We start from the raw sequence: 55,819 nt of genomic DNA, 5'->3' as shown, positions 1-55,819 counted from the left end.
TGGCGGTGTTGACCCTGCTGCTGGAGATGACGCGGCTGGCGCTGGCGCTGTCCGCGATGCAGCCCGACATCGAAGTCGCCGGCCAGCCTCAGAACCTGTTGCTGCTGATGACGCAGTGGTCCGGCTACGGCGTGGTGGTGTGCCAGCTCTATCTGGTCTACGAACGGGCGATGGATCAGCTGTTGCAGCAATCGCGCAGCGACAGCCTGACCCGCTTGCTGAACCGGCGCAGCTTCGACGAGGAAGCGGTGACGGCGTTCCGCCTGGCCCAGCGCGAACGGCGAGCCTTGTCGCTGATCGTGCTGGACCTCGACCATTTCAAAAGCATCAACGATCGCCACGGCCACCTGGCCGGCGACCAGGCGCTGACCGCGCTGGCCGACTGCCTGCGACGCCAGGCGCGCCAGACGGATCTGATCGGCCGCCACGGCGGCGAGGAGTTCTGCATCCTGCTGCCGGACACCGGCCGCGAGCAGGCGGCGCAGGTGGCGGAGCGGCTGCGCGCCGCCATCGCCCGCATCGAGCTGCCGCTGCCGGAGGCCGGCGCGCGGCTGCGCTTCACCGCCAGCCTGGGCGTGGCCTGTCTGAACAGCAGCCACGCCTCGCTGGAAAGCCTGTTCTGCGAGGCCGACGCCATGCTCTACCAGGCCAAGCACCATGGCCGCGACAAAGTGATGCTGTCGGCTCTGCCCGCCGCCGCGGGCTGACTCAAGAGCGGGCGGACTGGGCCAGGCCCTCGCACACCGGCTTCTGCGGATCGCCGGCCGGCAGCTTGCCGCATACCGCGTCCAGTTGCCCGGCCAAGCGCGCCAGCGCCGCCGTCTGTTGTTGCTGCCGGCCCCAGGCCTTGAGCCGGTTCACCGCTTTTTCCAGCGAGCGCCGGTTGCGTTCGTAGAAGGCGCTGGGCGTGCTGCCCGCCTCCTTGAAGATGGCGCTGGCGGTGCTCTCGATCCGCTTCTCGTCCGCCGGCGCCAGTTCAATCGCCCCGCTCAGATAGCTGACGCCCCATTGCAGCCGCGTGGCCGGGCCGTTGGCGGCCTCGTAGGCCTGGCGGTACCAGTCCAGCGCCGCGGCCTTGTCGCCGCGCTGCTTGGCGTTGGAGGCCAGGATCAGCATGTGGTAGTACGGCGCGTGGGAGCGGCCCAGTTCCGCCTTCAGCAGCGCGTCGGATTCGTCCAGCCAGCCCGCCTGAGTCAGCAGATCGGCGCCGGCGGTGATCACCGCCTGGCGTTCATAGGGATTGGCGGTACCCTTGTCCGCCGCCGCCACCCGCTGTTTGACTTCATCGCGCAAAACGCGCGGCAGCTCGCCCTTGGGCTGGTTCAAACGCGCCAGCGCCAGCCGCGACGACAAGGCGCCCAGACGGTCGGCGGTGGACAGGCCGGCGTCCGCGGCCAGTTTTTCCAAGGCGGCGTCCCATTGCGCCGCCAGCGCCAAACGCTCGGCCCCCTCCGCGCTCAAGGCTTTGACGATGTCGGCGGCGCTGTTGATCAGAATGTCGGCGTTGGCGCGCGGCTGCGCCAAGGCGGCGCGCGCGACGGCCAGCCCTTGCGCGCGATCCGCCGCCGGCGTCTCCTCGCCGGCCGCGGCGGCCAGCGCTTTCAACTTCAGCCGCAGCGCGGTGGCCGCCGGCTGCGCCGGCGCCTTGTCCGCCAAGCGTGCCAATGTCGCCGCCACCTGTTTTTCAGGCACGATCTGCGCCTGGTCGGTGTCCCAGGAATAATCCGCCAGCAATTGCCAATCGCCGTCCGCCAGCGTGTCGCCGGCCAGCGCCGACTGCAGCAGCGCCTTCACCGGCCGCGCCGCGGCCAGCCCCAGTTCCAGCGTGCGCAGATAGCGCTCCGGGTCCACCTCGCCCGGCAAGCGGGTGATCTCCGCGCCGTCCGGCCGGAACAGAATCATGGTCGGGTAGCCGCGCACCTTGAATTCGCTGCCCAGCTTTTGCGCGTCCGGGCTGTCGCCGTCCAGGTAGACCGGCACGAACTGGCGAGTGCGGGCGATAAAGTCCTGGCGGTTGAAAATGGTGGCCTTGACCTGATTGCACGGCGGGCACCATACCGCGCCCCAGTACAGGAACAGCGGCTTGTTTTCCGATTTGGCCTTGGCGAAGGCCGCCGGCACGTCGCCCTGCAGCCAGCTGATGCCGGGCGGCAGCGCATGACCGTCGGCGGGAGCGGAGGCCGCCCCTGCCGGCAGCGCCAGGCTGGCGGCGACAAAGGCCAGCGAGATCAAGGTTAGCTTCATTGCGGAATTCTCTTATGGTAGGGTTGCCGAAGCATGCTAGCGTACTTATGCGTATGCAATAAAGCTCAATCGCTTATGTACATAGAACCCGCCTCAGGTCTTCTGCGCTTTGAAGAAGCGCCTCTAGCCACACGAGACTCCGGCATGGTCAAAAACAGAGCGCGTTGAGCACTCACCTATAGAGGGGATGTTGAAATATTAATCGGGAGGTCTGACTATGCACTCAATCCGTCGCATAAAGTCAGCATTGGTGATTTGCCTTGGGTTTATGGTCATAACCTTCGTTCACGCAGCCGGATTGCAATGGATCACGGTTCCTAAAGACACAAAGGGACCAGCTTTGCAGGGTGCCATATGGTATCCCTGTAACACCCCTCCTAAAGTCACGCCTTTTGGCCCAGTCAATTTTCTTGCTGCATTAAACTGCCCGGCAATGAAGGACAATTTGCCGCTGGTGGTGATTTCACATGGTTCTGGAGCTTGGTTTGGCGCCCATCATGACACGGCGGAGGCATTGGCAAATGCCGGGTTTGTTGTCGCCGCCATCAACCACCCCGGAAACAGTGCGCTAGCCGGCATGCAGAGGACGGATGACCTGTCCGCCTTAGTTGTAGATCGCCCAACCGACATGAGACGCCTCATTGATTACATGTTGAGCAAATGGAAAAACACCGCGACGATAGATCCTAAGCGGATAGCTTTCTTTGGATTTTCCAGAGGCGGCACAACGGGGTTAATTGCAATAGGCGGCAGGCCAAACCTGCAAAAAATGCAAGACAGATGCTTTCGATTGTTTTCGTATGTCTTAGGACGGGGCCTCTGTAAAAACCCTCCAAGCAATCTACCCCCGAGTGACCCGCGGATTCGAGCAGCAGTACTGGCGGACCCAATGTCTGGCGCCTTATTTGCTGATGGATTAAAAGCCATTGCTATCCCAATGCAACTTTGGGGATCGGAATATGGCGGAGACGGCGTAACACTGGAAGACACCAATAGCGTTGCTCGTAATCTTCCTACTTCACCTGACAGGAAAATCATACCTCGGGCAGGTCACTTTTCATTTCTAGCGCCTTGCAGTCTGGCACAACAAAAGACGTCATCAAACATCTGCACAGATAGAGCAGGTTTCGACCGCACTCTTTTCCATCAAAAATTTAACGCTGACATTGTCAGCTTCCTCATGAAAAACCTATAAGATTTCAATTTTACCCAACAAGAAAACAATTAAGCTTCAAGCATGCAATTCAACGCCATCTCGCCGACGCGCAGCAAAGTAAGCTTTCAGCGCTCGCGCAAAGTCTCTGGAGAGTGGCGCAAGAGGAAGTCCAGCGAAAAGGAAAAGCTAGCCAAATCTTGGAAAACGCGCGCATAGAGAACGAGTCTCCGGCGCGTGGACTTGTACAAAAAACTCTGTACCGCACCGTAGCTGCGCCAAAATAAGAGCCAATGGCGCATGCTTCCTGAATTGTTTCCCAAATGGCCTACCGTCCACTCCTACTTCACCACGTGGAGCGAGCCGCGTGAAGGTGGCGGCGTTTGGCTGGAAAAGAACAGAAGGCCATGGAAAAACCGCAAGCGGATACTCTGAGCGGCCAACCAAACACCTGATGCTGCGTTGCGCCGACTTGCCGTACTCAAGTCGGCGCGCCTTGCCTCAGACGTGAAACTGACTTTTGTCAGCCGCTCTCAATACCAACTTGCAGTTTATCCAGCCAGCCTTCCTGAAGCTCTTGCTCAAAAAAACTTTGAACGGCTTATCAGAGTAGTTCCAGCGCCATCGCCGTCGCCTCGCCGCCGCCTATGCACAAGCTGGCCACGCCGCGCTTGCCGCCGCGCTGACGCAAGGCCGACAGCAGGGTGATGATGATGCGCGCGCCGGAGGCGCCGATGGGATGGCCCAGCGCGCAGGCGCCGCCATGGACGTTGACCTTGTCGTGCGGCAGACCCAGGTCGTGCATCGCCGCCATGGTCACCACGGCGAAGGCTTCGTTGATCTCGTAGAGATCGACGTCGCCGGCGCTCCAGCCGGCCTGGGCCAGCAGTTTGCGGATCGCCTCCACCGGCGCGGTGGTGAACCAGCCCGGCTCCTGAGCGTGGGTGGCGTGGCCGACGATGCGGGCCAGCGGGCGCAGGCCGCGGCGCGCCGCTTCCTCCGCCGTCATCAACACCAGCGCGGCGGCGCCGTCGGAAATGGAGCTGGCGTTGGCCGGCGTCACCGTGCCGTCCTTCTTGAACGCCGGCTTCAGCGTCGGAATCTTGTCGACATTGGCCTTCAAGGGCTGCTCGTCGGTGTCCACCACCTGATCGCCGCCGCGGCCGCTGACCGTCACCGGCGCGATCTCGTCGCGGAACAGGCCGTCGCGGATTGCCGCCTGGGCGCGGTTCAGCGAGGCGATGGCGAAGGCGTCCTGGGCCTCGCGGCTGAAGCCGTACTTCTCGGCGCACCATTCGGCGAACACCCCCATCAGCTTGCCCTTGTCGTAGGCGTCCTCCAGGCCGTCCAGGAACATGTGGTCCTTGATTTCGCCGTGACCCAGCCGCAAGCCGGCGCGCGCCTTGGTCATCAGATAGGGCGCGTTGCTCATGCTTTCCATGCCGCCGGCCACCATCACCCGCGCGCTGCCGGCGCGCAAGAGATCATGGGCCAGCATCGTCGCCTTCATGCCGGAGCCGCACATCTTGTTGACCGTGGTGCAGTTCACCGCCAGCGGCAGGCCGGCGCCCAGCGCAGCCTGGCGCGCCGGCGCCTGGCCCTGGCCGGCCGGCAGCACGCAGCCGACGATGGCTTCGTCGATGTCCGCCGCCGGCACGCCGGCGCGCTCCACCGCGGCCTGGATCGCCGCCGCGCCCAGCTCCGCCGCCGTCTTGGCAGCCAAAGCACCCTGGAAGCCGCCCATGGCGGTGCGCGCCATGCCCACGATCACGATGTCTTGCTGTTGCATTGCTCACTCCTCAAGTCGATTGCCGGGCATCCGCGCCGCGCCTGTCCAGCGTTTTCTCGCACTGATGCCGCAATTGGGAAATTTCGCTCAATACCACCTTGATGTCTTCCATCTGCTCCAGCAGCTGCTGTTCCTTGCGCTGCAGGATGCGGATGAATTCGTGCAGCTGCGGCGCGTCGTCGCTGGCCGCGTCGTACAGCGCGAACAGCTCGCGGATTTCCTGCAGGGACAGGCCGATGCGCTTGCCGCGCAGAATCAGCATCAGCCGCACCCGATCGCGGCGGCTGTAGATGCGGCGCTGCCCCGCCCGCAGCGGCTCCAGCAATTGCTGGTCTTCGTAAAAGCGGATGGTGCGCGTGGTGACGTCGAACTCCTGCGCCAACTCGGTAATGCTGTAAGTCTGCTCCGCCATCTTCCTCTCCGCCTCCCCGGCGCCGCCGGACCATTCGCGCAACATTCGCCGTTGCGCTTGTCATTGTTGATTGACGTTAACGTAAACGTCAAGCTATCTTGAATACAGCATAGAGCAAATAGTCGAGGAAACAACATGCAAGCCAAAATCGCAGTGGTGGGCGCCGGCACCATGGGCAACGGCATCGCCCAGGTCTTCGCCGCCCACGGTTACGACGTGCGCCTGGCCGACGTCAACCAGGCCGCGCTGGACAAGGGCCTGGCCGCCATCGCCTCCAGCCTGGCGCGCCTGGTGAAGAAAGAGCTGCTGGCCGAGGCCGACGTCCCCGCCATTCTCGCCCGCGTCCAGACCACCACCCGCCTGGCCGATCTGGCCGACCGCGACCTGGTGGTGGAAGCCGCCACCGAGAACGCCGCGGTCAAGGAAAGCATCTTCCGCGAGCTGGCCGCCGTGGTGCGCCCGGACGCGGTGCTGGCGTCCAACACCTCGTCGATTTCGCTGACCCGCATCGCCAGCTGGGTCAGCCAGCCGGAGCGCGTGGTGGGCATGCACTTCATGAACCCGGTGCCGGTGATGCAGCTGGTGGAAATCATCCGCGCGCTGCAAACCAGCGACGCCGCCTACCGGCTGGTCTACGAACTGAGCCAGGCGCTGGGCAAGACTCCGGTCACGGTCAAGGACGCCGCCGGCTTCGTCTCCAACCGGGTGCTGATGCCGATGATCAACGAGGCCGCCTTCACGCTGTACGAAAACCTGGCCAGCGCCGAGGACATCGACACCGTGATGAAGCTGGGCATGAATCATCCTATCGGCCCGCTGGCGCTGGCGGACCTGATCGGCCTGGACACCTGCCTGTCCATCATGGACATCCTCTACACCGAATTCCGCGACAGCAAATACCGCGCCTGCCCGCTGCTGGCCCAACTGGTGCAGGCCGGCCACCTGGGCCGCAAGAGCGGCAAGGGTTTTTACAGCTACGCCTGAGCCGGCACCGCCGGCAACAGGCTTTATCAAGATCAGACGGAGGCAGCACCATGACCCAGGCAGTCCCCACCATCAAATTGCTGATCGGCGGCGAATTCGTCGAATCCCGCAGCGCCGAATGGCGTGACATCGTCAACCCGGCCACCCAGGAAGTGCTGGCGCGGGTGCCGATGGCCACCCAGGACGAAGTCGACGCCGCCGTCAGCGCCGCCAAGACCGCCTTCGCCAGCTGGAAGAAAACCGCCATCGGCGCGCGCGCGCGCATCTTCCTGAAATACCAGCAATTGATCCGCGAACACATGAAGGAACTGGCGGCCTTGCTGACCGCCGAACAGGGCAAAACCCTAGCCGACGCCGAGGGCGACATCTTCCGCGGCCTGGAAGTGGTGGAACACGCCTCCGCCATCGGCAATCTGCAACTGGGCGAATACGCGGAGAACGTCGCCGGCGGCGTCGACACCTATACCGTGCTGCAGCCGCTGGGCGTCTGCGCCGGCATCACCCCGTTCAACTTTCCGGCGATGATTCCGCTGTGGATGTTCCCGATGGCCATCGCCACCGGCAACACCTTCGTGCTCAAGCCCTCGGAACAAGACCCGATGGTGACCATGCGCCTGGTGGAGCTGGCGCTGGAAGCCGGCATCCCGCCCGGCGTGCTCAATGTGGTGCACGGCGGCGAGCAGGTGGTCAACGCCCTGTGCGACCACCGCGACATCAAGGCGGTGTCCTTCGTCGGCTCCACCAAGGTGGGCACCCACGTGCACCAGCGCGCCAGCCTCAACGGCAAGCGCACCCAGTGCATGATGGGCGCCAAGAACCACGCCATCGTGCTGCCGGACGCCAATAAGGAACAGGCGCTGAACCAGTTGGCCGGGGCCGCTTTCGGCGCCGCCGGCCAGCGCTGCATGGCGCTGTCGGTGGCGGTGCTGGTGGGCGAGGCCCAACAGTGGATTCCGGAACTGGTGGCCAAGGCGCGCGGCCTGAGCGTGGGCGCCGGCAAGGACAACCCGGACCTGGGCCCGCTGATCTCCTGCGCCGCCCGCGAGCGCGTGGCCGGACTGATCGCCCGCGGCGTGGAAGAAGGCGCGCGCCTGGAGCTGGACGGCCGCGACATCAAGGTGGCCGGCTACGAGCGCGGCAACTTCGTCGGCCCCACCATCTTCTCCGGCGTCAAACCGGAAATGAGCGTCTACCACCAGGAAGTTTTCGGCCCGGTGCTGTGCCTGATGGCGGCGGACTCGCTGGACGACGCCATCGCCATCGTCAACGCCAACCCCAACGGCAACGGCACCGCGGTGTTCACCCAGAGCGGCGCGGCGGCGCGCAAGTTCCAGGAAGAGATCGACGTCGGCCAGGTGGGCATCAACGTGCCCATCCCGGTGCCGGTGCCGCTGTTCAGCTTTACCGGTTCGCGCGGCTCCAAGCTGGGCGACCTCGGCCCCTACGGCAAGCAGGTGGTGCTGTTCTACACCCAGACCAAGACCGTCACCAGCCGCTGGTTCGACGACGCCGCCAGCGGCGGCAAGGTCAATACCACCATTTCGCTGCGCTGACCGGGAGCCCGCCATGGATTTCGCACTGACCGAAGAACAGATCGCCTTTCAGGACAGCGCCCGCGACTTCGCCGCCAGCGAGCTCGCGCCGCGCGCCGCAGAATGGGACGAAGAGGAAACCTTTCCGCTGGAGGTGATCCGCCGCAGCGGCGAAATGGGCTTTCTCGGCCTGTACACGCCGGAAGCCTACGGCGGCCTGGGCCTGCCGCGGCTGGACTCCGCCATCATCTTCGAAGAGCTGGCCGCCGGCTGCACCTCCACCGCCGCCTATCTGACCATCCACAATATGGTCAGCTGGATGATAGCCAGCTTCGGCAGCCCGGAACTGGCCGAGCGCTGGGTGCCGCGCATGGTCAGCGGCGAGCTGCTGGGCAGCTACTGTCTGACCGAACCCGGCGCCGGCTCCGACGCCGCCTCGCTGAAGACCCGCGCCGAGCGCAAGGGCGATCACTACGTGCTCAACGGCTCCAAGATGTTCATCTCCGGCGCCGGCAGCACCCAGGTGCTGGTGGTGATGGCGCGCACCGGCGGCCCGGGTCCCAAGGGCGTGTCCGCCTTCGTGGTGCCGGCGGACGCCGCCGGCGTGCAGTACGGCAAGAAAGAGAAAAAAATGGGCTGGAACAGCCAGCCCACCCGCGCCATCACCTTCGACAACGTGGAAATCCCGGCCGCCAACCGGCTGGGCGAAGAAGGCCAGGGCTTCGCCTTCGCGATGAAGGGCCTGGACGGCGGCCGCATCAATATCGCCACCTGCGCGGTGGGCACCGCCCAGGCCGCGCTGGCCGCCGCCCAGCGCTATGTGCAGGAGCGCCAGCAATTCGGCCAGCCGCTGGCCGAACTGCAAAGCGTGCAGTTCCGGCTGGCGGACATGCTGACCGAGCTGGTGGCCGCGCGGCAGATGGTGCGGCTGGCGGCGTGGAAACTGGACCAGGCCAGCCCGGACGCCAGCGCTTATTGCGCCATGGCAAAGCGGCTGGCCACCGATCTGAGTTTCAATGTGGCCAACAACGCGCTGCAGCTGTTCGGCGGCTACGGCTATCTGAAGGACTTCCCGCTGGAACGCCATGTGCGCGACCTGCGCGTGCACCAGATTCTGGAAGGCACTAATGAAGTGATGCGGATGATCGTGGCGCGCAAGCTGCTGCAGGACGGCGCGCTGGAAACCCTGCGCTGAGCGAAGCAGGCAAAAGCCCCACTGCGGCCTTGCCTCAGCCGCTTCGCTGGATTTTTCCGGATTAGCTCATCCACACCGAATCCATAAAGGCATACGCTATGAACGATTACGCCCACCTGAACGTGGAAAAACGCGGCCACACCGCCGTGGTCACCCTAGACAACCCGCCGGCCAACACCTGGAACCGCGACAGCCTGAGCGCGCTGAAGCGGCTGGTGGCGGACCTGAACGCCGACCGCGACATCTACGCGCTGGTGATCACCGGCCAGGGCGAAAAATTCTTCTCCGCCGGCGCCGACCTCAATCTGTTCGCCGACGGCGACAAGAAGGTGGCCACCGAGATGACCATGCTGTTCGGCGAGGCCTTCGAGGCGTTGTCCGCCTTCCGCGGCGTCAGCATCGCCGCCGTCAACGGCTATGCGATGGGCGGCGGCCTGGAGTGCGCGCTGGCCTGCGACATCCGCATCGCCGAAGAGCAGGCGCAAATGGCGCTGCCGGAAGCCGGCGTCGGCCTGCTGCCCTGCGCCGGCGGCACCCAGAACCTGCCCTGGCTGGTGGGCGAAGGCTGGGCCAAGCGCATGATTCTGTGCGGCGAGCGCGTGGACGCGCGCACCGCCGAGCGCATCGGCCTGGTGGAGGAAGTGGTGGCCAAGGACCAGGCGCTGGACGCCGCGCTCAAGCTGGCGGAAAAAGTCGCTCGCCAGTCGCCGTCGTCGGTGGCGGTGTGCAAGCAGCTGGTGCAACGCGCGCGGCTGCAGCCGCCGGCGCACAACCTGATCCACGAGCGCGAAGGCTTCATCAAGCTGTTCGACACCCAGGACCAGGGCGAAGGCACCCGCGCCTTCCTGGAAAAACGCCCGGCGCAGTGGAAGAACGCCTGACCCTCACCCAAGGACGAATCCGCCATGTCCCACCTGGTACTGTTTGAAGAACTGCCGGTCCGCGGCGGCCAGCGCATCGCCATCGCCACGTTGAACGCGGAAAAATCGCTGAACGCGCTGACCTTGGAAATGATACGGCTGCTGGACGCGCGCTTGAGCGCCTGGGAAAACGACGACGCCGTGGTGGCCGTGCTGCTGCGCGGCGCCGGCGACAAGGCCTTCTGCGCCGGCGGCGACGTGCGTTCGCTGCGCGCCGCGCTGCTGGAAGACGGCGAGGCCTATCCCAACCCGCACGCCGTCGCCTTCTTCAGCGAGGAATACCGGCTCGACTACCGCATCCACCGCTACCGCAAGCCGCTGATCGTCTGGGGCGGCGGCATCGTCATGGGCGGCGGCCTGGGCCTGATGGCAGGCGCCAGCCACCGCGTGGCCACGCCGGCCACCCGCATCGCGATGCCGGAAATCACCATAGGCCTGTACCCGGACGTGGCCGGCAGCTGGTTCCTGCAACGGATGCCAGCCAAGCTCGGCCTGTTCCTCGGCCTGACCGGCGCGCCGCTGAACGCCGGCGACGCGCTGCTGTGCAATCTGGCCGACCACGTGCTGCCGGCCGACGGCCAGCCGGCCTTGCTGACGGCGCTGCGCGAACTGGCCTGGGAACAGCCGGCGGAACGCCACCACGGCCTGGTCAGCGCCTTGCTCAACGAAATGGAACGCGGCGTGGCGCTGCCGGAGGCCAACGCCGGCCGCAACCTGCTGGCGGTGCACCAGCTGATGAACCGCGGCAGCCTGGAAGCGGTGGCCGCCGCGCTGCGCGACACCGCCTTCGAAGACCCGTGGCTGGCCGCCGCGGCCAAGAGCTTCGCCCACGGCTGCCCGACATCGGCCGCCGTCTGCTGGGAAATCTTCCAGCGCGCCAGGCATCTGTCGCTGGCCGAAGTCCTGCGCATGGAGCTGGCGCTGTCGGTCAACTTCTGCGCCAAACCGGATTTCCGCGAAGGCGTGCGCGCGCTGCTGGTGGACAAGGACCGCGCTCCGCAATGGCATTGCCGCGAGCTGGCCGACATCCCGCCGGGCTGGGTGGACAGCCATTTCGATTCGCCGTGGACGCCGGCGGAACACCCGCTGGCCGCGCTCCAATAACAATCGAGGAGACAGATTATGCAAACCATCGCCTTCATCGGCCTGGGCAATATGGGCGGACCGATGGCCGCCAACCTGCTGAAGCAGGGTTATCGGCTTAACGTATTCGACCTGTCCGCCGACGCGCTGGCCAAGCTGACCGCCGCCGGCGCGCGCGCGGCCGCGGACGCCGCCGACGCCGTCCGCGGCGCCGACGCGGTGATTTCCATGCTGCCGGCCGGCCGCCACGTGGAAGGTTTGTACCTGGGCGAGTCCGGCCTGTTCGCGCAACTGCCGGCCGGCACCCTGGTGATCGATTGCAGCACCATAGACGCCGCCACCGCGCGCCGGGTGGCCGCCGCGGCCGACGCCGCCGGCCTCAAGATGCTGGACGCGCCGGTGTCCGGCGGCACCGCCGGCGCGGCCGCCGGCACGCTGACCTTCATCGTCGGCGGCGCCGCCGCCGAACTGGAACGCGCGCGGCCCTTGCTGCAGGCCATGGGCAAGAACATCTTCCACGCCGGCGCCGCCGGCGCCGGGCAGACCGCCAAGATCTGCAACAATATGTTGTTGGGCATCCTGATGGCCGGCACCGCCGAGGCGCTGGCGCTGGGCGTCAAGAACGGGCTGGACCCCAAGGTGCTGTCCGAGATCATCAGCCAGAGCTCCGGCCGCAACTGGGCCACCGAGCTGTACAACCCCTGGCCCGGGGTGATGGAGAACGCGCCGGCCAGCCGCGGCTACAGCGGCGGCTTCATGACGGAACTGATGTTGAAAGACCTGGGCCTGGCCGAGGAAACCGCGCTGCACAGCCACGCGGCCAATCCGCTGGGCTCGCTGGCGCGCAATCTGTACGAGGAACACGCGCAAGCCGGCTTCGGCAAGCTGGATTTCTCCAGCATCCTCAAGCACTTCCACCCGCTGGATTGAGCGCCGTCGCGCGGCCCCGCCTTGGGGCCGCCGACAGCCGCCGTTCAGTGCTTGGCCAGGCCGAAGAAACGGCGGATCTTGTCCACCAGCTCCGCCCGCTGCGGCGAGCCATGGCCTTCCTGCCAATCCTGCGGCAGCTTGCGGGTGCGCTCGGCCAGCCGTTCGGCCAGAATCGACGAAATCGCCTCCGCCAACTCCTTGCGCGAACTCAGAATGGACTGGAAGGACTCCTTGTCCAGCCGCAGGCACTCCACATTGGAGCGCGCGATCACGGTGCCGCTGCGCGCCTCGCCGGTCATCAAACCCATTTCGCCGAAGAAATTGCCGCCCTCCAGCACGTCCACCAGCTTGCGGCTGCCGTCCGGCAGATTCACCCACACCTCCACCTCGCCGTTGAGCATGATGTAGAGCCAGTGCGCCACCGCGCCCTGATGCATGATGATGTCGCCGGTGACGAAGGGGGTGAACTTGAGCTGGTCGGCCAGCACCACCAGTTCCTCGTCGTTGAGGCTGGACAGCAGCTCCACCTTGCGCAGCGCCTGCACCCTCTCCTCCAGGTGCTTCTTCATCCGCGCTTCCATGTACTTTTCATTGTCCTTGATGGTCAGCACATTGTAGTGCGGCGAGGACATCTTCAGATTGTGGCGGCGCAAGGCGGCGTCGATATGGGTGCGCACCACGGAGTCGGTCAGGTCGTCGGCGGCGAGATCGGTCAGCCAGTAACGCACCGCGTACTTGCTGTAGCCGTTTTCGAAGCCCATCAGAATGCAGTTGGGCTCCGGCGACAGCGCCACGCCGGGCAGTTGCGCCTCGCGCAGGGAACGCTCCACCACGGAAATGATCTGGTTGGGCAGCGTGTCCCAATTGATGTTGAACCATACCCAGCGCCGCCATTGCAGCGGCGCGCCCTGGTGCTTGCCCAGGATGGCGAACTGCCCCTTCATCAGCTGGCTATTGGGAATCACCACGGTTTCCCAGTTGCGGGTTTCCACCAGCGTGGCGCGCCAATTGATTTCCACCACCCGGCCGGACAGTTCGCCGGACTTGATCCAGTCGCCCACCTCCACCGAATTGTCCAGCTGCAGCGACAGGCCGGCCAGGATATTGCCCAGCGTGTCCTGCATCGAGAACGCCAGCACGCCGGTGATCACCGCCGAGGTGGTGACGATGTGGCTCAGGTCCAGGCCGGCCAGGCGCAGCAGCACCAGGCCCCAGCCCACGCAGCCCAGCACCAGCAGAATGTCCTCCAGGATGCGCGGGGGATGCAGGCGCAGCAAGGGCAGGAACAGCCGCATCAGCATCATCGCCCACAGCCGGATCAGCGCCAGGCCCAGCACGATGATGGCCACCTGCTTGACCCACTCCGCCACCGCCTGCCCTTCCTGAGGCCCCAGATTGATCACCACCAGCGCAATGGCGGCGGCCAGCAAGGAGCGCAGCGTCGATTTGCGGGTTTCCGGCCGCAGCAGATAGAGCAAGGCGGCGCAGGCGGCGGTCAGCGCCACGAACAGCGTCAGGCTGTCGTGCCACGCCTGAGGGATCAGCTTTTCCAGCCAGCTAACCGTCGGGGCCGTATCCATGCCGCCTCCGCGATGAAGTCTTGATGGGAAACCGCCGATGGCGGCGCCGCTGCGGCAGGAAGAGAGAGGGAACAACAGGCCGGCCGCTTTTCATTGATAGCCCATCGCGGCGGATAAAAAAAATCCCTCCCGTGTAGGGAGGGCTGCAAGGTATCGGGGAAGTGTAATCGCCGGAGCTGGGGAGCCGCCGGAATCACAGCGCCCTGCTATACCAGTGCAGCGCGCAATTGAATGCTACACATTCCCATAGCATTTAGATATGAGTACATTTACTTAGCAAGCATGTCTCGCAGGACAGGCTCCACTTCGTCCGGCGTCGTCAGCCTGCGGATGCGCTCGAACAAGGCGCCGGCCTCCGGCCAGGTGCGCTTGAGCTGCCCCAGCCATTGCTTGGTGCGCGCCACCGGGTAGCGCCCGTCCTCGGACTGGACGCGGCACTGCAGGAACAGGTCCAGCACCCAGGGCTGCATCTCGCTCCAGGCCATCGGCTCGGCGCCGTCCCCGCGCTTGATGCGCAACGCCAGGTCCGGGCAGGCCACCAGGCCGCGCCCTATCATCACCGTGTCGCAGCCGCTTTGCTCGCGGATGGCGCGGTAATCGTCCAGCGTCCACACCTCGCCGTTGGCCACCACCGGCACCGCCACGCTGTCGCGGATGCGGGCGATCCAGTCCCAATGCGCCGGCGGCCGGTAGCCCTCCACCTTGGTGCGGCCGTGCACCGCCAGTTCCTGCGCGCCGCCGGCCTCCAGCGCTTGCGCGCATTCCAAGGCCCGGCTTTTGTCTTCATAGCCCAGCCGCATCTTGGCGGTGACTGGTATTTCCGCCGGCACCGCCGCCCGCACCGCCTGGACGATCTGGAACAGCAGTTCCGGATCGTTGAGCAGAACCGCGCCGCCGCGATGGCGGTTGACAGTGGGCGCCGGACAGCCGAAATTCAGGTCTATGCCCGGCGCGCCCAGGCTGGCGGCCTTGGCGGCGTTCTCGGCCAGACAGGCCGGGTCCGAACCCAGCAACTGCACCCGCACCGTGACGCCGGCGCGGGTCTTGCCGCCGCGCGCCAGTTCCGGCGCCAGGCGCATGAAGGTGCGCGTGGGCAGCAGCGCCGAGGTGACGCGGACGAACTCGGTCACGCACAGATCAATGCCGCCCACCCGGGTCAGCACATCGCGCATCGCCTCGTCCACCAGGCCCTCCATCGGGGCAAGAACCAATTTCATTGCAAACGTCGCCGGAAAAAAGGCGAATATTGTACCGCAAAGCGGGGAAAGGCACTCCATGCAAATCGCCATCCGCCAAGCCGGCGCGGAATCCGTCCGCGACTGGCTGCCCTTATTCCTGGGCTATCTCGACTTTTACCGGACGGCGCAGCCGGCGGAAGCCTGCGCCGCCTTCCTGGAACAACGGCTGCGCAAGGGCGAAGCGGTGGTCTTTCTGGCCGAGGACGCGGCCGGCGTCCAGGGCTTCGCCCTGCTCTATCCCGGCTTTTCCTCGCTCAGCCTGCGCCCGCACTGGCTGCTGCACGATTTGTTCGTCTCGCCCGCCGGCCGCGGCGGCGGCGTGGGCCGGCTGCTGCTGGAGCATTGCCAAGCCCATGTCGCTGCGCTGGGCGGCGGCCTCACGCTGCAAACCGCCCACGACAATCTGAACGCGCAGCGGCTGTATCAGCAATCCGGGTTTAAACTGGATACCGAATTCCGGGTCTATGAATGGAGCGCCCCCGCCTCGGCGCCGCCGGCCGCGCCTTGACGCGCCGCCAAGCGCTGCGGCATCCTTCGCCCCCTTGATGACATTGCCCAATGGAGCCGACATGAAAAAGCATCGCGTCATCTTCGACACCGATCCCGGCCTGGACGACGCGGTCGCCATCCTGTTCCTGCTGGGCGCTCGCGCCGACATCGAACTCTTGGGCCTGACCACGGTGGCCGGCAACGTCGGCGTGGAACTGACCACCCGCAACGCGCGCATCGTCTGCGAATGGGCCGGCCGCGGCGACGTGCCCGTCTACGCCGGCGCAGACCGGCCGTTGGTCCAGGCCTACCAGGGCGCCGAGCACGTGCACGGCGCCAGCGGCCTGGACGGCGCGCCGCTGCACGAGCCCGCCATGCCGGTGCGCGCCGAACACGCGGTGGACTTCATCATCGACACCCTGCGCCGCGAACCGGCGGGCAGCGTCACCCTGTGCCCGGTGGGCCCGCTGAGCAATATCGCGCTGGCGCTGCGCCGGGCGCCGGACATCGCCGCGCGCATCGGCCGCATCGTGCTGATGGGCGGCGGCTATTTCGCCGGCGGCAATATGACGCCGGCGGCGGAGTTCAACATCCACACCGACCCGCACGCGGCCGACATCGTGCTGCGCAGCGGCGCGCCCATCGTGATGCTACCGCTGGACGTCACCCACCAGGCCACGACCACGCCGGCGCGGGTGCAAGGGCTGCGCAGCCTGCCCAACCGCTGCGGCCCTCTGGCGGCCGCGCTGCTGACCTCGCTGGAGCGCTACGACGTGCAAAAGCTGGGCCAGGACGGCGCGCCGGTGCACGACCCCTGCGTGATCGCCTATCTGCTGCGCCCCGAGCTGTTCCGCGGCCGCGAAGTCAATGTGGTGGTGGAACTGGCCGGCCACTACACCACCGGCGCCACCGTGGTGGACTGGCACGGCGAATCCGGCCGCGCGCCCAACGCGCTCTACCTGACCGAGGTGGACGCCGACGGCCTGTTCCAACTGATGGCCGACGCCCTCGCCCATCTGCCGTAAACCGAAGGAGGTCCCATGAAAATCGCTCCCGGCATCTATCGCCATTACAAAGGCCCGCTCTACGAAGTGCTGGGCACCGCCACCCATTCCGAAACCGGCGAACTGCTGGTGATGTACCGCGCGCTCTACGGCGAATTCGGCCTGTGGGCGCGGCCGGCCGGCATGTTCGAGGAAAGCGTCGCGCACGAAGGGCAGACCCTGCCGCGCTTCGCCCTGGTCAAGGCCTTCTGAGCGCCGCGATGCGCGTATTCCGCACCGACCAGTTCCCGCTGCCGCTGCCGCCCGGCCACCGCTTCCCGGCGCGGAAATACGCGCTGCTGGCGCAGGCGGTGGCCGGCTTCGCCGCCAAAGCGATGGACACGGCGCCGGCGGCCAGCCGCTACGAGTTGGCGCTGGCCCACGACGACGCCTATCTGGACAAGGTGTTCAACGGCGCGCTCAGCGCCGCCGAACAGCGCGAGATCGGCCTGCCGTGGAGCCCGCAATTGCTGGAACGCAGCCGCCGCTCGGTGGGCGCCACCATCGCCGCCGCCCGCTGGGCGCTGGCGCGCGGCTGCGGCGTCAACCTGGCCGGCGGCACCCACCACGCCGGCCGCGCGATGGGCAGCGGCTTCTGCGTGTTCAACGACATCGCCGTGGCCGCGCGGCTGATGCTGGACGAAGGCCTGGCCCGCCGCGCGCTGGTGATAGACCTGGACGTGCATCAGGGCGACGGCACCGCCGCCATCGCCCGCGGCGACGCGCGCATCTTCACCTTCTCCATCCACGGCGCCGGCAATTTCCCCTTCCGCCGCGAAGCCGGCGATCTGGACATCGAGCTGCCTGACGGCGCCGGCGACGACGCCTACCTCGCCGTCCTGGCCGAGCAACTGCCGCGCCTGTTCGCCGCCGACCCGGACCTGGTGTTCTACCTGGCCGGCGCCGACCCCTACGCCGGCGACCGCCTGGGCAAGCTGGCGCTGAGCCGCGACGGCCTGGCCGCGCGCGACCGCATGGTGCTGGAGTCCTGTCGCCAGGCCAAGGCCGCCGTAGCCGTCGTCATGGGCGGCGGCTACGCGGTGCCCATCGAAGACACCGTGGCGATCCAGACCAAAACCGTGCGCCTGGCCTGGCAACTTTTCGGCGCGCCGGGACAGATTTCCCCCGCCGCCGCGACTGATACACACCCACCCCGTCAATGGAGTCCCATATGAAAACCGCAACCTTCGCCGGCGGCTGCTTCTGGTGCATAGAGAGCGCCTACAACCGCCTGGCCGGCGTCCACGGCGCCGTTTCCGGCTATACCGGCGGCCCCGGCGCCAACCCCAGCTACAAGGAAGTCTGCGGCGGCCGCAGCGGCCACGTGGAAGCGGTGCAGATCCGCTACGACCCGGCCCAGATCGATTACGACACCCTGCTGCGCGCCTTCTTCGCGCTGCACGACCCCACCACCCTCAACCGCCAGGGCAACGACGTAGGCCCGCAATACGCGTCGGTGCTGTACTACCACGACGAGGAACAGCGCCAGGCCGCCGAACGCATGCTGGCGGAGCTGGCCGGCAACTACCCTGACCCCATCGTCACCCGGCTGGAGGCCGCGGCGCCTTTTTATCCGGCCGAAGACTATCACCAGCAATACTTTGACCAACATGGCCACGAACCCTATTGCCAGATGGTGGTTGCGCCAAAATTGGCAAAATTTCAGCAATATTTTTCTGTTTACTTAAAGAAATAAGCCACACCCTGCCAGGGGCGAGCCCAGCTCCCGGCTGGGTTCGCGCACCCCGGGCATCGCCGCTATAATCCGGCTCAGTAGCGGCGATGCCCAGATTGGCTGCGCGCCGGACGAACCCAATCTCCCCATGGCAGACAAGCACAGCATCATCACTGCATTCCGCACCGCCCTCACCCGTCACCTGGACCTGTTGCGCACCGCCTCCCCGCGCGGACGCCTGGCCTGCGCCGTGTTGTGGCTGCTCACCTTCGCCCTGCTGCTGGGCCAATCGGTGGCGCTGGACCTCAACCAGCAGCATCAAGAGCACCAGCAGGTGCACAGCCTGATCCTCTCCGGCCTGCAAACCCGGCTGCAGGAAAGCGAGATGCTGCAGCAAAGCGTGGTCGACATCGTCGACCAGGAAAACAGCCTGCGCGAAGCGCGCATCCGCCTGCTGGTGGAATCGCTGGCGCGCGAACAACCGCAGCTGTATTTCATTGGCTACCAGCCGCTGGTCAGCCACGCCTACCGCCGCGAATTCGAGCGCATGCGCAGCCAGTTGCAAGGCCAGCCCTACCGCATCCGCGACTACCAGCACCAGCAGGACAACGCCTGGGACCAGCAGCAAGCCTGGCGGCTGGCGGCGAAACGGCCGCGCTACCTGCCGCTGAGCATGGCCGAACCCGGCCTCGCCTCCGACGACTGGCGCGAAATGGGCCTGGACCTGCTGGCCGACAGCGTGCTGGCGCCCACCGTCCACCGCGCGATGGGTCAGGGCGAAGCGGTGTCGCCGGTGCTGCGCCTCAACAACGGCAAACAGGGCCTGGCCTTCTTCTCCGCCATCTACAACACCGAAGCGCCGTCGCCGGTGCCCTTGGTGCGCAGCGAGCAGACCGCCGGCATGGTGGTGCAAGTGCTGTCCCTGGACAGACTGGTCAGCCTGACCCCAAACATGGCGACGCGCTACAGCGTGGCGCTGCAGCGCAAGGACAGCGCGCCCAGCGGCTACGACCCGCTGATCTACCGCCACCAACAGCAGGACCAGCCCGGCTGGCTGGCGCAATGGCTGCTGCCCTCGCTGGAAATCCGCAAAAGCCTGGACACCCCCTATCTGCCCTATGAGCTGACGGTGCGTCGCCAGCTCAGCTTCGACCGCACCGCGCCGCTGGAACTGCTGCTCAGCGCCGTCTTCTCACTGGTGCCCGCCTATCTGCTGCTGATCATCCTGGCGTTGCTGGCGCAAAACCGCCAGGCGCAGGAACAGGCGCAAGACCGGCTGCACCGCGAGCGCGAATACGCGATGGTGGCGCTCAGCGGCATCAGCGACGCGGTGATCAGCATCGACATCGACCTGAGCATCCGCTACCTCAACCCAGCGGCGGAAACCCTGCTCGGCCTCAAGATCGGCGACGCCGCCCAGCGCAAACTGCACCAGGTGGTGCGGCTCAACTACGAGTTTGCGCGCCAGGTGGAGGAAGATCCGGTGCACAAGGCCATCCAGCGCCGCGAAACCGTGCTGCTGGCGCAGAACTGCTACCTGATCCGCAGCGACGGCGAAAAACTGCTGATCGAAGGCTCGGTGTCCCCGCTGCCCGGCCGCGACGGCCGGCTGATGGGCGCGGTGCTGACCTTCCGCGACACCGCGCCGATCCGCCGCCGCATGCTGGCGGCACTGGAAGCCAGCGAAACCCGGCTGCGTCAGCACGAAATGGAGCTGGCCCGCGTCGCCCGCATCAACACCATGGGCGAAATGGCCTCCGGCATCGCCCACGAAATCAACCAGCCGCTGTCCGCCATCATGAGCTACTGCCAGGCCGGACTCAGCCTGCTGGAAGACGAAGAGCCGGACATGGCCATGCTGCGCCGCGCGCTGGATTCCTCCGTCACCCAGGCCAGCCGCGCCGGCCAGATCATCCAGCGCCTGCGCGAATTCGTGATCAAAAAAACCCAGCAATTCAATCCCATAGACCTGAATCAGGTGGTGGGCAACGCGCTCAACCTGCTGGAATACGAACTGAAAACCCACGATATTCATATTGAGCAGAATATTTGCCACGACCTGCCATTGGTCTACGCTGACAACATACAACTGGAACAAGTGGTGCTGAACCTGATGCGCAACGCGCTGGACGCCATGGAAACCGTCGCCCCCTGGGGGCGGCTCAGCATCGCCACCAGCCTGAACGGCCGCTGGATCCGGCTGAGCATAGGCGACAACGGCGCCGGCATCGCGCCGGAATTGCTGGACCGCATCTTCGCGCCCTTCTTCAGCACCAAGGCCAGCGGAATGGGACTGGGTCTGGCCATCTGCCAGACCGCCATCGAGGCGTTCGGCGGCAAGCTGAGCGCTCGCAATAAATCAACCGGCGGCGCGGAATTCATCATTGAACTGCCGCAACGGGACGCGCCGCCGTCAACGGGGTAACCGGCAGGAGTCAAAAACACAATGCAAAACACCACGCCAACCGTCTACATCGTCGACGACGACCCAGCCGTGCTGGACTCGCTGGCCATGCTGATCGCCGCGCAAGGCATGCGCACCGTCACCTTTCCCAACGCGATGGAATTCCTCGCCCACTACGGCGGCAACGACATCGCCTGCCTGGTGCTGGACATCCGCATGCCGCAAATCACCGGCCTGGCGCTGCAAGAACAGCTGATCGACAAAAACGTGACCCTGCCCATCGTCTTCATCACCGGCCACGGCGACATCGAACAATGCCGCCGCGCCTTCCAGACCGGCGCCATCGACTTCCTGACCAAGCCGATAGACCAGGCCCGGCTGATCGAAAGCCTGCGCAAGGGCATACGCCTGAGCATCCTGCAACACCGCAAGGAAGAAGAAACCCAGGAAGTGATGGGCCTGCTCGCCCGCATCAGCGGACGCGAGCGCGAAGTGCTGGAACTGGTGGCGGACGGCATGTCCAGCAAGGAAATCGCCCGGGTGCTGGACCTGTCCCCGCGCACCATAGAAGTACATAGGGCCAACCTGTTCAACAAACTCGGTGTAGACTCTCTGGCGGACCTGGTGCGCTTCTACCTGAAAGCGCTGGAAGCCACCGGCAAGAAACCCAACGACGACAGTTTTTTGAACGATACGCCCACCCCTTACTGAAACAACGCCATGGAACGACTGTTCAAGCATGTCTGCCTGGTGGCGCGGCACAGCAAGCCCGCCATCGTCGAATCCCTGCGCCAGCTGGCCGACCACCTGTCCGCCGCCGGCGCCACCGTGCTGATCGACAAGGACAGCGCCACCCAGCAAGAGGCCGGCCCGCACGCGCTGATAGACCGCAACGACATGGGCAAGCTGGCCGACATCGTCATCGTGCTGGGCGGCGACGGCACCATGCTGTCCATCGCCCGGCTGCTGGCACCCTACCGCGTGCCGCTGATCGGCATCAACCAGGGCCGGCTGGGCTTCATGACCGACATCCCGCTGCACGAGATGCTGGACTCGGTGGACGCCATCCTGCGCGGCGACTTCGTGCCGGAAGACCGCATCCTGCTGCAGGCCGCGGTGATACGCGAAGACGCCGAAGTGGCCAACGCGCTGGCCTTCAACGACGTGGTGTTCAGCCGCGGCGCGATGGGCTCGATGATAGAGTTCGAAGTCTTCATCGATAACCAGTTCGTCTACAGCCAGCGCTCGGACGGCCTGATCGTCTCCACCCCCACCGGCTCCACCGCCTACTCGCTGGCCTCCGGCGGCCCCATCCTGCACCCCACGCTGCAGGCCATCGCCCTGGTGCCCATCTGCCCGCAATCGCTGAGCAACCGCCCGATCGCGGTCAACGACTCCTGCGAAGTGGAATTCATGCTCACCCGCGGCCTGGACGCGCGCGTGCACTTCGACGGCCAGTCCCATTGCGACCTGATGGAAATGGACCGCGTGCTGATCCGCCGCTACCGCAATCCGCTGCGCATCCTGCACCCGGTGGGTTACAACTACTACGACATGCTGCGCCACAAGCTCCACTGGGGCGAGCGCCTGCTCTGACACCTGACGCGAACACCCATGCTCCTATCGCTGACCGTTAAAGACTTCGTCATCGTCGACAACATCTCGCTGGACTTCCACGCCGGCTTCACCGTGCTCACCGGAGAAACCGGCGCCGGCAAATCCATCCTGCTGGACGCCTTGAGCCTGCTCTTGGGCGACCGCGCCGAAGGCGCGCAAGTGCGCGAAGGCGCCGAACGCGCCGAGATCACCGCCGAATTCGACACCCGCGGCCGCCCGGAAATCGACGCCTGGCTGGAAGAAAACGGCCTCAACGGCGACGACGACGTGCTCCTGCTGCGCCGGCTGCTGGACAAGTCCGGCCGCTCGCGCAGCTTCGTCAACGGCCAGGCCGCCACCCTGAGCCAACTCAAGCAGCTGGGCGAATTCCTGGTCGACATCCACGGCCAGCACGCCCACCAGTCGCTGATGAAGGCCGACGCCCAGCGCCAGCTGCTGGACGCCTACGCCGGCTCCGTCGCGCTGGCCCGCGACGTCAACAAAGCCTGGCAGGACTGGCAGACCGCCCGCCGCGCCCGCTCTGACGCCGAGCGGCTGTCGCGCGAATCCGAAGTCGAACGCGAACGGCTGAACTGGCAGATCAACGAGCTGAGCGAGCTCAATCTGCAGCCGGACGAATGGAGCGCGCTGAACCAGAGCCACTCCCGGCTGGCCAACGCCGCCGAACTGGCGCAAAGCGCCCAGCTGGCGGTGGAAACCCTGTCCGAGATGGACAACAGCTGCCTGACCATGCTGTCCCAGGTGCAAACCCGTCTCAGCAAGCTGGCCAACCTGGACCCGCGGCTGGCGGACACCCTGTCGCTGCTGGACTCCGTGGACGCCGAACTGCGCGAAGTGGTCTACAGCCTGCGCGACTACGCCAGCGACATCGACGAAAACCCCGGCCAGCTGGCCGAAGTGGAAGGCCGGCTCGACGCGCTGATGAGCACCGCGCGCAAATACCGGGTGCAGCCGCAAGACCTGCAGGAAAAGCTGGACGACTGGCAGCAGCAGCTGCAAGCGCTGGAAGCCTCCGCCGATATCGAAGCGCTGTCCCTGGCGGAAACCTCCGCGCTGGCGCGCTACCGCGCGCAGGCCGAAGCGCTGTCCGGCAAGCGCCGCCAGGCCGCCAGCGAACTGTCCTCCCGCATCGGCGCGGAAATGCAGCACCTGGCGATGAGCGGCGCGCGCTTCGCCATCGAACTGGCCGCCCTGCCCGAACCCGGCGCCCACGGCCTGGAATCCATCGAATACCTGGTGGCGGCCAACGCCGGCACCAGCCTGCGCCCGCTGGCCAAAGTGGCCTCCGGCGGCGAACTGTCCCGCATCAGCCTGGCGATGCAAGTGGTGATCAGCCAGGTGGCCAGCGTGCCCACGCTGATCTTCGACGAAGTGGACGTCGGCATCGGCGGCCGCGTCGCCGAAGTCATTGGCCACATGCTGCGCCAGCTGGGCCAGCGCTACCAAGTGCTGTGCATCACCCACCTGCCGCAAGTGGCCTCCTGCGGCAGCCACCACTGGCAGGTCAGCAAGAGCGAGCACAAGGGCCGGGTCAAGAGCCGCATCGAGCCGCTGGACAGCGAGCAGCGGGTGCTGGAGATCGCCCGCATGCTGGGCGGCGTGGAACTGACCCAGACCACGCGCGAGCACGCGGCGGAAATGCTGGCTTCAAATGCGGCTGCCCTCTAGGCAAAGCGCCTAAGACCCGCTAGAATTGCGCCCTCTTACCGAATCGGGAAGCGTGGCAGAGTGGTTTAATGCAACGGTCTTGAAAACCGTCGTGGGTGCGAGCCCACCGTGAGTTCGAATCTCACCGCTTCCGCCAAAACACATGCCGTCCTAGTTAGCGCCAATCTGTAGGAGTTCCGATTTGGTCTAATGGGATGGCCGCCCCCGCTTGCCAAGCAAACTTTTTGTTTAAGCCAAGAATAAGGTTGGGATTGCAGCCATACATCCGGACTTTTAACAAGGCCGTCGCCTCTGTCCCTAATTGGGATATGCTTACCGGCGCCGCTATCAGATCACCGCGCTTTACACACTTTGATAGTCCCGGGATATGTCGGTCACGATCTTACCTGTCTTGCCATCACATCAAGATTGCCTGCGCAACCGCTGGAAGTCTTCACTAATCTGCGTTGTCAAAATCGACCGACCCGACTACGTCCCGGCAAATACCGGGGTGTCGTCGAACCGGAACTCACCCTTATGCGCCAACAAGACCCAAATGATGCGGGCACTCTTGCTGGCTAGCGCCACCACCGCCACATTTGCATGCCGCCGTATCATCACCCCGCTCAGCCACGTTGAGGCGCGATCAGTTTTGCCCGTTGCAAAGCGCAGCAACGCACGAACGCCACAAGTCATCAGAGCACGCAAGTAACTGTCACCACGTTTGCCAATCCCGAGCAAGGTCGACTTGCCGCCGCGGGAGTGTTGTCGCAACACCAAACCAAGCCAGGCTGCAAATTGCCGGCCACTGAAATTTTGCCCCCCTCCCCCCACGATGGCGACAACGGCACTCGCAGCAAGTGGTCCGATGCCAGGGACCTTTGCTAATCGGACGCTAGCAGCAGAGTTACGGCACCAGCACTGAATGTCCTGCTCTAGCGCCTCGACCTGCCGGCCCAGCTCTTTCAGGTGGTCCGAGAGCGCCCTCAACAACTGTTTGAAGGTGCGGGTCAGCTCACTCTCGCCGCCCTCCAGAATCTCCGGAATACGTCGGCAGATCGTGTGAATACCTTGTGGAATGACAATCCCAAACTCGGCCAATAGGCTGTGAATTTCACTGGCGGTCGCGGTGCCCACTTTCACAAAAGCGGCGCGAGCGCGATGTACAGACAGAATCGCTTGCTGCTCGACAGCCTTGATCGGCACAAAGCACACGTCCAGCCGGGTCGCCGCTTCGCAAATCGCCGCGAAATCGGCTGCATCGTTCTTGTTAGTCTTGACGTCGGCTTTGACAAACTGCGGCGCCATCAGTTGAACGGTACGGCCAAAGCCTTGCAGCAACCGTGCCCAATGGAGGGCACCACACAGGCCTCCATGCCAATCAGGCATGAAGGTAGATTGACGAAGAAAGCTGCCATCTGCTCGCGGCGCAACTGTTTCTTCAGGGCTGCTTGCCGTGCTCATCTACGCCATGCAATTGGAAAACCGGCTTTGCCAGGTCAATGTCGACAGTCATAGGATGTCCCGTCCGTGAGCGATGGTTTGACACTGCCACTCTGGCGCATCGATGCCGTTAGACGGGGGCGTCATCCCATTAGATCAGCGCTGAACTTCCAGACCCAGCCGACGCGGAATCTTGGTACGAATTTCCCGTCGCGGAGTGGAAAGCAGCGAGAGACTGAATTGCCACCGTTGGGTGGTAGAACGCATTCATTCTTGGCCAGTGGGCTTCGACAAGTTGCGCATCCGCTTCGATGCGGCGGTTAGATACGCATTTCGCTTTGCTCAAGTTGGCTTTCTCGTTGATCTATCTACGATTTATCGACAGATTTTGCTAGCCGGTCTTAATTCCCCCGTTCATTTTAGCAAGAACATTCGCACATTTTTTAAGCAATTCAATTTCAAGTTCGCCAGTTAACTTCGCTAATACGGCTTATTACCTTACCCCTTGTATTGTTGGAAGATGGCTAAAAATGTATAATATTCATATTTTTTTCATTCTAACCAGTTTCGAGCTTCACACAACCACTTTCATTTTTTGGTTGATGGCTCACGGGTAAGCAAATTATAAGATATGACAACGTATCAAGCACATCTTTCGCATCCAAAGTATCGTCCAGACATTGATGGCTTACGGGCCGTTGCTGTATTAGCTGTTGTTGCTTTCCACGCTTTCCCAGGTTGGGTTCGTGGTGGCTTTATCGGGGTTGATGTCTTTTTTGTAATTTCTGGCTATCTCATATCTACTATCATTTTTGATAACTTAGAAAAGGGCACATTCAGTTTCTCTGATTTCTATTCACGCCGTATTAGACGCATTTTTCCGGCTCTCTTGCTTGTTTTGATTGCTTGCTTTGCTTTTGGTTGGTTCGCATTGTTAGCGGATGAGTACAAGCAATTAGGAAAGCATATAGCTGGTGGCGCAGGTTTTGTTTCAAACTTTGTGTTATGGAATGAAGCAGGCTACTTTGACAACTCTGCTGAAACTAAGCCGTTGTTACATTTATGGAGTCTAGGCATTGAGGAGCAATTTTATATTGCATGGCCGTTTTTACTATGGTTCGCTTGGAAGCGAAATTTCAATCTTTTAACAATCACAATCATTGTTTCCGTTATAACTTTTTCACTAAATATTAAAGGCGTTAAGCAAGATATGATTGCGGCCTTTTATTCACCCAAAACAAGATTTTGGGAATTGTTAAGTGGAAGTTTATTGGCTTGGGTTGCGTTATACAAGAAGAACGCATTCGCCAACGTGAAAAGCAAGATTGATGTTTGGCTTTCTCGCATTGTATATAGCGGCAAGAGTGAGAATTCTGGCAAGACACTATCTGATGTGTGTTCGTTTCTTGGCTTATTCTTGTTACTATATGGATTTTGGCGAATCAACAAGGAGCTGATCTTCCCCGGGACATGGGCATTAGTACCAGTCTTAGGTGCTGTACTAATTATTACAGCCGGTTCTAAAGCTTGGGTTAATCGCATAGTCCTGTCTAATAAAATTGCTGTTTGGTTCGGTTTAATCAGCTTTCCACTTTACTTGTGGCACTGGCCATTGCTTTCGTTTGCTAGGATTGTTGAAGGCGAAGCACCCAGTCGTGACATACGCATAGCGGCTATTGTACTCTCCGTTGTGCTTGCTTGGCTTACGTGCAAGCTTATTGAACGGCCGCTACGTTTTGGCAACCACAGCAAGATTAAGGTAACAGTGCTCGTTACTCTTATGACTATTGTTGGTTACGTGGGTTACAACATACACAAACGGAATGGGCTTGAGTTTCGCGTTTCTAGATTTGCAAAAATTTCTAAAGCAGCAGGCGAGTGGCAGTATCCTGGAAAACTAACTCCATTCAACTTTGAAGGAAGAACTTTTTTAAGGCAAAATTCAAAAAAAATGGAGGTTACCTTATTCATTGGCGACTCAAACAGTGAGCAATATTATGTTAGAACTGATGAATTAATTTCCACCCTGCCAAATGCTGTTAATAGCGTAATCTTTGCTACTGGCGGAGGGTGTTTAGCTATTCCAGCTTCTCCATATGATGAAGCTCATAAGCATTGCACCAATCTAATGGAGAGCGCTTTTAATTACGCGAAAAGCGATGTAAACGTCAAAAACATTGTGATCGGTGCGCAATGGCCCCAATACTTAAAAGATGGGGCGGCTTTAACTGGCAAATTTGGCGTCGGCGAGAAAGATTATCTTGCCTCATTGAAAAGATTGGCCGCCTACATTAGAGAGTTGAAGCGACTAGGTAAAAATGTCTATATTGTACTCAGCATTCCAATTGGCAGTGAACTAGATCCAAAATTTATGATTTTCAGAGGGCTTAAGCACTTCCCACACTTAATGCTAATGAGAGATGGAGGATTAAGCCGTCAAGTTATAAATGAACGATACGGAAAGGTTCAAGAGGATTTAAGAAAAGTAGTTGAATCAAGTGGTGCTAAGGCTGTAAATCCCATGGATTTCTTGTGTAATTCTGTGGTATGCCCCAGCGTGGATGGCAATGGTGAGCCGATTTACAAAGATGGTGGACATTTACGTCCAGCATACGTCAGAGATAGGGCTCGCTTCATAGACAGTCTCCTTACTAGCGGCTAAATTTTTGAGAGTGACATTTTGCTTTATTTTTGACAGCGCAATTAATTGTATTAATAGACCACCTTAGCCACGTAACTACTGAGTGAAAATAAGTGTCCCTCCATTAACCCCAGCCCTACGCTGGGGTTTTTCTTGCCCGTGTTCAGAGCAACTTATGCCATTCAAATATATCAACTATCACCACATGTCCCGACACGCGCTAAACTAGCGGCATGTATGCTATATCTCCATATTCGCATTGCCGCTCACAAGCGGCAAGAATCTAGCCCAATGCGGAAACAAAGTTTTTATAACTCATTGATAATTCGACCGCCAAAATAATGGCCCAAGCAGATGCTTGGGCCATTGCCGTTTCGGGGCCTCTACCGCGTGGGCTTTACCTTTCCAGCCCACTCCCGACTAGCAAAATCTTGTCCTCTTCTCATGGTGCCCTCCTTGCTGTTGGACACCAAAGCACCCTGTCACGGCGCTTTGGCGATGGCCCGCTTCGAAGGCTCTACTTCTTCAGCTTTCCAAAATAAATAAAGCCCAGTTATTGCCGGGCTCTACGTGGTGAGGGACCAAATGGATCCTTGACAGCAGGCTAATTTTCCAGCTCCATGGAATAGTAACTATTTCTTATTTTTACCTTGTTATCATTTTCTATTTTTTTATTCGCAAAGCTCCACATTTCTTTTAGGTTCTCCTTAAAGAAATAACCATCCTCCCTAGAATCATATTCACAATTTCTAATTTTATTGTTTCGCCACAACCAGATTTCACTACTGCCCATATCAGAAAAAGCAGTCAATGCCTGAGCCACCGAGTTGGCAACCCCAACACATACACCATATCTTTTGGATGCAGCCGCATCCACTTCCTTTGCTCCTGTCACTATCGAAAACAACATCAGAGCGCTTCCTAAAAGCAAAAACCGCATAACCATCCTTATACAACATCAAGAAGCCCTCCAAAATGGAGGGCGAACCAAATTAGAACTTGTAGCTTACACCAAGCTTGAATAGATTGGTGCCCGATGTCACATCCTTACTATCCTCACTCATGGAGTTCATCGCACTCTTGATATACTCGTACTCACCACGCAGGGCAAAGTTTTTTGTGACCGCATAGCTAGCACCAATGCCAATACCAGGCAATACTTTACTTCTACTGGCGCTGAAACTGGATCCGTCGGCTTCGACTTTCAATGTGCCATGTACGTTGTTAAGGCTGACTTTGCCAAAAAGTTCAACATCTTCTGACACTGGCAGAATCCCAACCAAAGCCAGTCTCTCAGCATGCATCGGTATCGAGAAGTTTGCTTTCCCGTCTCGCCCGGTAGCAGAGGATTTCATCTTGCCTAAGTCGAGATATGACAGTTCCGTCGCAAAGTAGGAGCCGAAGCGGTAGCCGGCTCCGAGCTCCCAGATACCTCCTGCGCTTTTACTGTCAGAGATGCCTTCATGGCTTTTCATCTTTTCCGAGTTGTAGCCCAGATTACCAAAAACATATGCACCACTCTCAGCCGCATGAGCGGCAACTGCGGACATACTCAGAATGGATGCAATGATGATTTTTTTCATTTTTAACCTACTGGTTGGGGAATGGGCATTCATTTTCACCAGAATATTTCAAACGTTTGTATTACATCTGTCGCGCGACTAGCCAAGTTCCGTAACAGGGTGTAAATATTTGTTTACAAAACACACTTAGCATAAGTTGATTGCATAAAATCACATTGGAAACATCCATTAAACCCATGAAAAATAGAGCAATTAATCGAGACACCTAAGCTAAGTGCACTTCAGAATCCCTGCGTATTGCTATTGCACACCCAAGAATCCTGCCACAACGCTTGAGTGTGCTGTCGACATCTGTGCCAATCGTCACCCGCTGCCAACCCTCATTAAGAAAAAACAGCTCCGCGAACCAAAGTTCGCGAAGCTGTTGTTTCAGATTGAAAACAGGAAAAGCTTACAAATTACTGCATTGCCCCGTCACGCCGCTGCGCCAAGATTTGCCACCTGCATTTTTGCAGTTATGCGCATGTTGGTGATTGCCAATGACCTTCCCTGTGCAGTTCTTTGCAGAGAAGCACTGCCCCGGTTTTCTTGGCTGAATTTGATTGACTAGAGCGTCCACTGTATTGCTGGCATTGTTGCTGGCTTGTTGCGTGGCGGAGGCGACTTCCTGAGTGTTGGAAGACCCAGCCGGAGATGCGCTGACCAAGGAAGAAGCCAGCAAAAGGGCGGCGGCAAAAGGAAGAGTCAGAATATTAATAGCCTTCACAATTAAACTCCTTTAAACGTGCTGGAAAATGCAAAATCAGCAAGTTTCCATAGTGACAATAAAATTAAGGCAATAGGAATACCTTGAGGCGATTGCCTAGATACTCGCACAAACCTTGATTAATACAGTCAAAACACAACTGATATTGATAATCAAGTCAACACCAATGCGGCCGCACACTTTAAGGACTGACTGTCATGCCCTCAGTTCTCAATTTTTGTTAGGTATTATTCACATTCTTTTGTGATTATTTGAAATGGGTTAACCCTACTTGCTAGAACATAGCAGAAAATAATCTTCAGCCTATTAGGCGGTCAGGGGTTTTGTTAGCGGACTAAAGCAATTAATCCATATTCAAACCGCCGAACACACTGCTGACAGCGTGAATTGGCTGATCATGCCGGCTAATCAAATCACACAAAAACAATCTGAATTAAAAGCAATGTAAAAACCTGCCCGCTGTCAGTCCGAATCTCACCGCCTCCGTCCAAATCAAAAGCCCGGACATATCACCCGGGCCTTTGCCTTTTTCGCCCCGCGTCCGGGGCCATCTACCTGGCGGTGTTGCCCTGCATCGAAGCGATCAGCAACTGCAGCCGCTCATACGCGCATTCCACGCCATACCTCGCCTCCAGCAAGCTCCACAGCACCTGCGGGGACAAGGCGATGACGAATGGCGTTTGGCGCGGCGGCTGACGGGACATCTCTTGGCGCAGCGCCTCGGGCAATTGTTTGAAGTGGGATTGGGCGGCACGAATATGCCTGAGGGCGCGACGCGCCTCGCGTAGGGTGTCGATCTTGGCCATGGCGGCCTCCTAGTAGCATTTTGGATTTCGCCCTTTTTGAGAGGGCGGCCGGGTGCTCAAAACCGCTACTAGTCGGCGGGCGTATTCCCCTTGCGGGTATTGTATTAGCCGCACACCCGGCCATGGACGCGCATTGTCCCACAACTGGGAGTTTGCCAAAACCATGGACGCAAAAAAACCGCGAGTCTTACGGGTGCGGTAGCCGCTAGTAGTATTAGGTGTTTTGAGCACCGGAAACGACCATAGCCCGTTGGCGCGAAGCATGTCAACGGCACATGGTCCGCCGTCGACTACACTCAAGTAGCATCGCCGTATTGGAGAACCCCATGTCCACGCCGCCACGCCATCTCAGCGTCAGTATTGCCTGCCCTTTCGCCCGCGCCTACGCCTTGCTGGCGCCGCCGGAAAACTTCCCGCGCTGGGCGTCCGGCCTGGCCGGGGCCTTGCGCCGCGACGACGACGGCTGGCTGGCGGACACGCCTCAAGGCGTGATGCCCTTGCGCTTTTCGCCGCCCAACGACTACGGCGTGCTGGATCACTGGGTGTCGCCGCCCGGTCAGACGGAGATCTACGTCCCCTTGCGCCTGCTGGCGCGCGACGAGGGTTGCGAGCTACTATTGACCTTGTTCCGTCAGCCCGGCGTCGACGACGCGCAATTCGAGGCCGACGCCGACTGGGTGGCGCGCGACCTGGCCGCGGCCAAAGCCTGGCTGGAGCGGGTCTGAGCCGCGACGCTCAGTGCGCCGCCTGCGCCGCTTCGGCGGCGAAGCAGTGCAACACGTGCCGGCCGATGCTGCCGGCCAACTCCTCGTCGGCCAGGAACACCGCCCCCAGCCCTTCCCCGCGCAACAGCTCCGCCTCTTCGGCGTTGCGCGCGCGCAGCGCGATGCGCAGCTCGGGGTTCAGCGTGCGCGCCACCTCCACCATCTGCCGCAGATTCAGAGCGTCCGAGGTGGTCACCGCCAGCACCGAGGCGTTGACGATGTGGGCCTGGATCAGCACGCCCGGCTCGGCGGCGTCGCCGGTCACCGCCGCCCGGCCCTGATTGCGCAGCGTTTCCACCAGTTCGCGGTTGTGGTCCACCACCACAAAGGGCACCCGATTGCGCTCCAGTTCCGCCGCCACGCCGCGGCCGATGCGGCCGTAGCCCACCAGCACCACCTGGCCTTCCAGGTATTTGCGCTCGGTGCTCATCGGCAGCTCGGCGTAGGGATCGGGCCGGCGCTCCAGGCTGCGCGCCCATTCGGAACGCGCCAGCAGCCAGCCACGCAAGGGCTCCAGCAAGGCGAACAACAGCGGATTGAGGGCAATGGAGATCAAGGCGCTGGCCAGCACCAGGCTCATGCCCTGCGCCGACAGCAGGCCCAGCGTCACGCCCAGGCCAGCCAGGATGAAGGAGAATTCGCCGATCTGCGCCAGGCTGGCGGCGATGGTCAGCGCGGTGGTCAAGGGATAGCGGTAGAGGATGACCAGGATCAGCGCGGCCAGGGTTTTGCCCAGCATGATGACGGCCACCGCGCTCAGCACCATCAGCGGCTGCTCCAGCAGAATCGCCGGATCGAACAACATGCCCACCGACACGAAGAACAGCACCGAGAACGCGTCGCGCAGCGGCAGCGATTCGCGGGCGGCGCGGTGGCTGAACTCGGACTCGCGCATCATCATGCCGGCGAAGAAAGCGCCCAGCGCGAAGGAGACGTTGAACAGATAGGCGGCGCCGAAGGCGATGCCGATGGCCGCCGCCGTCACCGCCAGCGTGAACAGCTCGCGCGATCCGGTCTTGGCCACCCGCCACAGCAGCCACGGCAGCAGGCGCCGGCCGGCAATCAGCATCAAGGCGATGAAGGCGGCCACCTGCAGCAAGGTCAACATGATGGTCTGCCACAGCGGCGCGGCGTTGGCGGCGGCGGGCGCGCCGCTCAGCAGCGCGGCCAACGGCGGCATCAATACCAGCACCAGCACGCAGGCCAGGTCCTCCACCACCAGCCAGCCCACGGCAATGCGGCCGTTGATGGTGTCCAGAATGCCGCGCACTTCCAGCGCCTTGAGCAGCACCACGGTGCTGGCGCAGGACAGCGACAGGCCGAAGATCAAGCCGCTGGACCAGCTCCAGCCCCAACACCAGGCGATGAACAAGGCCAAGCCGGTGGCGGCGCTCATCTGCACGATGGCGCCCGGCACGGCGATGCGCTTGACCGACAACAGGTCTTTCATCGAAAAGTGCAGGCCGACGCCGAACATCAGCAGCATCACGCCGATTTCCGACAGCTGCGCGGCAATCTTCATATCGGCGACGAAACCCGGCGTGGCTGGGCCGATGACGATGCCGGCCAGTAGATAGCCCACCAGCGCCGGAATGCGCATCCGCTCGCAGAGCAGGCCCAGAATCAGGGACAGGCCGAGGCCCGCCGCGATGGTGGTAATCAAGGAAACATCATGGACCATGGCGGCCGCCTCCCTTGCTTAGAACCTGTTTACGATCTGCTGTGCGTCGGCGGGATGAGTAGAAAGGGGCGTTGAAAACTGCGTTGAAATGCTCGGGGTGCATTCCGCTTTCTCAGTTGTCTTCGCCTTGTCTCGCCCCAACTCGCAAGGCTTTGAACAGGCCCTTGGCCATTATTCGGAACGCATGAAATGCGCAGTCTGTTTTCAGACTAGAGAGGCATGAAAAGTGAAAGTTCCGCCGTAAACATCACGCGGGCGTCCGTGAGACGCCCGTGCGCGGCTACCTTTTGGCGGCCTTGATCGAATACATCAGCTCGTCGCCCTCCGCCAGCAAGGCCTCGATGGAGAAATGGCGCTCCGCGTCCAGCTCCACGATGCCGTCGGAAAACGCCAGTTGGTAAGGCTGGCCGGAGCCGGCGTTATAGGCGTCCAGATGACGCGAGAACTTGGCCACCGCCGCATGAGCCCGCTCATGCTCAACCTCGGACAACAACACCACGAACTCGTCTCCGCCCAGCCGCGCCAGCAAGTCCGCCGAGCGGAAAGAGCTTCGCATCAGCTCGGCGAAAGTCGCCAGCGCCTGGTCGCCGGCGGCGTGGCCGAAGCAATCGTTGATCGCCTTGAATTTGTCCAGATCGAGGAAGGCCAGGCTGACCGGCAGGTTTTGCCGCGCGCAGAAATTAAGGCTGTACTGCGCCAGCAGCCGGAAGCCGCGCCGGTTGGAAATGCCGGTCAGTTCATCGGTGGTGGCGGCCTGGAAGGCGATCAGCTCCGCCTCCACCATGCGCGCCAGATCGTGCAAGGCCTGCGCGTCGTCGTGATCGAACTCGCGCGGCTGGACGTCGATCACGCACAGGGTGCCCACCTTGGCGCCGTTGGCGGCATGCAGCGGGCAGCCGGCGTAAAAACGGATATGCGGCGCGCCCGTCACCAGCGGGTTATCGGCGAAGCGCTCGTCCGCCAGCGCGTCCGGGATGTAGAAGATGTCGTCGCCCAGGATGGCGTGGCCGCAGAAGGAGATGTCGCGCCCGGTCTCCGACGCCGCCAGGCCGACGCAGGATTTGAACCACTGGCGGTTTTCATCCACCAGGCTGACCAGGGCGATGGGCACCCGGAACAAGCGTTTGGCCATCCGGGTCAGGCGGTCGAAACGCTCCTCCGCCGCGGTGTCCAGCACGCCGAGCGCGCGCAAGGTCGCCAAGCGCTGCGGTTCGTCCGCCGGAATGTCCGGTGTATTCATGTCCGCCTCCTGCTGTCTGTCCGCCGCCCGCGCGGCTTTCCGTGTAATGATAATAGCATTATACGGCGCAAACAAAGCGCCGAAAGCCGCGCGCGCGCCGCCGTCTAACGCGGACGCCAGCCGCTTTCGCGCAAGGCGCTCAGCAGGCGGTTGGCGTCCAGCCCGCGCGCCGCGTGACCAAGGTTGCCGCTCAGGTCTCCGGCCGCCAGCAAGGCGTTGACGATGGCCTCTTCCACCGCTTCCGCCGCCGCCTCGAACAAGGGCGAGAGATGGTCCGCATTCACCATCTCCACCGCGCAGGTCAGCGCTCCCTTGCCGGCGTAATCGGTCATCGGCAGGCCCTGATTGCCGGTGGCGAAGGCCACGAAGATGTCGCCGCTGGAATCCTCGGTGCCGCCGCCGGTGCGGGCGATGCCGATGCCGGCGCGCTGCGCCAGCCGCCGGCATTGATCCGGCAGCAAGGGCGCGTCGGTGGCCAGCACCGCCACGATGGAGCCCATGCCGGGCTGCGGCAGCCGCCCGGTCTCAAACGGCGAGGGAATCTCCGCGCAACTCAGGCGGCGGCCCACCGGATAGCCCTCCACCAGCAAGGAGCCGCGCTTGCCGTGGTTGGCCTGCACCAGCGCGCCCACGATCCAGCCGCCCGCCTCCGCCGGCAGCCGCCGCGAGGCGGTGCCGATGCCGCCCTTGAACTCGTGGCAGATCATGCCGCTGCCGCCGCCCACGCTGCCCTCGGCCGGCAAGCCGCCGCTGGCCGCTCTTTGCGCGGCGCGCGCATGCTCCGCCGTCACGTGGAAGCCGTTGATGTCGTTGAGCAGGCCGTCGAAGGTTTCCAGCACCACCGGCATGGTCCAATACAGCTGCGGCTCGCCGGCCACCGCCTCGCGTTCGCCGGCGATCAAGGCGTCGCGCACTACGCCCACGCTGTGGGTGTTGGTCAGCGCTATCGGCGTGCTCAGCACGCCGGCCTCGCGCAGCCACTCCAGGCCGCTGGCGTCGCCGTTGCCGTTCAGCACATGCACGCCGGCAAAGCACGGCGTGCGCCGCGCCAGTCCCGGCCGCGGCTCGACTACCGTGACCCCGGTGCGCGCGCGGCGGCCGTCGTCGAAATCCGCCCAGGCGGCGGCGTGCCCCACCCGCACGCCGGGCACGTCCGTAATCGCGTTCAGGGGGCCGGGCTCGCCCTGGCCGATGCGAATGCCCAAGGTTCTGGCTCTGGACTGCATGATCATCTCTCCTTTTGTTCATCAACAATCAAGATCTTGCCCGGCGGCCGCTGCGCGGCCAGCAAGGCGCCGGCCAGCGCGATGCCGCCGATGATCCACCAATCGCGCGCCGGCGCGTCCCGCAGCACCGCCCATAATAGGGAGAGGCTGCCCGCAGCCGCCAGCAAGGGCGGCCACGGCCAGCCGGGCATGCGGTAAGGATGAGGATGCCGGCCCAGCCGGCTGCGCAAGGCCGCCAGCGCCAGCAACAGGTAGTTCAGCATCAGGATGATCACGGTGAAGGACGCCAGATCATCCAGGCTGGAATGAAAGGTCAGCAAGGCGGACGGGATGGCCAGCGCCAGCGTGGCCACCCAGGGCGTGCCGAAGCGCGGATGGATGCGCTTCAGCGCCCGGCTGGCCGGCGCCGGCCACAGGCCGTCTCGCCCGCTGGAGTACAAAAAGCGGCCGCTCTGCACCACGATGGCGATGATGGCGTTGAACACCGAGAGAAAGATGCCGCCGCTGATCACCCGCGCCAGCGCCGGGCGGCTCAAATGGCTGAGCACGTAGTTGATCGGATCCGCCTGCCGGCTCATCTCCGCCAGCGACGGCGCGCCCAGAATCAAGGCGGTCACCGGTATCAACTCCACCAGCACCACGATGGCCAGCGCCGCCAGCACCGCCTTCGCCACCGGCCGGCCGCTTTCGCGCATGTCCTCGGCGAAATACACCGCCCCGCCAAAGCCGTTGTAAGCGAACACCGCCGTCCCCACCATGGCGGCTATCGTCGCGGCGGGCACCGCGGCCAGACCGCCGTCGGCCGCCGCCTTCACCGGCTGCCACAGCACCGCGGCCGGCTGCCGCGCCTCGCTGAAGCCCAGCCAGGCGATCAAGGCCAGAGCGGCCAGCTCCAGCAACAGGAAGGAGCCGGTCAGCCAGGCGTTCAGCTTGATGTCCAGCACCGCGATGCCGAAGCACAGCACGATCATTGCCAGCGCCACCTCGGCGCCGTCCAGCCGGGTGCCCAGCGCGGAGTTCAGATAGGGCGCGGCGCCGGTGGCCAGCACCGCGGGGATGAACAGCAGCAGACACAGAATCAGCAGATACATCTGCAGGCTGAGCGCGCGGCCGAACACCCTATCGATGATCACGTACTCGCCGCCTGCGTTGGGATGGGCCGCGCCCAGCTCGGCGTAACACAGCGCGAACGCGACGGCCAGCGCCGCCGCCAGCGCAAAGGCCAGAAAGGCGCCGCTGCCGGCGCCTTGCAGCGCGAACGGCGCGATCACGAAAATGGAACTGGCCGGCGTCACGCCGGACACGGTGATCAGCACCACGTCGGTCACGCTCAATGAACGGCGCAGCCCGGGGCCGGCCTTGGATGTGCTCATGCTCTCGTCTCCTCTTATTGTGCGGCGCCTTGTAGTCAGACGCGTGGGAGACAGTGTATTTTGACGCGGGAAGGTGCCCAATCACCGTGATGGGTTACCCCAAGCGGGGATTGCCGGATGGAAGCTTTGTTGAAGGAATTGCCGTTGCACCATCATCTGGCGCAGCTGATGGCGCAGATCGGTCTGCCCGGGTTCTGGCGCCAGCTGGTCTTGCTGCTGCGCGGCAGCGTGCCGCTGGACAATGCGCTGGCCGCTTGCTACCACGCGGACGCGCCGCCGCAGATTCTGGAGGAATGCGATTTTCAGCACCAGGCCGCGGCGTCGCCGATGGCGCTTTACTGCCAGGGCCTGTATCTGCTGGACCCCTTCTATCAATACGCGCAGCGGCCTTTCGCCGACGGCCTCCACCACTTGCCCGACATCGCGCCGGATCACTTCCGCCAGAGCGAATACTTCCAGCGCTATATGAGCGGCGAGGTTGGCGTGGACGAGGTCCAACTGCTGCTGCGCGTCGCCCCCGACCAGGTCTTGTCATTGTCGCTGGGCAAGGCGAACGAGTTCGAGCCGACCGACATCGGCAAGCTGCGCGTGATGCAGCCCTGGCTGCTGTCCGCGATGCGGCGCCACTGGCAGCTGAGCTCCGCGCCCACGCCGCCATCGCAGCGCTTGTCCGACCAGCTGACGCAGACGCTGAGTCGTTTCGGCCACGGCAAGCTGTCCGAACGCGAAGCCGAGGTGGCGCGGCTGACGCTGTGCGGCCTGTCCAGCAAGGCGATTGCCCAGCAATTGGTCATTTCGCCGGAGACGGTCAAGGTCCACCGCCGCAATCTGTATCTGAAGCTCGGCGTGGCCAGCCACGCCGAGCTGTTCAATTGCTATATCGAGCAACTGCGAGGCAGCGAAGCCTAGGTCAGACTCATTTCCCCAGCCACTTGGCCGACAGGCCGGCGAATTCGCCGTTTTGCAGGCTCTGGCTCAGCCATTGGTCCACCCAGGCTTTCCAGCGCCAGTCGTTGGGCAGCAGATAGGCTTTTTGCGAAAAGTCGAACGGCTTGTCCGGGTGCACCGCGCACAGTTCCGGATGCAGTTTCTGCTGATAACGGGTTTCCACCGCGTCGGTCACCATCAGATCCGCCTTGCCGTCTATGATCTGCCGGAAAATGGTGACGTTGTCCGGATGCACGGTCAGCGTGGCCGCCGGCAGCCGGGCACGGGCGAACTTTTCATTGGTGCCGCCCGGGTTGACGATCAGTTTGACCTGGGGCTGGTTGATCTGGGCGATGGTCTGGAAGCGCTGCGCGTTTTCGCAGCGGGTGATCGGCGTTTTGCCGTCGTTCAGATAAGGCAGCGAGTACAGCGCCCGCTTCTGCCGCTCCAGATTGATGGACACCCCGCTCATCGCGATGTCGAACTTGCCGGCCGCGTGGTCGCGCATCAGCGTCGGCCAGCTGGTGGCCACCAGTTCCAGCTTGACGCCCAGCGCCCGCGCCAGGCTTTCGGCCATGTCGATGTCCAGACCGCGGTATGCGCCGCTGGCCGGGTCCCGTTCGCTGAACGGCCGGTAGTCGCCGGTGGTGCCCACTCGCACGCTGCCGCGTTGCAGGATATCGTCCAAGCGGTCCGCCAGCGCCGGCTGGCCCGCAATCAGGCCGCCCAACAGCAGGCAGCCCAGCATGGTTTTTTTCTTCATCATGGTTGGTTTTTTCTTTTGATGTTTGCGTAATGGGCGCTGCCAGCGCCCGGCTCGCAAGACGCCGCTCAGCGCGGTCTCAATAAGCCAGCGGGAAGGCGAAGACCTCGCGCTGATAGGTTTCCACCACCACGCTGAACGGCGCGTTGTCGCTGCCGCGGTAAAGCACCGCGCGGTGTTGCAGCACTTGCTGCGCGATGTCCAGGCCGGCGGCGGCGGTCTCTTTGTCCGCGGGCTTCATTTCCCAGCCCGCCGGCAACGGCGACCACAGCAGCTTGACCTCCTCGGTCTGCCGGCGGAAATTCAGCGCCGCCACCGCGCGGCCGAACGGCACGTCGCTGCTGTCCAGCTGACGGTTCATCTCCTCGCTCAGTTTGGACGGCAAATACCAGTTGTCGGCCTCGGACAGCACATGCTCGCCGCAGGCCAGTTGCACCCGCCGGTAGGCAATGCGCTCGCCCGGCCGCGCCTGCAGCTGGGCGCGCACTTCCGGGCTGGCGTCCTTGTGGTCCGCCGGATTGCGCAAGGCGCGGATTTGCGCCGGAGACGCCATCCGGTGATCGGCGCACCACTGCTGCAAGGTGCGGGTGGCGCTGCTATTGCTCAGCAAGGTGGCGTTCAAGGTCTGCAGCAAGGCCAGCGCCTTGACGCGGGTGTCGCGGCCGTCCTGCCAGCCGGGATAGGACCAGGCCTCCGCCAAGGCCGGGGCGGCGGCCAGCCATAAACAGCCGGCGGCCAAAAGCGTTTTTTTATGCATTGGGATTCCTAAGACAATCAAGGAGTCGAAAATAATAAAGCAAAAGCTTTAATTTTGATAGCAAGCAGTCGCTGAATATTCTGTTTTCATTTGTGCCCCGTACCCGCGGCCTCGCGGTGCAGCCCGGCCGCCCGCTGCAGGGCGAGAAAAGCCGGCGATTCCCGTTGCCGCTCCAGCTCCGTCCAGATCCTGCCCGGCAAGCCCGGCTCGCGGTGCGCCAGCTGACGCGACAACATCAGGAAATAAGGCTTTTCCTCCAAGGGCAGCCGGCAGCGCTCTATCGCCTCCGCCAGCTCCGGATGCTCGCGCAGAATCTGCTCCGCGCGCGGCGTCTGCAAGGCCGCGCCGCTCAGGCGCCGCAGGCGCAGCATCTGCAGGATGGCCAATGGGTCGCGGTTGCTGTCGTCTATCTCCACCTGCTGCTTACGCAGAAAGGCGCCGATGGAGAAATCGGTCTGCACGCCTATCGGCGCCATGCCGCTGGACAGCCGCGCGCCGTCCCAGTCCACCGTGGTGCCCTTGAGCCGGTACAAGGAATAGCTGGAGCTGTGCAGGCGCTGGCTGACGTCCGGCGCGCCGCCCGGCAACATGGGGTACAAGCCCCATTGCGAACGCTCCGGCACGAAGCTGGCGGCGAAGGCGCCGTCCATCTTGCCTTGGCGCAGCATATTGATGCAGCGCCGCCACGGCATCGGATGCAGGAACAACTCCCGCTTCAACGCGCCCTGCAGTTGCTTGATCAACTGAATGTCCAGCCCGCCGCCGCGACCGTCCAGCCAGGGGTAGGAAACCTGATCCTCGTAGCAGAGCAGCAAGGGCTCCGCCGCCGCGCCCAGCGACCAGACCAACGCCAACACCGCCGCCGCGCGGCTCAATGCCCGCCTCTTCATTGCCTTGTCCATGGATGAACGATGGTTCCGTTATCGCTCATGCCGCCGTCGCATGCCAAGCCGCCTATTTCCGGGCCAGCGCCTGCTCCCGCTCCAGCATGTCGAAGATGCCGGGGCGCGCCGGCTCCCCGTCGTAATACGGCGCGCTCTCCAGCCGCCCCACCTGCTTCAGATGGCGGACCAGCACCTTGCCGCTGTCCGGATAGACGCAGACCTCGTGCGGGTCGTTGACGCCGATGCCGAGGTAAACCAAGTCTTGATCGAAAGGATTGGCGATCTGATGCGCGACGCCGGTGCCGGCCGGACAGGAAATGCAGTCGCCGGGTCCGATTTCCTGCAGGCTGTCGCCCAGGCGCAGCACGCCGCGTCCGGACAGCACATAGAAGATTTCATCCTCGCGGGCATGGGCGTGGAAGGGACAACCGGCGCGCCCCGGCGGCAGCCGGGTCAGATTGGCGCCCAGCCGGCCGGGCAAGGCGTCCAGCGCCGGCGTCAGCGGCTGGTAGCTGCCGCCCCACCCTTCTCCCTCCCGGTAGTCCACGGCTTCCACCTGGTCGATATTGACCACATGCGACGGCTTGCTCATTCTGCGCTCCTCATGACCCGCGGCCGGAAAATGCCAGAATCATCCTGCAAATCCGGCCCGCCCGACAAGCGTCAATCGAGTCCGCGCAGCAAATCCGTCATCATCCGTACGGTTTCGACACAGCTTTCCCGCCTGTCGTACTCGTCCATGCCCGCCGTCCCCATGCTGACCCCGGCCTGGCGATGACGCATCGCGCTGGCCACCTTGACGCTGGCCGAGGCGTGAAATTCGCGGCACCCCGTCGCGCGCGCCAGTTCGGCCAGATTGTCCGGCCGCACGCCGCAACCCGGCATCAGAATCAGCCGCGCCCCCGCCTGGCGGCGCAAACGGTTGATCAGGGCCGCGCCTTCCAGCGCGTCCGGCGCCTGGCCGGAGGTCAACACGCGCCGGCAACCGCTGGCGATGACTTGCTCCAGCGCCTGTTCGGGATCTCGCGCCATGTCGAAGGCGCGGTGAAAAGTGCAGCTCATCGACCCGGCCAACTGGACCAGCTCGCGGCTGCGCTCCACGTCCACGTCGCCGTCCGCGGTCAGCAGGCCCAGCACCACGCCGTCCGCCCCCAGTTCGCGGCAGGCCAGCACGTCGCGGCGCATCACTTCGAACTCGTCGTCGGAATACAGGAAATCGCCGCCGCGCGGACGCACGATCACATGCAGGCCGATGTCCAGCCGCTGCCGCGCCAGCGCGATCATGCCCGGCGACGGCGTGACGCCGCCGGTTTCCAGGCTGGCGCACAACTCCACCCTGGCCGCGCCGCCCTGCGCGGCGGCCAGGCAGGACGCCAGCGAGCCGGCGCACACTTCCAACTGTCTATCTTGCGACAAAATATTCCCCTTGCTCGGCTGAATGCCTTGCGGATTTTGACCCGTTTCGCCGGCCGCGTTAAGCTGCGCGCTCGAGATGACGCAAACGTAAGTCGATATGCTCTATTTTGAAGATTTGAAAGCGGGACAACTGTTCCACAGCCCCACCCACGTGCTGAGCGAGGAAGAACTGATCGGCTTCGCCCGCCAGTACGATCCGCAATACTTCCATACCGACCCGCAAAGCGCCGCGGACAGCCTGTTCGGCGGCCTGGCCGCCAGCGGCTGGCAGACCAGCAGTCTGAGCATGCGGCTGGTGACCCAGACCGAGCTGGGGAAAATGGCCAACGGCTTGATCGGCATGCAGATCGACAAGATGCGTTGGCCCCAGCCCACCCGCGCCGGCGACGCCTTGCGCGTCACCGTTGAGGTGCTGGACAAGCGCCGCTCCAACAGCCAGCCCGGCTTCGGCGTGGTGAAGGTGCGCTGGACCACCCTCAATCAGCGCGACGAGGTGGCGATGCAGCTGGAGTGCGCGATCTGGGCGCAATGCCGCGCCCAGCCGCAAGAGGAAGCGCCGCGTCCAGCGGCGGCGCAGCACGCCTGAGCCGCGTGGTCAGGCTCAGCGGCGAACCTGGATCAGTTCGGCGCTGCGCAAAGCTTCCAGGGTGTTGCCGCCGGCGTAGCTGATGGACGACTGCAGGTCTTCCTTCAGTTCGCGCAGCAGCTTGCCGATGCTGCCCTTGTACTCCACCAGGATTTTCTTGCCTTCCACGTTGACGTAGGCGCCCTTGTTGAACTGCGAAGCGCTGCCGAAGTATTCCTTGTAGTGCTTGCCGCTGATCTCGACGATCTCGCCGGCGGATTCGTCGTAGCCGGCGAACAGCGAGCCCGCCATGACCATGCTGGCGCCGCAGGCCAGCGCCTTGGCGATGTCGCCGTGCTCGACGATGCCGCCGTCGGCGATCACCGGCACTTTGACCGCGGCCACGCAGTCCTGCACCGTGGAAATCATCGGCCGGTGGAAGCCGGTCTTGTTCTTGGTGATGCAGACGCGGCCGCCGGCGATGCCGGCCTTGATCGCGTCGCAGCCCCAGCTTTCAAGGTCGCGCGCGGCCTCGGCGGTGGCGATGTTGCCGCCGATCAGGAAGGTGTTCGGGAACTGCTGCTTGATGTGCTTGATCATGCGCTCGGCCTTCACGCACCAGGCGTTGGCGATGTCCAGCGTCATGTATTCAGGGGTGAGTCCCGCTTGCTTGAGCGCGGCCAGCTGTTCCAGCGTGTCTTCGTTGACGCCGACGCTGATGGAGGCGAACAGGCCTTTTTCCTGCATTTCGCGGGTGAAGGCCACCGCGTCCACATTGAAGCGGTGCATGGTGTAGAACCAGTTCCGAGCGGCGAAGAGCTCGCTGCTCTCGGCGCAGACCACCGACTTCATGTTCGACGCGTAGACCGGCATGTCGAAACGGCGCGGACCGAATTGCACCGAGGTGTCGCATTCCTTGCGGCTGTCCACCACGGTTTTTTTCGGCACCAGATAAACGTCGCCGTAATTGAGTTCTGTCTTGATCATGCGTGTGCTCCCAAAGCGGAAATAGAGTCAAAAAACAAGGGGCCCCAAACATAAACGGGAGCCCCGACGGCTCCCGTTTACAGTGCCCCCTGCGACGCCTCGCTTGGCTCGCACGCACTTACCGGCACACCTTACGCCGCCGGTTTCTTCACGTCAAGCTATTTTATTTCGGATCAAGACAAAACATTTCACTTGTCGCACCAGCTTTCTTCTTCCTCGCCCAGCCAATTGAGCAGCGGCTGCCAGGCGTCACGGTCGCGCTGGGTGCGCGACGGCGGCAGATCGAACAAGGACAGTCCGCTGGACGCCGCCTGCACGTAAAGCTGGGTGTCGCGCAGCCAGGTCAGCACCGGCACTTCGTGATCCGCCAGGAATTTCTCCAGTTCGCGCGCGGAGCGGGTGCGCGGGTCCACCCGCATCCCCACCACCGCCATGAAGGCCTTGTTCTTGCGGATGGCCTTCTCTTCCAGCAGCTGCTCGAAAAAAGCCTCGCTCGCCCACATGTCGAACGGCGACGGCTGGATGGGCACCAGGATGCGTCCCACCCGGGACACCAGGGCCGCCAGCTTCTTGCCGTGCAGGCCGGCCGCGCTGTCCAGCACCACCACCTCGGTGCCCTTGGGCGGCCGCGCCGTCTCGCCGGCCTTGACCTCCCAGCCGGCGATGGACGGCAGCGCCGCGTCACGCTGCGCCAGCCAGCCCAGCGAGGATTGCTGCCGGTCCACGTCGCCCAGCATCACGCGCTTGCCGCGCGCGGCGTAATAGCCGGCCAGATTGGTCGCCAAGGTCGATTTGCCGCTGCCGCCCTTGGGGTTGGCCACCAATACCGATTGCACATCCGCCTCCTCTGCCGTTTGCGATGGCCCACTATACCAGAGGGGGAGCGCTTGCCGCAGCCGGGCTATAGGGGTAAGGTCGAAGCCCGGAAAAGGAGCCCGCATGCCGCAAAACTATGACGCCATCCTGTTCGACATGGACGGCCTGATGATAGACACCGAAAGAATTTCCATGGAGTCCTGGCGCCGCGCCGCCGATGAGCTGGACATGACGCTCAGCGATCAGCTGCTGCTGGACATGGTGGGCCTGTCCATGCGCCGCTGCACCGAATTCCTCAGCGAGAGGCTGGGCAGCCAGGACGAGGCCGTCGCGCTGCAAAACGTGGGTCGCCGCCATTACTGGCAGATGCTGGAGCATGAGGAGATTCCGCTGAAGACCGGCATCGAGGCCTTGCTGGACTGGGTCGACGCGCAAGCGCTGCCGCGCGCGGTGGCCACCTCCACCCAGCGCCAGCTGGCCGACATCAAGCTGGGCCGCACCGGGCTCTCGCGGTATTTCGACACCGTGGTGGCCGGCGACGAAGTGGCCCACACCAAGCCGGCGCCGGACGTCTACCTGGCCGCCGCGCGCAAGCTGGACGTGGACCCGCTGCGCTGCGTAGTGCTGGAGGACTCGATCTACGGCCTGCACGCCGGCGTCGCGGCCGGCATGCGAGTGATCCTGGTGCCGGACCTGGTGACGCCGCCGGCGGACCAGACTCATCAAGCGCTGGCGGTGTGCCAGGACCTGCACCAGGCGCTGGAAGTGCTGCGACAGTTGGCCTGATACGAGCTGCGGCGCGTAATGAGGCGCGGTACGGCGAGTTCAGCCGCACCGCCTTGTCACGCCTTAACGGCCACAATCGTTCACGGGCTCTCAGCCGTGGCCGCGGATGCGCGCGACCAGCTCGTCGCGCACGTCCTCGGCCTGGTCGTTGCCCACCTGGCAGGTGCCGGCCGCCTCATGGCCGCCGCCGCCGTATTGCAGCATCAGCGCGCCCACATTGGTGCGCGAAGTGCGGTTGATGATGGACTTGCCCACCGCGAACACCGTGTTCTGCCGGTTGACGCCCCACAGCTGGTGGATGGAGATATTGCAGTCCGGGAACAGCGCGTAAATCATGAAGCGGTTGGTCGGGTGGATCACCTCCTCATGCAGCAGGTTCAGCACCACCAGATTGCCGTAAACGCGGGAACAGCGCCGGATCTGCTCCTTGGCCAGCGCCTCGTGCTTCGCGTACAACTCCACGCGTTCCTGCACGTCCGGCAGCGCCAGGATCTGGTCGATGCTGTGGTCGCGGCAATAACGGATCAGGTCCAGCATCAGCTGGTAATTGCTGATTCGGAACTCCTTGAAGCGCCCCAGGCCGGTGCGCGCGTCCATCAGATAATTGAGCAGCACCCAGCCGGACGGATGCAGCACTTCCTGCAGCGTGTACTGCGCGGAGTCGGCCTTGTCCACCGCTTCCATCATCTCGTCGCTGATCTTGGGAAACGCCTGCTTGCCGCCAAAATGGTTGTACACCACCCGCGCCGCCGACGGCGCCTTGGCGTCGATCACGTAGTTGTCCGCGCTGGAATTGCGCAGGGTTTCGGAAAGATGGTGGTCGATGACCAGATGCGCCGCCGCCACGTAAGGCAGGTTGGTGGTGATGTCGTTCTCGGTGATCTCCACCTTGCCGTCCTGCATGTCCTTGGGGTGGGCGAACTTGATCTCGTTGATCAGATTCAATTCGTTGAGCAGCACCGCGCACACCAGTCCGTCGAAATCGCTGCGCGTCACCAGGCGATATTGCTGTTGCGACATGAGTTCCCTCTCTCCCGCTTGAAGGGCCGGCGCGGCCCCGCCCGCGCCGTACGGCGCCTCAGTCGACCGGCGACACCTCCAGCGCGCCGGCCATCCCGTCCGTCAACGCCGCCAGCAGGGCCTCCGCCTCGGCGAGCGGCAGGCTCAGCCTCAAGCTCACCCGTTCGCCGTAACGGGGCGCCGACACCGGCACGCCCAACTCCTGGCACAAATGGCGCAACCGCGCCTCGCCGGCGAAATCCACCGTCGCCTCGTAATCGCCGCGCGGCACCACCGCCACCAGGCTGGCCGCGTCCATCGCGGCGTTGACAGCTTGAGTGTAGGCTCTGACCAGGCCGCCCGCACCCAATTTTATTCCGCCGAAATAACGCACCACCACCGCCAGCACATCGCAGACGTCCTTGTGCCGCAGCACGTTGTACATCGGCCGCGCCGCGGTGCCGGAAGGCTCGCCGTCGTCGTCCAGCATGGAGTCCGCGCCGCACAGCAGCACCGCGCAGTAATGACGCGCGTCCGGCCACTGGGCGCGGATCTCCGCCAGCCGCGCCAGCGCCTCTTCCCGGCTGCTGACCGGCTGCACGATGCCGATGAAACGGCTCTTCTTGATTTCAACCTCGGCCTGCGCCGACGCTTGCAAATGGAACATTCCGTCCCTCTGACTGTCCGAAGGGGTGGATTGTACCCCATAGCCGGCAAAGCGCCGGGGCAGGCACTACAATGAAAACGGGAATGCGCCTTGTTCACCCTTAAGGAGCCAAAGCCATGATCATCCTGCTCGTTGTGCTTGCTTCGCTGCTTGCCGTGGTCTGGTACATGCTGGACAAATTCTGGCTGGATGACGAGGAAGAGGCTCGCCTGTCCCATTATCTGCCGGACAAGGATCATGTCTAAAGAGAGGGCTTGACGTCCGCCGCACTTAGGCGAGGCGGCGTTGAACCGGATCTTGAGAGCGCGTCCGTTTTTGAGGCTCGCGCTCCCGCTCGCTTGTCATTCCGCGGCGATGGCATGAAAATGAGCGCTTCAATTTGACAAGGGCATCGTCTTGCCGCTAACCGCCATCTGGATTGCCAGCGCGCTGCTCGCGCTGATCGCCGAGTTTTTCTCCGGCACCTTTTACCTGCTGGTCGTCGCCGTCGCCATGTTGTGCGGCGGCGCCGCCGCCTGGCTGGGCGCCCCCGAAGCCAGCCAGTACGTGATCGCCAGCATCGCCGGCGTGGCCGGCGTGGCGCTGGTCTACGGCTACAAGCGCCGCCATCCGCGCACGCCTTCCCAGCCGCGCGCCGACGACCCGGACCTGGGCCAGCCGGTGCAAGTCCTCCACGCCCCCGCTTCCGGCCACCTCCGCGTGCAATACCGCGGCGCTGCCTGGGACGCCGCGTCGGTGGACGGCGCGCCGCTGGAGACCGGCGCCACCGCCTACATCGTCGGCCGCGACGGCAACCTGCTCAAAATCAGTTCAACCCAACCGGAACAATAAGACCCATGGAACTCCTGCCCCTGATCCTGCTCGTCGCCGTCATCGTTTTCGTGTTCAAGTCGCTGGCCGTGGTGCCGCAGCAGAACGCCTACATCGTGGAACGCCTCGGCCGCTATCACGGCACTCTGGCGCCCGGCCTCAACATCATCGTTCCCTTCATCGACCGCATCGCCTACAAGCACAGCCTGAAGGAAGTGCCGCTGGACGTGCCCAGCCAGGTCTGCATCACCCGCGACAACACTCAGTTGAAAGTGGACGGCATCCTCTACTTCCAGGTGACCGACGCCCAGCGCGCCTCCTACGGCACCAGCAACTTCATCATCGCCATCACCCAGCTGTCGCAAACCACGCTGCGCTCGGTGATCGGCAAGATGGAGCTGGACAAGACCTTCGAAGAGCGCGACGAGATCAACCAGACCGTGGTGGCCGCGCTGGACGAGGCCGCGGTCAACTGGGGCGTGAAAGTGCTGCGCTATGAGATCAAGGACCTGGTGCCGCCGCAAGACATCCTGCACGCGATGCAGGCCCAGATCACCGCTGAACGGGAAAAGCGCGCGCGCATCGCCCAATCCGAAGGCTTGAAGATGGAGCAGATCAACCTGGCCAACGGCGCACGCGAGGCCGCGATCCAGAAATCCCAGGGCGAGATGCAAGCCACCATCAACAACTCCGAGGGCGACAAGCAGGCCGCCATCAACAAGGCGCTGGGCGAAGCCGAGGCGCTGCGCCTGGTGGCCGACGCCACCGCCGACGCGATCAAGCGCGTGGCCAGCTCCATCCACACCGAGGGCGGGCTGGAAGCGGTCAACCTGAAAGTGGCCGAGCAATACGTGGCCGCCTTCGGCAAACTGGCCAAGGAAAACAACACCATCATCCTACCGGCCAACGTCGCCGACGTGGGCTCGCTGGTGGCCAGCGCGATGAGCGTGGTCAAACAGACCCAGCGCTGAGGCGCAGCCTTGGCAACAGGCCCGGCCGACGCGTCAACGCCGGCCGGGCCCCGCTCCCGCATTGAACTCTTCAACCCTTGCCCGGCTTGAATATCCGCCGGGCCGCCCCCATAATCGTGCGCATGAAATTCTTCACCGACCTGTTTCCCGTCGTCCTGTTCTTCGCCACTTACTGGCTGAGCCGCGACATGTTCATCGCCACCGGCGTCGCCATCGTCGCCACCACCTTGCTGGTGGGCTGGACCTGGCTGCGCCACCGCAAGGTGGACACCATGCAGTGGGTCAGCCTGGGCCTGATCGTGGTGCTGGGCGGCGCCACCCTGCTGCTGCACGACAAGCACTTCATCATGTGGAAGCCCACCGTGCTGTACTGGGTGATGGGCGCCGGCCTGCTGATCAGCGACTTCCTGGGCAAGAACGGCCTGAAGCTGATGATGGGCCAGCAGTTGCAACTGCCCGCGCCGGTCTGGCGCAAGCTGACCTGGGCCTGGGTGGGCTTCTTCGCCTTCATGGGCGCGCTCAACCTGTTCGTCGCCTATCGCTTCAGCGAAGACGTGTGGGTCAATTTCAAACTGTTTGGCGGCCTGGGCCTGATGCTGGCCTTCGTCATCGCCCAAAGCCTGTTCCTCGCCAAATACATTGAGGAAAAGAAATAATGCTTTACGCCATCATCGGCCAAGATCATGAAGACTCGCTGCCGCGCCGGCTGGAGGCCCGCCCGGCCCATCTGGCGCGCTTGCAGGCGCTGCAGGACGCCGGCCGCCTGGTGCTGGCCGGCCCCTGTCCCGCCATCGACAGCGCCAGCCCCGGCCCCGCCGGCTTCAGCGGCAGCCTGATCGTCGCGGAATTCGAATCGCTGGACGCCGCCCAAGCCTGGGCGGACGCCGATCCCTACGTGGCGGCCGGCGTCTACGCCGGCGTCAGCGTCAAACCCTTCCTCAAGGTGTTGCCGCAATGAGCGCCACGGTTGAACTGCTCAGCGCCGCCCTGCAGGCGCTGACGCCGGAACACCTGGACATCCAGGACGACAGCGCGCTGCACGCCGGCCACGCCGGCGCGCGCGACGGCGGCGGACATTACACGCTAACCATCGTCAGCGCCCGTTTTCAGGGACTGAGCCGCGTGCATCGCCACCGGCTGATCTACGAAACACTGGGCGACTTGATGCAAACCAAGGTGCACGCTCTGGCCATCAAAGCGTTCACGCCTGAAGAAATCTGACTTGATTCCATCCAAGGGGTATCCCATGAAGCTTTCCCGCATCGCCGCCGTCGCGCTGGCCGCCACCATCGCCCTGCCCGCCGCGGCGGAATCCATCGCCGTGGTCAACGGCGCCGCCATCGACAAGAAAGAGCTGGACGCCGCCGTCGCCAACATTGTGCAAAGCAGCGGCGGCAAGGCCCAGGACAATCCGGAACTGCGCGAGCAGCTGAAAACCTCCTTGATCACCCGCGAAGTGATCCTGCAGGAAGCCCGCAAGCGCCAACTGGACAAACAGCCGCAATTCGCCCAACGCCTGGACGACATCCGCAATGAAATGCTGCGCGAAGCGCTGTTCGCCGACATCGCCAAACAGGCGCCGGTGAGCGACGCCCAGATCAAGAGCGTCTACGACAAGCTCGCCGCCCAGCAGTCCGGCAGCAAGGAAGTCCACGCGCGCCAGATCACGCTGAAGAGCGAGGCCGACGCGCAGAAAGTGATCGCCGATCTGAAAAAGGGCGCCAAGTTCGACGAACTGGTGAAAACCCGCTCCATCGACCCCAACGCCAAGCAAAGCAACGGCGAAATGGGCTGGGGCAACCTCAACCGCATGGACCCGCCGCTGGCCGCCGCGCTGAAGGACATCCGCAAGGGCCAGACCAGCAGCAAGCCGTACCAGTCCCCGTTGGGCTGGCACGTGTTCAAGGTGGAAGACATTCGTGACGCCAAGCTTCCGTCGCTGGATGAGGCCAAGCCGCAAATCGGCCGCCAACTGCAAGAAGAAGCCATCGCCAAGGCAGTGGAAGACCTGCGCGCCAAGGCCAAGATCCAATAAACCAAACCTTCAGGACACCTAAGAATATGCGTAAACTCCTGCTGACCAGCGCCCTTGTAGCCGCCTTCGCCGGCAGCGCCATCGTGGTTGCCGGCCCGACCGTCAACGGCCAGGCCATCTCCGACGCCCGCATCGACGCCGTGGTCAAGATGATGGAAGCCCAAGGCCAGCCGGCCAATCCGCAAGCGCGCGACATGGTCAAGGATCAACTGGTCACCGCCGAAGTGCTGCGTCAGGAAGCCGTGAAGAAGGGTCTGGACAAGTCGCCGGAATTCGCCGCCGAACTGGCCAATATGCAAGCGATGGCGCTGGCCAACCGCCTGATCAAGGACTTTGAGAAGTCCAATGCGGTCAGCGACGCCGACCTGAAGGCCGAGTACGACAAGCTGGTGGCCAGCGTGCCGGAAACCAAGCAATACCACGCTCGCCACATCCTGGTGAAAACCGAGGCCGAAGCCAAGGCGGTGATCGACGCGCTGAAGAAGGGCAAGTCCTTCGACAAGCTGGCCAAGGAAAAATCGCAAGACCCGGGCAGCAAGGACAAGGGCGGCGATCTGGACTGGCAGGAAGCCGGCACCTTCGTGGCGCCGTTCTCCGAAGCCATGACCAAGCTGTCCAAGGGCGAAGTGACCGCCAAACCGGTGAAGACCGAGTTCGGCTGGCACGTGATCAAGCTGGACGACGCCCGCGTGCAACGCAATGTGCCGGCGCTGGACGACATCCGCCCGCAACTGACCCAGCGCATCATGGGCGGCCGCGTGGAAAAGCTGATCGCCGAGCTGAAAGCCAAGGCGCAAATCCAGAAGTAAGCCGCGAACTGCGGCAAGCCCGACGAAGCGGACCTCGGTCCGCTTTTTTCATACCCCTCGCATAAACGACGGCGCCGCGCCGCGCCCCGTCCCGCCTCGCCGCCGCCCCGCCCCATGCCCATGGTTTTTCCGCGACGGCGCAAAAACGTCTCCAAAAATTTATCCGCTGTCCTATAAGTAATTATTCACTTTTTGATCACTTCATAAATATATTAAATTGGAAGCACCACAATAAAGTCACCACGGGACAAACTGATGAAAAACCTGCGCATTGGACAAAGACTCGCCCTCGCCTTCGGCGCGCTGATCGCCCTGGTGCTGATCATGAGTGTGGTCATGCTCAACGGACTCTCCTCCATCAGCGACAGCATGGAGGACATCACCGACAACCGGCTGGAATCCTTGCTGATCGTCGCGCAGCTGGATCACCACCTGCAACAACAGCGCATCGGCGCGCGCGACCTGATCATTGAGACCGACCCGGCCAAGATGGCCGAGATCAAGGCGCAGACCGACCAGACCATCAAGGCCTTCAACAACGCTGAAAAAGCGCTGGAAGACCACTTCGCCAAATTCCCGCCGATACCGGCCACCGCCGCCCTGCTCAAAGACGTGGGCCAGGCTCAGGCCGCGCTGGACGCGCCCACGCAAAAGCTGATGGCCTTCGCGCTGGCCAACCAGAACAAAGAAGCCGAAGCCTTCATGGTCAACCAGCACCGCCCGCTGATCCACCAACTGGAACAAAAGGTGGAAGCGCTGGGCAAGGCGCTGGCGGACCGCGCCCAGGACAGCCGCAAGGACGCCGAAACCAGCGCCACCGCGGTGCGCGCCACCTCGCTGACCATCACCGCCGTCTGCCTGGCCGCGGCCGCGCTGATAGGCTGGCTGCTGACCCGCTCCATCACCCGCCCGCTGAACAGCGCGGTGGAAGCCGCGCGCGAAGTGGCCGCCGGCAATCTGCGCATCGAGCTGACGCCGGACGGCAAGGACGAGCCGGCCCAGGTCATCGCCGCGCTGGCCGATATGCGCGAACAACTGGTGAAAGCCATCGGCAACGTCCAGCAAGGCGCGGAAGAAGCCAATAGCGTGGCCAGCCAGCTGTCCGAATCCGCCGATCAGGTGCTGACCGCCTCCCACCAGCAAAGCCAGGCCGCCGCCAGCTCCGCCGCCGCGGTGGAGCAACTGACCGTCAGCATCAGCCACGTGGCCGAAGCCGCCCAGGAAGTGCGCGAACACGCGCAGACCAGCCTGGTCACCGCCAAGAACGGCACCGCCCAGCTCAGCCTGCTGATCAAGGAAGTCGACAACGTCGAAAAGGCCGTCAACGGCATCGCCGAAGCGGTGAAGAACTTCGTGGCCAACACCCGCAAGATCACCAGCATGACCAGCCAAGTGCGCGACATCGCCGACCAGACCAACCTGCTGGCGCTGAACGCCGCCATCGAAGCCGCCCGCGCCGGCGAACTGGGCCGCGGCTTCGCCGTGGTGGCCGACGAAGTGCGCGTGCTGGCCGAGCGCTCGGCCGAATCCGCCAAGGAAATCGATCAGGTCACCCACGTGCTGGGCACCCAGTCCGTGGAGCTGGAAGACGCCATCACCAGCAGCCTGGCGTCACTGAGCAGCAGCCAGTCCTTTGTCTCCACGGTGGAGAACGCCCTGCAGGAAGGCGAACAGGCGGTGGCCAAGTCCACCGACAGCACCGGCACCATCGTCAGCGCGGTGCAGGAACAGAAGCTGGCCAGCACCGAGATCGCCCAGAACATGGAGAAAGTGGCGCAGATGGCCGAGGAGAACACCGCCATCGTCAGCAATGTGGCGGACAGCTCGCGCTCGATGTCCGACATCGCCCAGAACCTGCATCAGGCGGTGCGTTTCTTCCGCATCTGAGCCGCCGGCGCTAGTCAAACATCAAAGCCGCCCTCCCGGGCGGCTTTTTCAATTGAACGCGCTCAGCCGGCCCTCAGAGCCTCAGTACGTGTTTACGATCTCGCGAGCCAAGGCGAGACAAGGCGAAAACCAGCGAAAAAGCGGAATGTACAAGTGGCACATGAGCATTTTGAGCTTGTATTCACCGTGCAACGCTCCACGACGCGCAGCAGATCGTAAGCAGGTTCTCAGATTTTTTCGTCGAAGCTGAACACCGGCGTGCCCTTCCTCAGCACCTCGCCGCGGAAAAAGGCCGGGCTCTTGCGGTACATGTACAGCATGACCAGCAAGCCCGTCAGCGCCACCGTCACGCCCAGGATGAACACCAGGCCCAGGCCGCCGATATGCGAGCCGCTGCCGAAGGCAGGGTCCATGCTGTCCAGCGTGGTGCGGATCAAGGCGACGAACAAGAGAACGCCGCCCAAGCCCGGGCACAAGCCGCGCAACAGGAAATGACGCACCGAAGTCAGCGCCTGCTTGCGGAAATACCAGACGCAGGCGAAGGCCGTCAGGCCGTAATAGAAACACACCATCATGCCCAGCGCGGTAATGGTGTCGGACAGCACGTTCTCGCTCACCACCCGCATCACCGCGTAAAACGTTGACGCCACCAGCGCGGACACCACGGTGGCGTAAGCCGGCGCCTTGAAGCGGGACTCCACCACCGCGTACCTGGCCGGCAGGGCCTGATAGTGGCCCATCGCCAGCATGGTGCGCGCCGGCGACATGAAAGTGGACTGCAGGGACGCCGCGGAGCTGGACATCACCGCCAGCGACAGCAGAATGGCCGCCGGCCCCATCACCGGCCCGGCCAGCGCGGTGAACACATTGGCGGCGATGGCCGGGTTGGCGAGGCCGGTGGCGTCGGTGCCCACGCCGGCGAAGGACACCACCGCCGCGCTGATCAGCACATAAGAGCCCACCAGCAGCACCATCACCAGCGTGGCGGCCTTGCCGGACAGATTGGCGCGCTTGTCGCCGGTGGTTTCCTCGCTAATGGTCACCACCGTGTCCCAGCCCCAATAGGCGAAGATGGACACCGCCACCCCGGCGGCGAACTGGGAAAAACTCTCCACGGCGAAGGGATTGAACCAACTCCACTCCACCGGGATGGAATACGGATGGCCGCCGTCGGCGGCGGCGCTGAACGCGGCCCAGGCGAACCAGCCCAGCACCAGCACCTGGAACGACACCAACACATACTGCACCCGCTTGGTCGATTGCAGGCCGCGACAGGAAATCCAGGTGGCCACCGCCATGAAGCTGAGGCAGGAGGCGATGTTCACCACCGTGTCGTCAGGCAGCGCCGCGATGTCCGGCCGCCCCAAGGCCTGGCCCAGCGCCAGATACATGAAGTCCACCGCCACCGCGGCGGTGTTGGACAGCACCAGCACCGTGGACACCACCAGCCCCCAGCCGGCGATCCAGCCTATCCACGGCCCAAAGGCGCGCGTGGCCCAAGTGAAGGACGTCCCGGCGTCCGGCATTTCGCGGTTCAGCTCGCGGTAGCCTATCGCCACCAACAACATGGGAATGAAACTGACGAAAAACACCGCCGGCATCTGCTTGCCCACCTGAGTGGCCGCCGGCCCCAGCGAGGCGGTCAGCGTGTACGCCGGCGCGCATACCGAAATCCCTATCACCACCAGCCCGAGAATGCCGATGGAGCCGGCGGGCAAACCCTTGGCGCTCAAGCCTCCCCCGTCCGGGGCCGGCAAAGCGTTGTCAACATTACGCATGGTGCATCTCCTTTGCTCCGGGACCGCGTCGCTACGTCGGCCCTCGCCTTGTTGTCTTTATGTCCGCGTCGGCGCGCAAGCCCCGGCGCGAATGCGCGCATCCCGCCGTGTCCGCCGGCCGGTCCCGCTTATGGCAGGACCGCGCGCGTCAGGCGTGGTTGCATGGAGTATGCGAATAATTAACACAAAAACATCAAATGGCAAAAATAATAGACGCCACCAGCGTGGGGCGATATGCTGGCTCGGCAGGATCCGGCCCGCGCCGGCGCCTAGCGTCAGAGCCGGGCCTACCCGGCCGCACGGATCGAAAGAACCACGCAAAGAGAGAGAAGGAAGAGAACATGAATACCTGGAAGCACTGTCTGCTCGCGCTCGGCCTCGCCGGCGCCGCCCACGCCCAAGCCAATACCGTCAACGTCTACAACTGGTCCGACTACATCGCCCCCACCACGGTGCCGGCCTTCAGCAAGCAAACCGGCGTCAAGGTCAACTACAGCGTCTACGACAGCATGGAAACCCTCAACGCCAAGCTGATGACCGGCCGCTCCGGCTTCGATCTGGTGG

At 63.2% G+C, this 55,819-nt stretch carries 55 protein-coding genes, 1 tRNA gene and 1 pseudogene (2 of these 57 only partly in view); 33 read left to right on the top strand and 24 right to left on the bottom strand.

Annotation, left to right across the window (positions count from 1 at the left end; all coding sequences use genetic code 11):
- Positions 1-707 carry the 3' portion of a GGDEF domain-containing protein gene (locus JW897_RS10820; protein ID WP_053077401.1) on the top strand. Its footprint begins 478 nt before the window's first position, so only the last 707 of its 1,185 coding nucleotides appear in the window; its start codon lies off the left edge, out of view; the stop codon is at positions 705-707.
- Between the two features lies 1 nt (position 708).
- Here JW897_RS10820 and JW897_RS10815 read toward each other — a convergent pair whose 3' ends face one another.
- A complete protein-coding gene (locus JW897_RS10815) occupies positions 709-2,244 on the bottom strand; it encodes a thioredoxin family protein (protein WP_205466072.1) in 1,536 nt (511 codons plus the stop codon).
- A gap of 217 nt (positions 2,245-2,461) precedes the next feature.
- On the opposite strand from JW897_RS10815, the gene JW897_RS10810 reads away from it, so the two are divergent.
- On the top strand, positions 2,462-3,439 hold the full coding sequence (locus JW897_RS10810; RefSeq protein ID WP_205466071.1) for an alpha/beta hydrolase family protein: 978 nt from the start codon (positions 2,462-2,464) through the stop codon (positions 3,437-3,439).
- A 562-nt stretch (positions 3,440-4,001) separates the two neighbouring features.
- Here JW897_RS10810 and JW897_RS10805 read toward each other — a convergent pair.
- Together JW897_RS10805 and JW897_RS10800 are read right to left on the bottom strand one after the other, a co-directional pair.
- Positions 4,002-5,186: an acetyl-CoA C-acyltransferase gene (locus tag JW897_RS10805; protein WP_048414770.1), complete on the bottom strand. Its 1,185-nt coding sequence runs from the start codon at positions 5,184-5,186 to the stop codon at positions 4,002-4,004.
- A gap of 10 nt (positions 5,187-5,196) precedes the next feature.
- Entirely contained in the window at positions 5,197-5,643 is a 447-nt protein-coding gene (locus tag JW897_RS10800) for a MerR family transcriptional regulator (protein ID WP_240352162.1), read from the bottom strand.
- A 90-nt stretch (positions 5,644-5,733) separates the two neighbouring features.
- On the opposite strand from JW897_RS10800, the gene JW897_RS10795 reads away from it, so the two are divergent.
- From JW897_RS10795 to mmsB, 6 genes are all read left to right on the top strand, one after another.
- Positions 5,734-6,582: a 3-hydroxybutyryl-CoA dehydrogenase gene (locus JW897_RS10795; RefSeq protein WP_205466070.1), complete on the top strand. Its 849-nt coding sequence runs from the start codon at positions 5,734-5,736 to the stop codon at positions 6,580-6,582.
- A gap of 50 nt (positions 6,583-6,632) precedes the next feature.
- Positions 6,633-8,135, top strand: coding sequence for a CoA-acylating methylmalonate-semialdehyde dehydrogenase (locus JW897_RS10790; protein ID WP_205466069.1), 1,503 nt, complete (start codon positions 6,633-6,635; stop codon positions 8,133-8,135).
- A 13-nt stretch (positions 8,136-8,148) separates the two neighbouring features.
- A complete protein-coding gene (locus tag JW897_RS10785; protein ID WP_048414773.1) occupies positions 8,149-9,309 on the top strand; it encodes an acyl-CoA dehydrogenase family protein in 1,161 nt (386 codons plus the stop codon).
- Positions 9,310-9,407: 98 nt separating this feature from the next.
- On the top strand, positions 9,408-10,190 hold the full coding sequence (locus JW897_RS10780) for an enoyl-CoA hydratase (protein WP_205466068.1): 783 nt from the start codon (positions 9,408-9,410) through the stop codon (positions 10,188-10,190).
- A gap of 24 nt (positions 10,191-10,214) precedes the next feature.
- Complete coding sequence (locus JW897_RS10775) at positions 10,215-11,333, top strand: enoyl-CoA hydratase/isomerase family protein (protein ID WP_205466067.1); 1,119 nt, start codon at positions 10,215-10,217, stop codon at positions 11,331-11,333.
- 18 nt (positions 11,334-11,351) lie between these two features.
- Complete coding sequence (mmsB, locus tag JW897_RS10770; RefSeq protein ID WP_048414776.1) at positions 11,352-12,242, top strand: 3-hydroxyisobutyrate dehydrogenase; 891 nt, start codon at positions 11,352-11,354, stop codon at positions 12,240-12,242.
- A 44-nt stretch (positions 12,243-12,286) separates the two neighbouring features.
- Here the strand turns inward: mmsB and JW897_RS10765 are convergent, their stop codons facing one another.
- Positions 12,287-13,822, bottom strand: coding sequence for a mechanosensitive ion channel family protein (locus tag JW897_RS10765; RefSeq protein ID WP_048414777.1), 1,536 nt, complete (start codon positions 13,820-13,822; stop codon positions 12,287-12,289).
- Positions 13,823-14,091: 269 nt separating this feature from the next.
- On the bottom strand, positions 14,092-15,039 hold the full coding sequence (locus JW897_RS10760; protein ID WP_048414778.1) for a tRNA dihydrouridine synthase: 948 nt from the start codon (positions 15,037-15,039) through the stop codon (positions 14,092-14,094).
- A gap of 58 nt (positions 15,040-15,097) precedes the next feature.
- Between JW897_RS10760 and JW897_RS10755 the strand changes: the two genes are divergently transcribed.
- From JW897_RS10755 to JW897_RS10710, 10 genes are all read left to right on the top strand, one after another.
- Positions 15,098-15,568: a GNAT family N-acetyltransferase gene (locus tag JW897_RS10755; protein WP_205466066.1), complete on the top strand. Its 471-nt coding sequence runs from the start codon at positions 15,098-15,100 to the stop codon at positions 15,566-15,568.
- Positions 15,569-15,629: 61 nt separating this feature from the next.
- Complete coding sequence (locus JW897_RS10750; RefSeq protein WP_205466065.1) at positions 15,630-16,574, top strand: nucleoside hydrolase; 945 nt, start codon at positions 15,630-15,632, stop codon at positions 16,572-16,574.
- A gap of 15 nt (positions 16,575-16,589) precedes the next feature.
- On the top strand, positions 16,590-16,805 hold the full coding sequence (locus JW897_RS10745; protein ID WP_043593565.1) for a DUF1653 domain-containing protein: 216 nt from the start codon (positions 16,590-16,592) through the stop codon (positions 16,803-16,805).
- Positions 16,806-16,813: 8 nt separating this feature from the next.
- On the top strand, positions 16,814-17,767 hold the full coding sequence (locus JW897_RS10740) for a histone deacetylase family protein (RefSeq protein WP_205466064.1): 954 nt from the start codon (positions 16,814-16,816) through the stop codon (positions 17,765-17,767).
- Positions 17,764-18,288 carry a peptide-methionine (S)-S-oxide reductase MsrA gene (gene msrA / locus JW897_RS10735; RefSeq protein ID WP_205466063.1) on the top strand — a complete coding sequence of 175 codons (525 nt, stop codon included), beginning with the start codon at positions 17,764-17,766 and terminating at the stop codon, positions 18,286-18,288. Before JW897_RS10740 ends, msrA begins: the two co-directional genes overlap by 4 nt.
- Before the next feature lie 127 nt (positions 18,289-18,415).
- On the top strand, positions 18,416-20,692 hold the full coding sequence (locus JW897_RS10730) for an ATP-binding protein (protein WP_053077402.1): 2,277 nt from the start codon (positions 18,416-18,418) through the stop codon (positions 20,690-20,692).
- A gap of 21 nt (positions 20,693-20,713) precedes the next feature.
- Positions 20,714-21,382, top strand: coding sequence for a response regulator transcription factor (locus JW897_RS10725; RefSeq protein WP_019103053.1), 669 nt, complete (start codon positions 20,714-20,716; stop codon positions 21,380-21,382).
- Positions 21,383-21,391: 9 nt separating this feature from the next.
- Entirely contained in the window at positions 21,392-22,267 is an 876-nt protein-coding gene (locus JW897_RS10720; protein ID WP_048414783.1) for an NAD kinase, read from the top strand.
- 18 nt (positions 22,268-22,285) lie between these two features.
- Positions 22,286-23,956 carry a DNA repair protein RecN gene (recN, locus tag JW897_RS10715; protein WP_205466062.1) on the top strand — a complete coding sequence of 557 codons (1,671 nt, stop codon included), beginning with the start codon at positions 22,286-22,288 and terminating at the stop codon, positions 23,954-23,956.
- A gap of 46 nt (positions 23,957-24,002) precedes the next feature.
- Positions 24,003-24,092: transfer RNA gene (locus JW897_RS10710), tRNA-Ser, on the top strand.
- Between the two features lie 332 nt (positions 24,093-24,424).
- Here JW897_RS10710 and JW897_RS10705 read toward each other — a convergent pair.
- A pseudogene (locus JW897_RS10705) lies at positions 24,425-25,451 on the bottom strand (IS110 family RNA-guided transposase).
- 558 nt (positions 25,452-26,009) lie between these two features.
- Here JW897_RS10705 and JW897_RS10700 point away from each other — a divergent pair.
- Complete coding sequence (locus JW897_RS10700; RefSeq protein ID WP_205466061.1) at positions 26,010-28,040, top strand: acyltransferase family protein; 2,031 nt, start codon at positions 26,010-26,012, stop codon at positions 28,038-28,040.
- A 583-nt stretch (positions 28,041-28,623) separates the two neighbouring features.
- On the opposite strand, the gene JW897_RS10695 is transcribed toward JW897_RS10700, so the two are convergent.
- The 4 genes from JW897_RS10695 to JW897_RS10680 form a co-directional block, all read right to left on the bottom strand.
- Positions 28,624-28,929, bottom strand: a complete 306-nt coding sequence (locus JW897_RS10695; RefSeq protein WP_205466060.1) for a hypothetical protein — start codon at positions 28,927-28,929, stop codon at positions 28,624-28,626.
- An 82-nt stretch (positions 28,930-29,011) separates the two neighbouring features.
- Positions 29,012-29,602 carry a porin family protein gene (locus tag JW897_RS10690; protein WP_205466059.1) on the bottom strand — a complete coding sequence of 197 codons (591 nt, stop codon included), beginning with the start codon at positions 29,600-29,602 and terminating at the stop codon, positions 29,012-29,014.
- Positions 29,603-29,993: 391 nt separating this feature from the next.
- A complete protein-coding gene (locus JW897_RS10685; RefSeq protein ID WP_205466058.1) occupies positions 29,994-30,308 on the bottom strand; it encodes a hypothetical protein in 315 nt (104 codons plus the stop codon).
- Positions 30,309-30,859: 551 nt separating this feature from the next.
- Positions 30,860-31,114: a hypothetical protein gene (locus JW897_RS10680; protein WP_205466057.1), complete on the bottom strand. Its 255-nt coding sequence runs from the start codon at positions 31,112-31,114 to the stop codon at positions 30,860-30,862.
- A 326-nt stretch (positions 31,115-31,440) separates the two neighbouring features.
- On the opposite strand from JW897_RS10680, the gene JW897_RS10675 reads away from it, so the two are divergent.
- On the top strand, positions 31,441-31,839 hold the full coding sequence (locus JW897_RS10675) for an SRPBCC family protein (RefSeq protein ID WP_205466056.1): 399 nt from the start codon (positions 31,441-31,443) through the stop codon (positions 31,837-31,839).
- 10 nt (positions 31,840-31,849) lie between these two features.
- Here the strand turns inward: JW897_RS10675 and JW897_RS10670 are convergent, their stop codons facing one another.
- The 4 genes from JW897_RS10670 to JW897_RS10655 form a co-directional block, all read right to left on the bottom strand.
- Positions 31,850-33,559, bottom strand: a complete 1,710-nt coding sequence (locus JW897_RS10670; protein WP_205466055.1) for a cation:proton antiporter domain-containing protein — start codon at positions 33,557-33,559, stop codon at positions 31,850-31,852.
- 280 nt (positions 33,560-33,839) lie between these two features.
- The gene (locus tag JW897_RS10665) at positions 33,840-34,799 is read right to left on the bottom strand and encodes a GGDEF domain-containing protein (protein ID WP_205466054.1); all 960 of its coding nucleotides are present in this window, start codon (positions 34,797-34,799) and stop codon (positions 33,840-33,842) included.
- A 104-nt stretch (positions 34,800-34,903) separates the two neighbouring features.
- Positions 34,904-36,025, bottom strand: a complete 1,122-nt coding sequence (locus JW897_RS10660) for a DmpA family aminopeptidase (protein WP_205466053.1) — start codon at positions 36,023-36,025, stop codon at positions 34,904-34,906.
- A gap of 2 nt (positions 36,026-36,027) precedes the next feature.
- Positions 36,028-37,398, bottom strand: coding sequence for an APC family permease (locus tag JW897_RS10655; RefSeq protein WP_205466052.1), 1,371 nt, complete (start codon positions 37,396-37,398; stop codon positions 36,028-36,030).
- Positions 37,399-37,515: 117 nt separating this feature from the next.
- Here JW897_RS10655 and JW897_RS10650 point away from each other — a divergent pair, with 117 nt between their 5' ends.
- A complete protein-coding gene (locus JW897_RS10650) occupies positions 37,516-38,307 on the top strand; it encodes a helix-turn-helix transcriptional regulator (protein WP_205466051.1) in 792 nt (263 codons plus the stop codon).
- A 7-nt stretch (positions 38,308-38,314) separates the two neighbouring features.
- Here JW897_RS10650 and JW897_RS10645 read toward each other — a convergent pair whose 3' ends face one another.
- The 5 genes from JW897_RS10645 to JW897_RS10625 form a co-directional block, all read right to left on the bottom strand.
- Positions 38,315-39,091 carry a transporter substrate-binding domain-containing protein gene (locus JW897_RS10645; protein ID WP_275899864.1) on the bottom strand — a complete coding sequence of 259 codons (777 nt, stop codon included), beginning with the start codon at positions 39,089-39,091 and terminating at the stop codon, positions 38,315-38,317.
- A gap of 76 nt (positions 39,092-39,167) precedes the next feature.
- Entirely contained in the window at positions 39,168-39,845 is a 678-nt protein-coding gene (locus JW897_RS10640) for a hypothetical protein (RefSeq protein WP_053077404.1), read from the bottom strand.
- Between the two features lie 86 nt (positions 39,846-39,931).
- Complete coding sequence (locus JW897_RS10635; protein ID WP_205466050.1) at positions 39,932-40,735, bottom strand: substrate-binding periplasmic protein; 804 nt, start codon at positions 40,733-40,735, stop codon at positions 39,932-39,934.
- A 64-nt stretch (positions 40,736-40,799) separates the two neighbouring features.
- Positions 40,800-41,321, bottom strand: coding sequence for a cupin domain-containing protein (locus JW897_RS10630; protein ID WP_048414793.1), 522 nt, complete (start codon positions 41,319-41,321; stop codon positions 40,800-40,802).
- A 71-nt stretch (positions 41,322-41,392) separates the two neighbouring features.
- Positions 41,393-42,145 carry a copper homeostasis protein CutC gene (locus JW897_RS10625; RefSeq protein WP_205466049.1) on the bottom strand — a complete coding sequence of 251 codons (753 nt, stop codon included), beginning with the start codon at positions 42,143-42,145 and terminating at the stop codon, positions 41,393-41,395.
- A gap of 97 nt (positions 42,146-42,242) precedes the next feature.
- On the opposite strand from JW897_RS10625, the gene JW897_RS10620 reads away from it, so the two are divergent.
- Positions 42,243-42,731 carry a MaoC family dehydratase gene (locus tag JW897_RS10620; RefSeq protein ID WP_048414795.1) on the top strand — a complete coding sequence of 163 codons (489 nt, stop codon included), beginning with the start codon at positions 42,243-42,245 and terminating at the stop codon, positions 42,729-42,731.
- Between the two features lie 15 nt (positions 42,732-42,746).
- Here JW897_RS10620 and JW897_RS10615 read toward each other — a convergent pair whose 3' ends face one another.
- Complete coding sequence (locus JW897_RS10615) at positions 42,747-43,697, bottom strand: GMP reductase (RefSeq protein WP_205466048.1); 951 nt, start codon at positions 43,695-43,697, stop codon at positions 42,747-42,749.
- Between the two features lie 188 nt (positions 43,698-43,885).
- Complete coding sequence (locus JW897_RS10610) at positions 43,886-44,533, bottom strand: ParA family protein (protein ID WP_048414797.1); 648 nt, start codon at positions 44,531-44,533, stop codon at positions 43,886-43,888.
- A 103-nt stretch (positions 44,534-44,636) separates the two neighbouring features.
- Between JW897_RS10610 and JW897_RS10605 the strand changes: the two genes are divergently transcribed.
- Complete coding sequence (locus JW897_RS10605) at positions 44,637-45,299, top strand: HAD family hydrolase (protein ID WP_048414798.1); 663 nt, start codon at positions 44,637-44,639, stop codon at positions 45,297-45,299.
- A 90-nt stretch (positions 45,300-45,389) separates the two neighbouring features.
- Here the strand turns inward: JW897_RS10605 and JW897_RS10600 are convergent, their stop codons facing one another.
- Both JW897_RS10600 and JW897_RS10595 read right to left on the bottom strand, forming a co-directional pair.
- Positions 45,390-46,319 (bottom strand): exopolyphosphatase, encoded by a 930-nt coding sequence (locus JW897_RS10600; RefSeq protein ID WP_048414799.1) that lies wholly within the window; start codon positions 46,317-46,319, stop codon positions 45,390-45,392.
- A 58-nt stretch (positions 46,320-46,377) separates the two neighbouring features.
- Positions 46,378-46,965: an IMPACT family protein gene (locus JW897_RS10595; RefSeq protein WP_205466047.1), complete on the bottom strand. Its 588-nt coding sequence runs from the start codon at positions 46,963-46,965 to the stop codon at positions 46,378-46,380.
- A 116-nt stretch (positions 46,966-47,081) separates the two neighbouring features.
- Here JW897_RS10595 and JW897_RS24520 point away from each other — a divergent pair, with 116 nt between their 5' ends.
- From JW897_RS24520 to JW897_RS10555, 9 genes are all read left to right on the top strand, one after another.
- Positions 47,082-47,210 carry a hypothetical protein gene (locus tag JW897_RS24520; RefSeq protein WP_255360658.1) on the top strand — a complete coding sequence of 43 codons (129 nt, stop codon included), beginning with the start codon at positions 47,082-47,084 and terminating at the stop codon, positions 47,208-47,210.
- Positions 47,211-47,361: 151 nt separating this feature from the next.
- Entirely contained in the window at positions 47,362-47,796 is a 435-nt protein-coding gene (locus tag JW897_RS10590) for an NfeD family protein (protein ID WP_053077406.1), read from the top strand.
- 5 nt (positions 47,797-47,801) lie between these two features.
- Positions 47,802-48,746: an SPFH domain-containing protein gene (locus JW897_RS10585; RefSeq protein ID WP_048414801.1), complete on the top strand. Its 945-nt coding sequence runs from the start codon at positions 47,802-47,804 to the stop codon at positions 48,744-48,746.
- A gap of 122 nt (positions 48,747-48,868) precedes the next feature.
- Positions 48,869-49,402 carry a septation protein A gene (locus tag JW897_RS10580; protein WP_048414802.1) on the top strand — a complete coding sequence of 178 codons (534 nt, stop codon included), beginning with the start codon at positions 48,869-48,871 and terminating at the stop codon, positions 49,400-49,402.
- On the top strand, positions 49,402-49,704 hold the full coding sequence (locus JW897_RS10575) for a YciI family protein (protein ID WP_048414803.1): 303 nt from the start codon (positions 49,402-49,404) through the stop codon (positions 49,702-49,704). The genes JW897_RS10580 and JW897_RS10575 overlap by 1 nt, the downstream gene beginning before the upstream one ends.
- The gene (locus JW897_RS10570) at positions 49,701-49,967 is read left to right on the top strand and encodes a BolA family protein (RefSeq protein ID WP_048414804.1); all 267 of its coding nucleotides are present in this window, start codon (positions 49,701-49,703) and stop codon (positions 49,965-49,967) included. Before JW897_RS10575 ends, JW897_RS10570 begins: the two co-directional genes overlap by 4 nt.
- Positions 49,968-49,992: 25 nt before the next feature.
- The gene (locus JW897_RS10565) at positions 49,993-50,781 is read left to right on the top strand and encodes a peptidylprolyl isomerase (protein WP_048414805.1); all 789 of its coding nucleotides are present in this window, start codon (positions 49,993-49,995) and stop codon (positions 50,779-50,781) included.
- Positions 50,782-50,807: 26 nt separating this feature from the next.
- Positions 50,808-51,590 (top strand): peptidylprolyl isomerase, encoded by a 783-nt coding sequence (locus JW897_RS10560; protein ID WP_205466046.1) that lies wholly within the window; start codon positions 50,808-50,810, stop codon positions 51,588-51,590.
- A gap of 255 nt (positions 51,591-51,845) precedes the next feature.
- Positions 51,846-53,477 carry a methyl-accepting chemotaxis protein gene (locus JW897_RS10555; protein WP_053077407.1) on the top strand — a complete coding sequence of 544 codons (1,632 nt, stop codon included), beginning with the start codon at positions 51,846-51,848 and terminating at the stop codon, positions 53,475-53,477.
- A 227-nt stretch (positions 53,478-53,704) separates the two neighbouring features.
- On the opposite strand, the gene JW897_RS10550 is transcribed toward JW897_RS10555, so the two are convergent.
- Positions 53,705-55,255: an APC family permease gene (locus tag JW897_RS10550; RefSeq protein ID WP_205466045.1), complete on the bottom strand. Its 1,551-nt coding sequence runs from the start codon at positions 55,253-55,255 to the stop codon at positions 53,705-53,707.
- A 341-nt stretch (positions 55,256-55,596) separates the two neighbouring features.
- On the opposite strand from JW897_RS10550, the gene JW897_RS10545 reads away from it, so the two are divergent.
- On the top strand, positions 55,597-55,819 hold the beginning of the coding sequence (locus tag JW897_RS10545) for a polyamine ABC transporter substrate-binding protein (RefSeq protein WP_048414808.1). Its footprint extends 866 nt past the window's final position; only the first 223 of its 1,089 coding nucleotides appear in the window; its start codon is at positions 55,597-55,599; its stop codon lies off the right edge, out of view.

This window comes from Chromobacterium alkanivorans, assembly GCF_016937655.1.
GTDB classification, from domain to species: Bacteria; Pseudomonadota; Gammaproteobacteria; order Burkholderiales; family Chromobacteriaceae; genus Chromobacterium; species Chromobacterium alkanivorans.
This window is presented reverse-complemented; position numbering and strand designations above follow the sequence as displayed.

Bases quoted from the DNA above. Each gene is read 5' to 3' on its own strand.
- JW897_RS10815 (WP_205466072.1), bottom strand. From the start codon at position 2,244: ATGAAGCTAACCTTGATCTCGCTGGCCTTTGTCGCCGCCAGCCTGGCG.
- JW897_RS10810 (WP_205466071.1), top strand. From the start codon at position 2,462: ATGCACTCAATCCGTCGCATAAAGTCAGCATTGGTGATTTGCCTTGGG.
- JW897_RS10805 (WP_048414770.1), bottom strand. From the start codon at position 5,186: ATGCAACAGCAAGACATCGTGATCGTGGGCATGGCGCGCACCGCCATG.
- JW897_RS10800 (WP_240352162.1), bottom strand. From the start codon at position 5,643: ATGTTGCGCGAATGGTCCGGCGGCGCCGGGGAGGCGGAGAGGAAGATG.
- JW897_RS10795 (WP_205466070.1), top strand. From the start codon at position 5,734: ATGCAAGCCAAAATCGCAGTGGTGGGCGCCGGCACCATGGGCAACGGC.
- JW897_RS10790 (WP_205466069.1), top strand. From the start codon at position 6,633: ATGACCCAGGCAGTCCCCACCATCAAATTGCTGATCGGCGGCGAATTC.
- JW897_RS10785 (WP_048414773.1), top strand. From the start codon at position 8,149: ATGGATTTCGCACTGACCGAAGAACAGATCGCCTTTCAGGACAGCGCC.
- JW897_RS10780 (WP_205466068.1), top strand. From the start codon at position 9,408: ATGAACGATTACGCCCACCTGAACGTGGAAAAACGCGGCCACACCGCC.
- JW897_RS10775 (WP_205466067.1), top strand. From the start codon at position 10,215: ATGTCCCACCTGGTACTGTTTGAAGAACTGCCGGTCCGCGGCGGCCAG.
- mmsB (WP_048414776.1), top strand. From the start codon at position 11,352: ATGCAAACCATCGCCTTCATCGGCCTGGGCAATATGGGCGGACCGATG.
- JW897_RS10765 (WP_048414777.1), bottom strand. From the start codon at position 13,822: ATGGATACGGCCCCGACGGTTAGCTGGCTGGAAAAGCTGATCCCTCAG.
- JW897_RS10760 (WP_048414778.1), bottom strand. From the start codon at position 15,039: ATGAAATTGGTTCTTGCCCCGATGGAGGGCCTGGTGGACGAGGCGATG.
- JW897_RS10755 (WP_205466066.1), top strand. From the start codon at position 15,098: ATGCAAATCGCCATCCGCCAAGCCGGCGCGGAATCCGTCCGCGACTGG.
- JW897_RS10750 (WP_205466065.1), top strand. From the start codon at position 15,630: ATGAAAAAGCATCGCGTCATCTTCGACACCGATCCCGGCCTGGACGAC.
- JW897_RS10745 (WP_043593565.1), top strand. From the start codon at position 16,590: ATGAAAATCGCTCCCGGCATCTATCGCCATTACAAAGGCCCGCTCTAC.
- JW897_RS10740 (WP_205466064.1), top strand. From the start codon at position 16,814: ATGCGCGTATTCCGCACCGACCAGTTCCCGCTGCCGCTGCCGCCCGGC.
- msrA (WP_205466063.1), top strand. From the start codon at position 17,764: ATGAAAACCGCAACCTTCGCCGGCGGCTGCTTCTGGTGCATAGAGAGC.
- JW897_RS10730 (WP_053077402.1), top strand. From the start codon at position 18,416: ATGGCAGACAAGCACAGCATCATCACTGCATTCCGCACCGCCCTCACC.
- JW897_RS10725 (WP_019103053.1), top strand. From the start codon at position 20,714: ATGCAAAACACCACGCCAACCGTCTACATCGTCGACGACGACCCAGCC.
- JW897_RS10720 (WP_048414783.1), top strand. From the start codon at position 21,392: ATGGAACGACTGTTCAAGCATGTCTGCCTGGTGGCGCGGCACAGCAAG.
- recN (WP_205466062.1), top strand. From the start codon at position 22,286: ATGCTCCTATCGCTGACCGTTAAAGACTTCGTCATCGTCGACAACATC.
- JW897_RS10700 (WP_205466061.1), top strand. From the start codon at position 26,010: ATGACAACGTATCAAGCACATCTTTCGCATCCAAAGTATCGTCCAGAC.
- JW897_RS10695 (WP_205466060.1), bottom strand. From the start codon at position 28,929: ATGTTGTTTTCGATAGTGACAGGAGCAAAGGAAGTGGATGCGGCTGCA.
- JW897_RS10690 (WP_205466059.1), bottom strand. From the start codon at position 29,602: ATGAAAAAAATCATCATTGCATCCATTCTGAGTATGTCCGCAGTTGCC.
- JW897_RS10680 (WP_205466057.1), bottom strand. From the start codon at position 31,114: ATGGCCAAGATCGACACCCTACGCGAGGCGCGTCGCGCCCTCAGGCAT.
- JW897_RS10675 (WP_205466056.1), top strand. From the start codon at position 31,441: ATGTCCACGCCGCCACGCCATCTCAGCGTCAGTATTGCCTGCCCTTTC.
- JW897_RS10670 (WP_205466055.1), bottom strand. From the start codon at position 33,559: ATGGTCCATGATGTTTCCTTGATTACCACCATCGCGGCGGGCCTCGGC.
- JW897_RS10665 (WP_205466054.1), bottom strand. From the start codon at position 34,799: ATGAATACACCGGACATTCCGGCGGACGAACCGCAGCGCTTGGCGACC.
- JW897_RS10660 (WP_205466053.1), bottom strand. From the start codon at position 36,025: ATGCAGTCCAGAGCCAGAACCTTGGGCATTCGCATCGGCCAGGGCGAG.
- JW897_RS10655 (WP_205466052.1), bottom strand. From the start codon at position 37,398: ATGAGCACATCCAAGGCCGGCCCCGGGCTGCGCCGTTCATTGAGCGTG.
- JW897_RS10650 (WP_205466051.1), top strand. From the start codon at position 37,516: ATGGAAGCTTTGTTGAAGGAATTGCCGTTGCACCATCATCTGGCGCAG.
- JW897_RS10645 (WP_275899864.1), bottom strand. From the start codon at position 39,091: ATGATGAAGAAAAAAACCATGCTGGGCTGCCTGCTGTTGGGCGGCCTG.
- JW897_RS10640 (WP_053077404.1), bottom strand. From the start codon at position 39,845: ATGCATAAAAAAACGCTTTTGGCCGCCGGCTGTTTATGGCTGGCCGCC.
- JW897_RS10635 (WP_205466050.1), bottom strand. From the start codon at position 40,735: ATGAAGAGGCGGGCATTGAGCCGCGCGGCGGCGGTGTTGGCGTTGGTC.
- JW897_RS10630 (WP_048414793.1), bottom strand. From the start codon at position 41,321: ATGAGCAAGCCGTCGCATGTGGTCAATATCGACCAGGTGGAAGCCGTG.
- JW897_RS10620 (WP_048414795.1), top strand. From the start codon at position 42,243: ATGCTCTATTTTGAAGATTTGAAAGCGGGACAACTGTTCCACAGCCCC.
- JW897_RS10615 (WP_205466048.1), bottom strand. From the start codon at position 43,697: ATGATCAAGACAGAACTCAATTACGGCGACGTTTATCTGGTGCCGAAA.
- JW897_RS10605 (WP_048414798.1), top strand. From the start codon at position 44,637: ATGCCGCAAAACTATGACGCCATCCTGTTCGACATGGACGGCCTGATG.
- JW897_RS10600 (WP_048414799.1), bottom strand. From the start codon at position 46,319: ATGTCGCAACAGCAATATCGCCTGGTGACGCGCAGCGATTTCGACGGA.
- JW897_RS10595 (WP_205466047.1), bottom strand. From the start codon at position 46,965: ATGTTCCATTTGCAAGCGTCGGCGCAGGCCGAGGTTGAAATCAAGAAG.
- JW897_RS24520 (WP_255360658.1), top strand. From the start codon at position 47,082: ATGATCATCCTGCTCGTTGTGCTTGCTTCGCTGCTTGCCGTGGTCTGG.
- JW897_RS10585 (WP_048414801.1), top strand. From the start codon at position 47,802: ATGGAACTCCTGCCCCTGATCCTGCTCGTCGCCGTCATCGTTTTCGTG.
- JW897_RS10580 (WP_048414802.1), top strand. From the start codon at position 48,869: ATGAAATTCTTCACCGACCTGTTTCCCGTCGTCCTGTTCTTCGCCACT.
- JW897_RS10575 (WP_048414803.1), top strand. From the start codon at position 49,402: ATGCTTTACGCCATCATCGGCCAAGATCATGAAGACTCGCTGCCGCGC.
- JW897_RS10570 (WP_048414804.1), top strand. From the start codon at position 49,701: ATGAGCGCCACGGTTGAACTGCTCAGCGCCGCCCTGCAGGCGCTGACG.
- JW897_RS10565 (WP_048414805.1), top strand. From the start codon at position 49,993: ATGAAGCTTTCCCGCATCGCCGCCGTCGCGCTGGCCGCCACCATCGCC.
- JW897_RS10560 (WP_205466046.1), top strand. From the start codon at position 50,808: ATGCGTAAACTCCTGCTGACCAGCGCCCTTGTAGCCGCCTTCGCCGGC.
- JW897_RS10555 (WP_053077407.1), top strand. From the start codon at position 51,846: ATGAAAAACCTGCGCATTGGACAAAGACTCGCCCTCGCCTTCGGCGCG.
- JW897_RS10550 (WP_205466045.1), bottom strand. From the start codon at position 55,255: ATGCGTAATGTTGACAACGCTTTGCCGGCCCCGGACGGGGGAGGCTTG.